This window comes from Dactylosporangium sp. NPDC051484, from assembly GCF_040689395.1.
Classification (GTDB): Bacteria; Actinomycetota; Actinomycetes; order Mycobacteriales; family Micromonosporaceae; genus Dactylosporangium.
Map to the genome: position 1 here is coordinate 171,746 of NZ_JBFAZX010000005.1, position 56,901 is coordinate 228,646.

Below are 56,901 nucleotides of genomic sequence, written 5' to 3' on the forward strand. Positions count from 1 at the left end.
CGCCCGGCCCGGCGAACTGCGAGGCGCGCTCGGACGCGTGGCTCAGCCGGACCGTCAGCAGCGCGGCCTGCCGCGACAGGCCGCCGACGACCGCTGGCACCAGGGGCAGCAGCCAGTCCGCGACCAAGCCGGTGGCGGGCAGCTGGACGATGATCAGGGCGGCGAAGGCGGCGGCGGACCCCTCGACGATGCCGCGCCACGCGGCCCGGCCCGCGGCGGAGGCGGCCTCGCGGCGTGGCGTGCGGGCGTTGAGCGCATCGGCGGCGTTGAGGTCGCGGCGGCCCAGGTTGAACCCGGCGATGCCGCAGGCGGTCGACAGGCCCAAGACGGTCGCGGTGAGCCAGCTGCGGGTGATCCAGTAGGCGAGCCCGAGCACGGCACCGCCGGCGACGAGCGCGACGAGGGCGCGCAGCCACTCCTTCTTGTCGCCTGGGTACCAGTAGTGGCGGGTGATGTTCGGCCCGATCTGCCGGATCATCTGCCCCATGCGGAACATCCCCTCGTTCGGCCGCTGCGGGGTCCCTCGTGACCATCCGCCCGCCAGGGCGATTTGTCCGAAGTTAGCACGAATTCGAAGTTAGAACAGAACCGTCGCGAACGTGCCGACCTGTTGGAATCCACAGCGCTCGTACACACGGCGGGCTGGCGTGTTGTAGTCGTTGACATACAGGCTGACCGATGGCGCGACGCGGCGCAACGCATCTCGGACGATCGCGGCGATGCCCGCCGTGGCCAGGCCGCACCCGCGCAGCTCGGGGTCGGTCCAGACGCCCTGGATCTGGGCGGTGTGGCGGGTGACGACGGCCAGCTCAGCCTTGAACACGACCCGGCCGTTGTGGAATCGGGCATACGCCCGGCGCGCCCGGACCAGCTCGCCGATGCGCTCACGGTAGGAGCGCTCGCCGCCGTCGGCGGTCGGCGAGACTCCGACCTCCTCCGTGTACATGGCGACGGCGGCGGGGAAGAGCAGGTCGATCTCGTCAGGGCGCACCAGCCTGACGTTCGGGTCGGGAGCGACCGGCGACGGTGCGCTGAGGGCCATGAGCGGCTGGTTGGGGCGCACGTCGCGGGACGGGCCCCAGGTCGGCGCGAGGTGCGACCACAGGCCGAGGACGGCGTCGGCAGAGCCGACGATCGAGGAGCATCCGCGCGGCTCATTGGCGACCATCTCGGCGAACGCGGCGACGGCGGCGGTCGAGGCATGCACGGGGATGAGGTTGGCGCCGATCCAGCACAGCGACTCGAGGTTACGGCGCGAGCCGTAACCGAAGATCCGCGCGTCCTGCCGCCACCAGGCAAGCCCGGCCATCGAGACGCGCTCGGCGACCTGGGCGCCGCCGAACGGGTCGCGGTCGAGCAGCCGCTCGACCGAACCGCGCTCGGCGTCACCGAGGAGGCGCGCTGCCAACGTCAGCATGCGTACCAGCCTGCCAGATTCGCCGGGGTATGGCTGCACATACCCTCGGGCCAGTGAACAGTGAAGGCGATCCCCGCCGGGGATCGGCGGGGAATCACCCGGAAGACAACCCGCTCAGTGCACGGTCACCGATGGGCCGAGGCCACGCAGCTCCTCCGGGAGGTCCACGCCCTGCTCCTCGGCCAGCCGCAGGGCCTCCTCGACCAGGGTCTCGACGATCTGCGACTCGGGCACGGTCTTGATGACCTGGCCCTTGACGAAGATCTGGCCCTTGCCGTTGCCGGAGGCGACGCCGAGGTCGGCCTCGCGGGCCTCGCCGGGGCCGTTGACGACGCAGCCCATGACCGCCACCCGCAGCGGCGCCGGGAACCCGTCGAGGGCCGCGGTGACCTGCTCGGCGAGCGAGTAGACGTCGACCTGGGCGCGGCCGCACGACGGGCACGAGACGATCTCCAAGCCGCGCTCGCGCAGACCGAGGGACTCGAGGATCGCGATGCCGACCTTGACCTCCTCGACCGGCGGCGCGGACAGCGAGACCCGGATGGTGTCGCCGATGCCCTCGGCGAGCAGGGCACCGAACGCGACCGACGACTTGATCGTGCCCTGGAAGGTGGGGCCGGCCTCGGTGACGCCGAGGTGCAGCGCGTAGTCGCACCGCTCGGCGAGTTGCCGGTACGCGCGGATCATGACGACCGGGTCGTTGTGCTTGACCGAGATCTTGATGTCGCGGAAGCCGTGCTCCTCGAACAGGGAACACTCCCACAGCGCCGACTCGACCAGCGCCTCGGCGGTGGCCTTGCCGTACTTCTCCAGCAGCCGCTTGTCGAGGGAGCCGGCGTTGACCCCGATGCGGATCGGCACACCGGCGGCGGAGGCCGCCTTCGCGATCTCCTTGACCTTGTCGTCGAACTGCCGGATGTTGCCGGGGTTGACGCGCACCGCGGCGCAGCCGGCGTCGATCGCGGCGAAGACGTACTTCGGCTGGAAGTGGATGTCGGCGATCACCGGGATCTGCGACTTCTTCGCGATCGCCGGCAGCGCCTCGACGTCGTCCTGGCTCGGCACCGCGACCCGCACGATCTGGCACCCCGAGGCGGTGAGCTCGGCGATCTGCTGCAGGGTGGCGTTGACGTCCGCGGTGAGCGTCGTGGTCATCGACTGTACCGAGACCGGCGCGCCGCCGCCGACGGGCACCGGGCCGACCATGATCTGACGGGACTCGCGCCGGGGCGCCAGCGGTGGCGGCGGCGCGGTGGGCAGGCCAAGGCTGACTGCGGTCATGAATGCGCCCTTACCTTCACAGAGAGGTGTTATTTCAACGTGATCGGGTTGACGAAGTCGGCCGTCACCGTCAGCAGGACGAAGACGCCGAGGACACCTATCACAGCCAGCGTGATCGGCGCCAGCTTGTAGTAGTCGACGCGACCCGGGTCGGGCCGGCCCAGCCGGGCCGCGATGAACGACCGGACCCGCTCGAACCAGGCGATGGCGATGTGCCCGCCGTCCATGGGCAGCAGCGGGAACAGGTTGAAGATGCCGAAGAACAGGTTGAGGGTCGCGAACAGCGACAGCAGCGACGCCCAGTCGCCGAGCTCGAACAGCTCGCCGCCGATGCGGCTGGCGCCCACGACGCTGACCGGCGTGTTCGGGTCGCGCGGCTCGCCGAGGATCGCCTTGAACAGGTTCGGGATGCGGCCGGGGATGGCCTTGAACGACTCGAACGTGCGCTCGACGAGGGTGGCGGTGAACGAGGTGGTCTGGCCGGCGCCGTCGAGAGGGCCGTAGCGCAGGAGTGGCAGGTCGCTGTAGCGGATGTCGACGTTGATGCCCAGCATCCCGCCGCGCTCCAGGTCGTCGGGGGTGATCTGCTCGGCGGTCTTGCTCGGGTCGATGCCGGTCTTGAGCCGCTGCGCCTCCGGGATGAACGCGTCGCCCGACAGCGTCTGTTCGCCGCGCTTGTACTCGACCTTCACGGTCTTGCCGACGTCGTTCTTGAGCTCGTCGCGCAACGCCTGGTTACCGCCGATCGCGTGCCCGTCGATGCTGAGGATGATGTCCCCGGGCTGCAGAGCGAGCTGGGCGGCCGGGCTCTTCGGATCCGTCGCCGGGTCGCACGCCTTCTGAGTCTTCGCCTGCTGGTCGACCTGGAACGTCGGGCTCACGCACTGCGAGATCCAGCCCACGCGGACCGGCACCTGGTTGGCCTTGCTCGTGTCGGGGACTCCGACGAACGAGAAGAGCACCCACAGCGTCGCCAGGGCCAGCGCGAAGTGGGTGATGGAGCCCGCGGCCATGACGATGGTGCGCTTCCACACCGGGTATCGCCACATGGCCTTCGGGTCCTCGGAGCCCGGCCTGCCGGTCTCGGGGTCGATGTCCTCCTCGTTCGGGGTCATCCCGACGATCTTGACGAACGCACCGAACGGCAGGGCCTTCAGCCCGTATTCGACGCCTTTGCGCTTGAACGCGAAGATCGTCGGACCGAACCCGATGAAGTAGCGGGTCGCCTTCATCCCGAACCAGCGGGCCGACCAGAAGTGCCCGGCCTCGTGCAGGGCGACGGCGATCAGGATGCCCAGGGCGAACACAACGATGCCCAGCGCGAAGGTCATCAGACCCCTCTCCGGTCGGCGCCCGCGGCGATGAGCGCACGGGCGTGGGCCCGCGCCCAGGACTCGGCGGCGAGCACGTCATCGACGGTACCTGGTTCGGCGAAATCCGGGGCCTCGGCGAGGGTTCGCTCCAGCGTCTCGACGATGCCCAGGAACGGCAGATCACCCGCCGTGAACGCGGCCACACACTCCTCGTTGGCGGCGTTGTAGATCGCCGGGCGGCAGCGACCGGCCTCCCCCGCGGCCTTGGCCAGCGCCACGGCGGGGAACGCCTCCTCGTCCAGGGGCCGCAGCTCCCAGGTGTGCGCCTGGGTCCAGTCGACAGCGGGGGCGGCGTCGGGGACCCGGTCGGGCCAGCCCAGGGCGAGGGCGATCGGCAAGCGCATGTCGGGCGGGCTGCACTGGGCGAGGGCGGAGCCGTCGGTGAACTCGACCAGCGAGTGGATCACGGACTGCGGGTGGACCATGACCTGGATGGCGGAGTACTCCACGCCGAACAACTCATGCGTCTCGATCACCTCCAGCCCCTTGTTCACCAGGGTGGCGCTGTTGATCGTGACGACGGGCCCCATGTCCCACGTCGGGTGGGCGAGGGCCTCCTGCGGGGTGACGCCTACGAGCTGGTCGCGGGTGCGGCCGCGAAACGCGCCGCCGGAGGCGGTCAGCACGAGCCGGCGCACCTCACCGCGGCTCCCGCCGCGCAGCCCCTGGGCCAGCGCGGAGTGCTCGGAGTCGACGGGGACGATCTGGCCCGGCCGCGCCGCGGCGCGCACCAGCGGGCCACCGGCGACCAGGGACTCCTTGTTGGCCAGGGCGAGGGTGCGCCCGGCACCCAGGGCGGCCAGCGTCGGTGCCAGACCGAGCGAGCCGACGACGCCGTTGAGGACCGTGTCACAGGGCCAGTGCGCGAGCTCGGTCATCGCGTCGGGACCGGCGAGGATCTTCGGCAGCCGGAAGTCGCCGGTGGCCCAGCCGCGACGCTGCGCCTCGACATAGAAGGCGAGCTGCAGGTCCTGGGCGACGCTGGCCCGGGCCACCCCGACGGCCTCGACGCCGAGCTCGAGCGCCTGCCGGGCGAGGAGGCCGACGTTGCCGCCGCCGGCGCCGATCGCCACGACTCGGAACCGGTCCGGGTTGCGTCGCACGATGTCGATCGCCTGAGTGCCGATCGACCCGGTGGAGCCGAGGAGCACGATCTCTCGGGGTGTCACACCCTCATTGTGTCAGGCGCCGGCCCGGGCAACCCCGGCCATGTGCCCGGCCCGCCGCAAACCTTCACAAACCCTTCACCGAGCCAGGTGTCCTATGTGGAATTAATCCTGGGCACGACCGGCGAAATCCCCCGCCGGCCATGCCCAGGCATGGCTCCGCCCGCTACCGCCAGATGCACTCAACAGTGGCATGAACTGGGCCGATGCGATGCGCGCAGCGCGCGCACCCATCCATCAGCGCGGTGAATCCCAAATACCGTCCCCGTTAGTACACATGTATTAATTATAGATCATCACTTACCGGACGGCAATCGAATTACTACGGCGTCAGGCGGTGCAGGCCCCGCGGGAACAGCGTCGTCTCGCGCACGTTCGCCGCCCCCGTGAGCCGGGCCAGGAACCGCTCCAGGCCGATCGCGAAGCCGCCGTGCGGCGGCATCCCGTGGCGGAACGCGGCCAGGTACCCCTCAAGGCGTTCCGCCTGCGGGCCCAGCGCGGCGAGGTAGTCGGCGAGGCGATGCAGCCGCTCCACCGGCGGCGGCTCGGCCTCCGAGCGCACCTCGATCGACTCGTACACCACCTCGAACCCGCCCGGCGCGACGTCGTTGGCCACCACCCGGCCGGTGACCTCGACCACGGACTCCTCCCCCGGCACCGGCACGCCCGGCGGCACCACCACCTGGGCCAGCCCGGCGCGGTCGCGCACGATCAGGAACGTGACCTTCGCCAGCACCCGGCGGCGATGGACCCAGCCACACAGCCGGATCGTGGCTCCCGTGTGCCGGGCGAGCTCGCCGGACAACACGCGGTACGACATGAAACACCTCCTCGGAAGGGACGCTCCCCGGAGGTGTGGGCGATGGGGCCGGTCGCGGTGCCACCACACCTTCGCCGCGGCGGACCGCCGCGGCCTCTCGGCCGCGTGACGGTGGCCAGGCCGGCGGGGCGTCCACGGCGGTCGTCACCCGCTGCCCCGCACCATCGATGATGCCGGATTCACCGATCTGGCGCGACGGAATTCCCGCTCGGGCGAGCGGTCCGGTGGTGCCGGGGCCGGTGGGTGCCCTCCCGGCCGGCCACCGACGAGATCCTCAGCGCGCGGTGACCTCGGCCCGGCCGGTCGCGTCCACCCGTACCCCGCCGAGGTCGGCCCGCTGCCCGGCCACGCTGCCGGCCTCGAAGCCGCCGCCGCTGAGCCGCCGCCGGCGCCCCGTGCGCACGTTCGGGTAGGCCGTGGCCACCGCGACGTCGACCGCGCGCTCCCGGTCGGCGAGCACCAGCGCGGTACCCGGCTCGGCCGGCTCGGCCGCGCTTGAGGCGGCGGCGAAGCGCCGCGCGACCGCCGAGCCGAACCCGACCAGCCAGGAGCGCCGCCAAGCCGCGGCCTGCTGGCCCGGCGGCACCGGCTCGCGCAGCATCCCGCGCGCCGCCTGGACCAGCAACGAGGCGTAGAGCAGCTCGACGCCGGCGACGTCGGACTCGAAGCCGAACAGGTGCACCGACACCCGCAGCCCCTCGGCGCTGCGCCGCTCCAGGCGGATCGAGCGGCAGCGCAGCGCCGCCGCCACGACGTGCAGCAGATACGCCTTCTCCCGCAGGTACGGCGCGGCCAGCTCGACGAGCCGGTTGCCGACCGCCTGCGGCCGCTCCTCGCGGGCGTCCAGCAGCGCCTGGTCGATGCCGTACTTGGCAATGAGCGCGGCTGCCTTCGCCGTCAGCGCCTCCGCCTCCTGCGGCGTGCACGCCGGGTCCTCGGCCTTGGCCAGCAGCTTGCGGACCTTGTCGAGCACCGGCCGTGCCTAGTCGCCGTCCGCCGCAGCCCCGGCGGGAGCCGCGATCGAGGCCTCGACCGGGGCCTCGTCCAGCGCCGGGGTGCCGGCCGGGCGGGAGCGCAGTTCGTGCCCGACGCTGGTCAGGCAGCGCCCGCTGGGCAGGTCGAACTTCCAGCCGTGCAGCTGGCAGGTCAGGGTGTTGCCGTCCACGATGCCGAACCGGGTCAGGTCCGCCTTCAGGTGCGGGCAGCGCCGCTGTACGACCCAGTCACCGAGCTTGATGTCCTCGGCGTCGGGCTTCTGCTCGGCGAACCAGCCCTCGGCGTACTGCAGGCGCTCCTCGGAGAGGCACTTGAAGAACGAGTAGACGAACTCGTTGTACTGCCCGATGCGCGCGGCGGAGAACCGGCAGGACAGGAACAGCGAGTTGACCCAGTCGACCTCCTCGACGAACAGGAGATGCTCGATCAGGGCCCGCTCGGTGCGGAAGCGGTAGCGGACCTTCTCGTCGGCGTAGGCGCGCACCTGCTTGCCGGGGAAGTCCACCACGATCGACTCGACGGACTCGCCGTCGTAGCCGACCAGGTCGAAGCGGACCGGGCCGCCGACGCCCTTGGCCAGGTACACGGACTCGTCCAGCAGCGGCTCGATGCGCCGCTGCATCTCCTTGAGCACGTCGACCTCGGGGTGCCGCCAGCTCGCCTTCGCCGCCTCGATGACGGGCCGCTTGCGCTGCCGCATCTCCTCCAGGTGCTCGCGCTTGTGCGCGAAGAACTCCGCGACGTCGGTCGGGTGCGTCGTCTCGGCCGAGTCGGCGGTGAGCGTCATCACCGAGCCCGGCAGCAGGACCGTCGAGTTCGTGCCGCCGACCTTGGCGTACTCCTGCTGGAAAACCCACTGGTCGGGGAAGATGTTGCCCTCGTCACCGAAGATGTCGTTGAACTGCCACAGCTCGTCGTCGAGGAAGCACGGCGGCCCGGCGATCGGCACCACGTGCGAGGCCTTCAGGTCGGCGATGTAGCGGAAGGTGCGGTCGAACTGGCGGTCCCGCTTCTGCTTGCCGAACGCGCGCTTGGCGGCCTCGGGCAGCTCGTAGACCATCGGATACCAGATCGCGCCGGAGAACTGCAGCAGGTGCGCGTGCACATGGCCCAGCGCGTGGAACGTGGTCAGGTCGGTCGGGCGGGCGTCGTTCTGGTTGAGCAGCCGGACCCCGTCGTGCTCGACCCACAGCGACGAGTCGCCGATCGGGCCGTCCGTCGGCGACGTCAGCGCCTGAATCATGATCTTCAGACCGCCGTCGAGCTCGTGAACCTCGTTCGACTTCGTCTCCAGGAACCGGGTGAAGCCCAGCGCCTCCAGCTCGTCGCGCATCTCGCTGGTCGGGAACTCGGGCAGCAGAACGGTCGCCTTCTTCGACACGAACCGCTTCAGGTGCTCGGCGTCGAAGTGGTCACGGTGCAGGTGCGACACGTACAGGTAGTCGCAGTCGCCGAGCGTCTCCCAGTCCAGCAGCGAGTTGTCCGGGAACGGGAACCACGAGGCGAAGTAGGCGGGGTTGACCCACGGATCGCACAGGATGCTCCCGGCCGGCGTGTCGATGCGCAGGCTGGCATGGCCGGTCCCGGTGATACGCACCGTGCCTCCTCCTTCTGTTGGTACCGCCCGAATTGGTACCGCGTAATGCCCGCACCGACGCTACCCGACCGACCCGCAACCGTCCCTGCCGGTGCCGCATGCCAGACTTTGTGCAGAACCACCCAGGCCGCCTGAACCTCCGCGGCCCCGTCGAGCGCCGAAAGGACGAGCCGTGTCCGAGCAGCACGAGCCTGTGACCTCCCCCGACCAGCTCAAGCCAGGTCACCCGCGCGCGGCCCGCATCGGTGCCGTCGTCTCGGCGCTGATCCTGCTGAGCATGCTCATCGGCAACCACCACGGTCGCGTCGAGGACATCTTCCTGATCGTGTGCGCCGGGCTGCTCGTGCTCGCCCTGGTCGGCGACTGGGTGCTGCGCCGCAACGGCCTGCGCTGAGGCGGCTTTCGCCGCGTCACCCACTGTGACGCTGGGTGATGACGAGCAACTGTCGTGTTTCGAACTGTGCACGCGAAGAGGGCGCGTCCGACATCCGCCGGGCGCGCCCTCTTCGACGTTGCGTTCTCGGTCAGCGACGCCGCGTGACGATGTCGCGAACCTCCTTCAGCGCCGCGTCGACCTCGGCCTCGAAGTAGCCGCCCGGCACCAGGTTGAAGTGCGTCGGGTCGAGGTCGCCGTCGGTCAGCGGGCCGCCACGACCGGTCAGCGACGCCATGACGCCCTCGAAGAGCCGGTCGACCTGCGCCCGGTCGTAGCCGCTGCCGAAGCGGCGCAGCTGGAACGTGCGTCGCAGCTGGTCGATGCGCGCCACCTCGGTCGACTGATGCTGGACCGGCGGGCCGGCCGGAGGGCCGCCGTACGGGTCGGCGGGGGCGCCACCATACGGGTCGCGGTCGACCGTCGGGCCACCCGGAGGGCCGCCATACGGATCGGCGTGAGCACCGCCGTACGGGTCGCGGTCGGTCGGCGGGCTACCCGGAGGGCCGCCATACGGATCGGCGTGAGCACCGCCGTACGGATCGCGGTCGGTCGGCGGGCCGTAGGGGTCGCGGTCGGGCGGGCCGCCATACGGATCGCGGTCGGGGCCGCCGGCATACGTCGCCGGATCGGGCCGCTCCATGCGGATCTCGGCGGTCATGTCCGGCCGCGGCACGCGGGGGCCCTGCTCATACGGGCCGCGGTCCTCGTCGAAGGCGCCGCCGTAGGTGGGCTCGTCGTAGCGGCCGTAGCTCGGGTCGCGCGGCGGCGGGCCGGCCGGCGGCTGGGCGGGCCGGGTCGGCAGGGGCGCGCCGGGCGGCGGAGGTGCCATGCGGTCCATGGGCGGCGGGCCCATGCGGTCCGCCGCAGGAGGGCCCATCCGATCCATCGGGGGCGGGCCCATGCGGTCGGGCGGCGGGGGCGCCATGCCGACGCGGTCGGGCATCCGCGGCGGCTCCATGCGCTCCGGCATCCGCGGCGGCTCCGTGCGCAGCTCGCCGCCGCGCGGCTCCGGGGACCGGCCGAACCCGCCGCCGCGCTCCTCCAGCTCGGCCAGCTGGCGCTCGACGCGGTCCAGGTGCAGGTCGACCTGCCACTCGTCATATCCGCCGAAGCGGACCCGGAAGACCACGTCGTGGACCTCCTGCGCGCTCATCGGCGCACCCATCGGGTCTCCGGAGAGGGTGGCCTCCACCCGGTCGAGGAACGAGTCGACCTCGTCGACCTTGTATCCCCGACGCATCGCACGGCGCCGGAACCGCTGACCCTGACTCACTGTGTCTCCTTGTTCGCTCGCCGTGCTAGCAAGCCGTCTTCTCCCACCTTGCCATCTCCAGAGGCCGCGAGCTGCCCGCAGGCTCCGTCAATCTCCCGACCCCGGGTGTCACGCACTGTAGTGGGAACACCGGCGGCGCGGAGCCGCCGGACGAACTCTCGCTCAACCGGCTTAGGGCTAGCGTCCCACTTGCTGCCCGGGGTCGGATTGAGCGGGATGAGATTGACATGCGCGAGACGGCCGGACAAGAGCCGACCGAGCAAATCCGCCCGCCACGGATGGTCGTTCACATCCCGGATCATTGCGTATTCAATGGACACGCGACGCCCCGTGCGAGCCGCATATTCGAACGCGGCATCAAGCACTTCGGCGACCTTCCAGCGTTGGTTGACCGGTACAAGCGTGTCGCGCAGATCATCATCAGGCGCGTGCAGCGACAGCGCAAGCGTCACCGACAGCCCCTCCTGCGTCAACCGCCGCATGGCGGGAACCAGCCCGACGGTCGACACCGTGATGTGCCGCTGCGACAGGCCGAGGCCCTCCGGCGCCGGATCGGTGAGCCGCCGCACGGCCGCGACGACCCGGTTGTAGTTCGCCAGCGGCTCGCCCATGCCCATGAACACCACGCGGGAGAGCCGGTCGGGGCAGCCGGGCAGCGCACCGCGGGCGGCGAGGCCGGCGAACCACACGACCTGGTCGACGATCTCCGCGGTGGACAGGTTGCGGGTCAGCCCGGCCTGCCCGGTCGCGCAGAACGGGCAGGCCATGCCGCAGCCGGCCTGGCTGGACACGCAGACGGTGACCCGGTCCGGGTATCCCATGAGCACGCTCTCCACCAGCGAGCCGTCGTGCAGGCGCCACAGCGTCTTGCGGGTGGCGCCGTTGTCCGTGGCGAGCTCCCGCACGGGCTCCAGCAGCCGCGGCATGAGCGCCTCGGTGATCGCGGCGCGGGCGCGGGCCGGCAGGTCGGTCATCGCCTCGGGGTCACGCACGAGGCGGCCGAAGTAGTGGGCGGAGACCTGCCCGGCGCGGAAGGCCGGCTCGCCCAGCTCGGCGACGGCGGCACGCCGTGCGGCAAGGTCGAGGTCGGCGAGGTGGCGCGGGGGCAGGGCGGCCCGGCGGCCGTCGCTCGTGGTGCCGGTCGCGCTGGAGGAAAAGTTCAGTACGGGAAGCTGCGTCATGAGGGTTCCAGTGTCCCATGCCGCGCCGCATGGTCTCCAAGACCGCCGAACAGCCCGGCGGGGCGACGAAGCCTACCCGAGCGGCACCAGAAACGCGAGGACCGCATAGGCCGTGGGCAGGGCCAGCAGTATCGAGTCCAGGCGGTCCATGAGGCCGCCATGCCCGGGCAGCAGGTTGCTCATGTCCTTGACGCCGAGGTCCCGCTTGATCAGTGACTCGCCGAGATCGCCGAGGACGGAGGCGATCGACACCGCCACGCCGAAGATCGCGCCGTGCCACCAGAGCGCGTCGTCGAGTAGCAGCGGCAGGGCGATCGCGCTGCCGGCACCGGTCCACACGATCGAACCGGCGAAGCCCTCCCAGGACTTGGCCGGGCTGACCGACGGGGCCATGGAGTGCTGGCCGAAGAAGACGCCGGTCACGTAGCCGCCGGTGTCGGAGAGCACGACGGCGAGGATGGTCACGAGGACCCGGACGCTGCCGTCGGGCGTGTTGGCCAGCAGCGCCGCGAAGGAGCCGAGGAACGGCACGTAAACGGCGATGAGCGCGCCGGCGGTGACGTCGCGCTGGTAATGCGCGACGCCGTCGGCGAAGCGCCACACCAAAACCAGCAGCAGGGTGGCGAGCAGGCCCAGCGGGAGCCGCTCCGCGCCGCCGAACCAGGCCAGGCAGACCATGAGCGGGGCGCCGAGCAGCAGCGGCACCAGCGGCGGATGCGCCTTGCGGACGCCGACGGCGCGGACCATCTCCCAGACGCCGACCATCACCGCGACGATGACCAGGCCGAGGAAGAGCCACTTGTCCCAGACGAACAGGGAGACCACGACCAGCCCGCCCAGCCCGACGCCCACCCCGATCGCCGCCGGTAGGTTGCGCCCGGCCCGGCTCTTGCGCGGCGGCGGCGCGGAGGTGTCGTCCACGGACAGCGTCTTTCCCACCGACGGCGCCTTTCCAACAGACGGCGCGGGCGCGGCATCGTCCTGCCGCGCCCGCGTCGGTGACGGGTCTGGGGCCTGAGCCCGATCGAGATCGGCCATCAGACCTCGAGTAGCTCGGCTTCCTTGTGCTTGAGCAGCTCGTCGACGTGCGCCACGTACTTGTGCGTCAGGTCTTCGAGCTCCTTCTCGGCGCGCCGGACCTCGTCCTCGCCGGCCTCGCCATCCTTGACGATGCGGTCGAGCTCCTCCTTGGCCTTGCGGCGCACGTTGCGGATCGCGACGCGGGAGTCCTCCGCCTTGTTCCTGGCCACCTTGATCATGTCGCGGCGCCGCTCCTCGGTCATCTGGGGCAGCAGGATGCGGATCTGGGTGCCCTCGTTGTTCGGGTTCACACCGAGGTCGGAGTCGCGGATGGCTTTTTCCATCGCGCCGATCTGCGACGCGTCGTAGGGCTTGATGAGCGCCATGCGCGGCTCGGGGATCGCGATCGAGGACATCTGCGGCAGCGGGGTCGGGGTGCCGTAGTAGTCGACCATCACCTTGCCGAACATCGCCGGGGTGGCGCGGCCGGTACGAATGACCGCGAACTCCTCCTTGGCGTGCTCGATCGCGCGCTCCATCTTCTCTTCGGCCTCGAAGAGCGTCTCTTCGATCACGTGGTCTGTCCTCCTCGATCCGGAACGGGCTCGGCGGTGATGAGCGTGCCGATCCTCTCACCACTCAACGCGCGAGCGACGTTGTCCTCCCCCTCCGCGCCGAAGACCAGCATCGGCAGCGCATTCTCCTGGCAGAGGCTGAACGCCGTCTGGTCGACCACCCGCAGGCCCTGCACCAACGCCTCGGCGAACGTGATGTGGTCGATCTTGCGGGCGGTCGGATCGGTGCGCGGGTCGGCGGTGTATACGCCGTCTACCCCGTTCTTACTCATGAGCACGGTGTGTGCGTGGATCTCCAGGGCGCGCTGGACGGCGACCGTGTCGGTGGAGAAGTACGGCATGCCGGCGCCGGCGCCGAAGATGACCACACGGCCCTTCTCCAGGTGACGGATCGCCCGGCGGGGGATATAGGGCTCGGCGACCTGCGCCATGCTGATCGCGCTCTGCACGCGCGTGTCGATGCCGTCCTTCTCCAGGAAGTCCTGCAGCGCCAGGCAGTTCATCACCGTGCCGAGCATGCCCATGTAGTCGGCGCGGGAGCGGTCCATGCCGGCCCGGGAGAGCTCGGCGCCGCGGAAGAAGTTGCCGCCGCCGACCACGACCGCGACCTGCACGCCGCGCCGCACGACCGCGGCGATCTGGCGGGCCATGGCGCGCACGACGGTGGGGTCGACGCCGACGGCGCCGCCTCCGAACACCTCACCGGAGAGCTTCAGCACGACGCGCCGCGCCCCGATCGGGGGCGGGGTCAGGGATTGCCTTGCCGCTTCGACGGCGGTGTTCGTCATGTGGGCACCCTTCTGTCTGTCCGGTTCTGTGGAAAGGGGGTCACGGTCTCCATCCGATGGACCGTGACCCCCTGACTTCCGTTGTACGGCGATCAGGCCTGGCCGACCTCGAAGCGCACGAACCGCGTCACTTCGATACCGGCCTCGGCCAGCACCTGCTTGACGGTCTTCTTGTTGTCGCCCACCGACGGCTGCTCGACGAGGACGAAGTCCTTGAAGAAGCCGTTGACCCGGCCCTCGACGATCTTCGGCAGAGCCGCTTCCGGCTTGCCCTCCTCGCGGGCGGTCTCTTCGGCGATGCGCCGCTCCGACTCGACGATGTCCGCGGGCACCTCCTCGCGGGTGAGGTACTTCGGCCGCATCGCGGCGATCTGCATCGCCACGCCGCGGGCGTCGGCGAGGGCCGCCTCGTCGGTCTTGCCGGTGAACTCGACCGCGACGCCGACCTGCGGCGGCAGGTCGGGGCTCTTGCGGTGCATGTAGATCGCGACCTGCTCGCCCAGCACCGCGATGCGGTTGATGACGAGCTTCTCGCCGATGCGCGCCGACTCGGCCTGCACCAGGTCGGCGACCGTGATGTCGCCGATCTTCGAGGCCAGCAGCGAGTCGACGTCGGCCGCCTTGGTCGCGTCCACCTGCTGCGCCAGCTTCTGGCCCAGCTCGACGAACGCCTCGTTCTTGGCCACGAAGTCGGTCTCGCAGTTGATCTCGACCAGGCCCGAGCCGTGGTGCGCGACGAGGCCGTTGGCCGTGGTGCGACCGGCGCGCTTGCCAACGTCCTTGGCGCCCTTGATACGCAGCAGCTCGACTGCCTTGTCGAAGTCGCCCTCGGCCTCCTCGAGCGCCTTCTTACAGTCCATCATGCCGGAGCCGGTCAGTTCGCGGAGCCGCTTGACGTCAGCGGCGGTGAAGTTGGACATGAGTCTCTCTCGCTCTGGTGGTGAACGCCTGGGCTGTTATGCCTGGGGGTTGTCTTCGGCGGCCGGAGCGGCATCGGCGGACGCGGGAGCGGCATCGGCGGACGCGGGAGCGGCATCGGCGGACGCGGGAGCGGCATCGGCGGACTTGACGCCCTCGAGCAGCTCGCGCTCCCACTCGGCGAGCGGCTCGCCACCGGCCACGACGCCCGGCTCGGGCTTCTGGTCCGCCCGGGTGGCGCGCCCGGACCGAGCGATCAGCCCGTCGGCGACGGCGTCGGCGACCACGCGGGTCAGCAGCGCCGCGGAGCGGATGGCGTCGTCGTTACCCGGGATCGGGAAGTCGACCTCGTCCGGGTCACAGTTCGTGTCGAGCACGGCGATGACCGGGATGCCCAGCTTCCGCGCCTCGTCGACCGCGATGTGCTCCTTCTTGGTGTCGATCACCCAGATCGCCGACGGCAGCTTCTGCATGTCCCGCAGACCACCCAGCGTGCGGCTCAGCTTGGTCTGCTCGCGCGACAGCTGCAGGGTCTCCTTCTTGGTGTACCCCTGCGCGGTGCCCGTCAGGTCGAGGCTCTCGAGCTCCTTCATCCGCTGCAGCCGCTTGTACACCGTCTGGAAGTTCGTCAGCATGCCGCCGAGCCAGCGGTGGTTCACATACGGCTGGCCCACGCGCGTCGCCTGCTCTGCGATCGCCTCCTGGGCCTGCTTCTTCGTGCCGACGAACAGCACGGAGCCGCCCTCGGCCACGGTGTTGCGGATGTAGTCGTACGCCTTCTCGATGTAGTCGAGCGTCTGGCGCAGGTCGATGATGTAGATACCGTTGCGCTCGGTGAAGATGAAGCGCTTCATCTTCGGGTTCCACCGGCGGGTCTGGTGCCCGAAGTGCACGCCGCTCTCGAGCAGCTGACGCATGGTCACGGTCATGTGCGGGATCCTCTCGATCCTGGTTGTCACGGCGGGCCGGTCGGACCGCCGTCCTGGCGCCCTGTCGTCGGCCGTCTCACCCTTCGCACACGCCGCCGTTACCAGCCGGCGTGTCTGATCGGGACCAGGGCGGCCGCCGCCCTTGAACGCTCACCCGGCGCGGGAAGAAATGCGGCGGGCTAAGGGAGGGCGCGCGAGGTCGACCGCACGCTGTGCGGTCGCCGGGGGAAAGTGTACGCGCCGGGCGCGGGCGACATCGAATGCCCCCGGCGGCGCGCTGTTTGGGCCATTCTGTCCGAACTTTCCCGTTGCTCCATGTCGGGATGTGTTCGGCTTTGTCCAGCTTCTCAGAGTTTGTTCCAACCCTTGCGATCTCGTCACGCAACCCGGGTGATTCGGTGACGCACCCGGCACCCGGTTCGTTTTCGGCTGCTCGTCAGCTCCGGGCTTTCGGCGGCCCGGCGGCTCGACAACCCCGGTCCCCGCCCGGCCCGGGCTGGGGCGGCGACCCAGCCCGGCGTCCGTCTTCGGCGTTCTCGGCGGTTCGGTCTCGCTTTTCGGCAGGTTGGATTTCGTCTTTCCGGCGGCTCGGATCTCAGCGGCCCGGTTTGCCGCGGACTCCGTCCGGCTGGAGGACGGCCCTGGGCTAGGAGGCGGCCAGGCCGGCGGCGACGAACAGCAGGAGCGCGACCGGCAGATACACCAGCGGCGTCCGTAGCCACGCCCGCGCTCCAGGCGCCGCCGCGGCCTCCCCGCCGATCAGCCCGTACAACCCGAGCGCGAACATCGGCAGCGCGGGAAGCATGAAGATGCCGGCAAGGGTCGCCCCCGCCTGGACCTCCTTGGCCGTCATCGCGGTGAGGAACAGCCGCAGGATCGGCACCTCGAACAGGATCGTGAACACGACCAGCACAATGGCCAGCCCCGGCCGCTTGCTCCGGTACACCGCACCACCCGGCTCCGCCGCCTGCCCGTACTGCTGCGGCGCCGGAACGGCGGTGGTCAGCGTCGTGGGCGCGACGAACGCGCTCGGTGGAGCCCCGGTCGGTCCGCTGGAGACGGGTGCGCCCGAGACCGGCCCGCCCGAGACCGGCCCGGTCGTGCCTTGGCCCAGCGCCTCCGGCTCCCCGGCCTGTTGCGTCGTCATCCCCTGACCCGGGATTCCCTGACCCGGGATTCCCTGCGACGACAGGCCCGGGATGGGCGCGCCGGAGCTCGACAGGCCGGACGATCCTGCGCCCGACGATCCCAGGCTGGACGATGCCAAGCCCGACGATCCCAGGCCGGACGTTCCGAGCGACGATCCCGCGCCGGACGGACTGCCGCCGGACACCGGCCGCTGCAGCGCGCTGCGGTTGATCGCCTCCGACCGCCGCGAGCGACCGCCGAACTCACCGGACAGGTCACCCGTGTCGCCGGACCTACCGGCGGACGCCGGGGCGCTGAACTGCCCGCTCGGGCTGTCGCCGTAGCTCAGCGGGTCGGCGCCGTAGCCGCGGCCGCCGCCCCGGGGCTCGGAAACCCGGTACCTGTCGTCGTAGTCCCGCTCGTCCGCATACCGCGTCGGCGTGTACCCGCTGTCCTCACGCTCGTCGCCGTACCCACGATCCGCGTCGTCACGGCCGCGAGGGCGCTCGTCCCAGTCCCTGTCGTCGCGGCCCCGGTCGTCACGCATCCGGTCGTCACGGCGGTCGTCATATCCACGGTCGTCCGGGTACCAGCGCGAATCCGCATCCGGCTCCGGGGTGAAGTTCCGGCGTCCATCCACGGTCCGTCACCGTAAGCCCTCAGATTGATCCTCGCCACCCGGCGGAGGTGCCTGTAATCCGCGTCGCTGCCGGCAACACTCCCCATGCCCTGTGCCACCGGCCGGTCCGCCTCGGACTGTCCCCGCGTGGCGGCCGACCTCGACCTGCGCCGTGTGCGGCCGATACGTCCCGGCGATCAAGCCGCGGGAAAGGTCCACCGCCCGTCCGTACCAGGGCTCGGCGACCGCTCGATGCAGCGCCCGCCACAGGTGACGCGGCACACGCGGTCGGCGGCGGCTCCCGTCCGCCCAGTTCGCGCGGGCGGGCGGCGCGTCGCGATCTCCGGCCGGGCGGTGACCGGCGGCCCGGCGCACCGGCCGCCGTCCACCGGTGTGCCTCGCGCACGCGACCGGGCCGGTCTCCCGTCCCGCCCCGGCGCGAGCGGGCCGCATACTCAGGAGGTGACTGACGCCCCCCGTGATCCGCTCGTCGCCCACATGCGCCCGTTCGGCACCACCATCTTCGCGGAGATGTCGGCGTTGGCCGTCCGCACCGGCGCCGTCAACCTCGGGCAGGGCTTCCCCGACACCGACGGTCCCGCCGCCATGCTCGATGCGGCCGCCGCGGCGATCCACGGTGGGCGCAACCAGTATCCGCCGGGCCCTGGCATCCCCGAGCTGCGTGCCGCGATCTCCGCTCACCAGAAGGCGTTCTGGGGCCTGGACTACGACCCCGACGGCGAGATCCTGGTGACGGCCGGCGCGACCGAGGCGATCGCCGCGAGCATCCTCGCGCTGTGCGAGCCGGGCGACGAGGTGGTCTGCTTCGAGCCCTACTACGACTCCTACGCCGCCTCGATCGCGCTCGCCGGCGCCGTCCGCCGCCCGGTGACGCTGCGGGTCGACGACGGCCGGTATGCCTTCGACCCCGCCGAGCTGCGCGCCGCCTTCGGCCCGCGGACCAGGCTGGTGCTGCTCAACTCCCCGCACAACCCGACCGGCAAGGTCTTCACCGCCGCCGAGCTCGCCCAAATCGCCGCGCTGTGCGCGGAGTACGACGTGCTCGCCGTCACCGACGAGGTGTACGAGCACCTGGTGTTCAGCGACGCGGCCGCCCCGCACGTGCCACTCGCCGGGCTGCCGGGCATGCGGGAGCGCACACTGCAGATCTCGTCCGCCGGCAAGACGTTCTCGTGCACCGGCTGGAAGATCGGCTGGGCGTGCGGCCCCCGGCCGCTGGTGTCCGCTGTGACGCGGGTCAAGCAGTTCCTCACGTACGTCAACGCCGGGCCGCTGCAGCCAGCCGTCGCCGTGGCGCTGGACTCGCCGCCGTCGTACTACCAGGAGTTCCGCGACGATCTGCAGCGCAAGCGTGACCGCCTGTGCAAGGGCCTGGCGGAGGCCGGGTTCACGGTGCTGCAGCCGGAGGGCACGTACTTCGTGACCGCCGACATCACCCCGCTGGGCGGCACCGACGGCATCGAGTTCTGCCGGTCGCTGCCGGAACGCTGCGGTGTCGTCGCCGTGCCGACGCAGGTCTTCTACGACGACGCGGCGGCGGGCCGGCGGCTCGTGCGGTTCGCGTTCTGCAAGCGCGACGAGGTCCTCGACGAGGCGGTCGCCCGGCTGCTGCGGCTCTGACGGTTTCATCGGTCCTCTTCCTCCTCGCCGATCGCGGCCCGCGGCCGGCTGCTCAGCCGGTACCCCTCCGGGCTGGACACCACGAAGCCGAGCTCCTCCAGCAGTGGCAGGTTGCGCCGGGCGTCGCGCCCGCTGACCCCGGCCACGGCGGCGATCCGCTCTGCCGACGTGGCCCGTCGTGGCCGTACCGCGTCGAGGATGCGCGCCTGCAGCGGGTCCAGGACGTCCTCGGGGCGCCCCGCGCCCTGGATCGGCGCCGCGAGCTCACCGACGCTGCCGACCTCCTCGATGATCTCCTCGACCCGGGTGACCAGGACCGTGCCCGGCTGCCGCAGCTCGATGTGGCAACCGACCGACATCGCCGAGTTGATCGGCCCGGGCACCACCATCGCGGAGCGGTGCAGCAGCCGCGCGTATCCGAGCGTGTTCCGCGCCCCGCTGCGCGACCCCGCCTCGACCACCACGGTTCCCTTCGTCGCGGCCGCGATCACCCGGTTGCGGGTCAGGAACCGGGTCTTGTGCGGCTGAGTGCCGGGCGGCCACTCGGTGAGCAGCAGCCCCTGCGCGCCGATCTGTTCGAGCACCGCCGCATTGGCCGCCGGGTACGCACGGTCGATGCCACACGCGAGCACCGCCACCGTCTGCCCACCGGTGGCCAGCGCGCCGCGGTGCGCGGTCACGTCGACGCCGAGCGCCCCGCCGGACACCACCGTCCAGCCGCGCTCCGCGAGGCCGAAGCCGAACTCGGAGGCGACATATCCGCCGTACCCCGTGATCGCCCTCGCCCCGACCACCGCCACGGACCGTGCGAGCGAATCCGCCAGCCGCAGCGGCCCGCGCAGCCAGACGCACATCGGCGGGTCCGTGTCCCGCCGCAGCATGTTGCCCTCGCGGCTGGCCCGCACCAGCTCGTCGAGCGCGACCGGCCACTCCTCGTCGGCGGCGGTGACGATCCGCGCGCCGAGCCGCTCGGCCAGCTCGCCCATCTGCGCGGCGAGCCGCTCCCCCGGGTTCGCCGAGCCGTCGACGCCGGCCGAGCGCAACCGGGCCTGCACGGCCCCGGCGAGCCCGGCCGTGATGGTGTACCCACCGACCACTCTGGCCAGCGCCTCCTGCGCGCCGACGGCGCGGACCAGCATGCCGAGCTCGCGGCTGCCGGGCTCGACCAGCATGCCGAGCGCCATCCGCGCGGTCCGTTCGTCGCTCATCCACGGCTCGCGGCTCATCGGACGGTCCTCGATCGCAGCTCGAGGGCCTCGCGGACGTCGCCGGCCTCGGGCCGCTCCCGCCCGTCGAGATCCGCGAGCGTCCAGGCGACCCGTACAGCCCGGTCGAATCCACGAGCGGACAGTCGGCCACGATCCATGGCCTCCGTGAGCGGCCTCACCACGGGTTTCGGCAGGCGGAAGCGGTGATGCCGCAGCATCGAGCCGGGCACCTCGCCGTTGGAGCTGGCGTGCGGCGCCCAGCGCTCGATCGCCGCGTCGCGGGCCGCCCGCACCCGGCCGGCGACAACCGCCGTGGGCTCGACGGCCTCGGCGTTGATCAGGGCGGCCGACCGCACGGGGTCCAGATCCACTTGCAGGTCGACCCGATCCATCAGCGGGCCGGACAGCCGCGCCTGGTAGCGCCGGCGCACCATCGACGGGCATTCGCACATGTGCTGGCCTCCCGGCTTCGCGCACGGACACGGGTTGGCGGCGAGCACGAGCTGGACGCGGGCCGGATACACGGTCTCGCCATATGTGCGCCGGAGCCTCACCTCGCCCTCTTCGAGCGGCTGCCGTAGCGCCTCAAGCGCGCCATTGGCGAACTCGGCACATTCGTCCAAAAAGAGCACACCGTTGTGGGCCAGGCTGATCGCGCCGGGCTTGGCCAGCCCGCTGCCGCCGCCGACGAGGGCGGCGACCGAGGCCGTATGGTGCGGTGCCTGCAGCGGTGCCCGGCGGATGAGCGTGCTGCCGGGCGAGAGGGTGCCCGCGACCGAGTGCAGCGCCGTCGCCTCGATCGCCTCCTGGTCGTTCAGCGGCGGCAGCACGCCGGGCAGCCGCTCGGCGAGCATGGTTTTACCGGCGCCTGGGGGGCCGAACATCGCGACGTGGTGGCGGCCGGCGGCGGCGAGCTCGATGACGCGCCGGCCGCGCTCCTGGCCGAGAACGTCGGCGAGGTCCAGGGGCGCGGCCTCGGGCGGCTGGGGCTTGGCGGCCGGATCGAGCAGGTTCTCCGATCCGTACAGATACCCGATGATCCTGCCGAGGCAGTCGGCGGCGCGGACCTCGATGTCGGGCACCAGGCGCGCCTCGGTGACGTTCGCCAGCGGTACGACCGCGAAGCCGACACCTGCACGACTGGCGGCCAGGACCGCCGGGAGGATGCCGCGGACCGGGCGCACGGTGCCGTCCAGGCCGAGCTCGCCGAGGACGACCCCGTCGGCGAGGCGGCCGATCGGCAGGTCCGACCCGGCGGCAAGGACGGCGATGGCAACCGCGGCGTCGAAGCCGGAGCCGTGTTTGCGCACATGCGCGGGCAGGAGGTTGACGGTGATGCGCTGCTGCGGCCAGTAAGCGCCGGAGTTGTGCACGGCAGCCCGGACGCGGTCGCGGGCCTCGCTGAGCGCGGCGTCCGGCAGGCCGGACACGACGAGGCTCGGCAGGCCCGGTGCGACGTCGGCCTCGACGACGATCACCTCGCCGACGACGCCGTGCAGTGCGACGGAGCGGACCATGGCGTATCCCATCAGAACGCCCCGCGCAGGTGCTGGACCGCCACGGACCGGCCCACGAGCACGCTGACCACGTCGAAACGGAGCCGTTCGCCCCGCACGTGGTTGGCCGCCAGCCACATCAGGGCGAGTGTGCGCAGGCGGCGCACCTTGGCCGGCACGAGCGCCTCGACGGGCTGGCCGTAGCGTGTGCCGCGGCGGGTCTTGACCTCCACGAACACCAGGTCGGCACCATCCCGGGCGACCACGTCGAGCTCACCCGACCGGCTGCGCCAGTTGCGATCGAGCAGCACGAGCCCCTGTGACACGAGGTATCGGCAGGCGACGCGTTCGCCGAAGCCGCCAACGAGCTGGTTGTGGTTCGTCATGCGGGCGACTCTGGCGGATCGGGGCGATCAATGCGGTGCGTTGAAGATCAACATGTGGACAACGAGGTGCTTGTGGATAAATTCGGACAGGTTATTTGATTTTGATATGTGGCCAGGTCGCGACGCAGGTCGGACTGGGTGGGGCCATTACCTGGCCGGATTCAAAAAAATTCTGCGCCAGTGCTGATGGACGAGGTCCTGTCCGTACGCCGGTTTGCGCTCCTCGCTGTCGAGGACGAACCCGGCGCGCTGGTACAGCCGTCGCGCGTCGGCGAGGACGTCGTGCGTGAACAAGACCATCTCGCGGTAGCCGGCGCGCTGGGCGAACCGGATGCACTCGTCGACCAGCCGACCGCCCACACCCAGGCCGCGGGCCTTCGGCTCGACGAGCAGCAGCCGGAGCTTCGCCGTCGCTTCGCCCTCGCGGCCGGCACGGACGCAGAAGATCGATCCGACAGGCTCGCCGTCGACCTCGGCGATCCATCCGCGGTCCCAGCGGGGGTCGCGCGACTCGGCGTAGTCGGCGACGATGCGCGCCACCATCGCCTCGAACTGCTCGTTCCAGCCGTACTCCGCGGCGTAGAACGCGCCGTGGCGCTGCACGACCCAGCCGAGGTCTCCCGGGCCGGGCGGGCGCAGCACGACCGTCCGCGCGGACGCGGAGCCGCCACCGAGAATCGACTCGATGGCGTCCAGGGCGCCGATCAGCCGTCGCCGGTCCGTCTCCGTCACGGTCGCCAGCAGCGCGGCCGCCTGCGCGTCCGAGCGCTCGTCGAGCTCGCCCTGCGCGGCCCGGCCGGCGTCGGTGAGCCTGATGCGCTGCTTGCGCGCATCCGCGTCCGAGCGTTCACGCACGACCAGGCCGTCGTTCTCGAGACGGCCCAGGATGCGACTCAGATATCCCGCGTCCATGTCCAGCCCGTGCCGCAGGTCGGCGACCTCCAGCGCGGGCCCGGGCGCGGCGGCCAGCTCGTACAGGACGCGGGCCTCGGCGAGGGAGTACGGCGAGTCGAGCAGCCCGGCCCGCAAAACGCCGATCAGGTTGGTGTAGAAGCGGTTGAATCGCCTCACCGCTGTCACCGTCTCGATATCCATAGTTGACATCGTCATGAGATCTATTGACCCGGTCAACAATCTCCCGGAAAGCCGGGCGGCATGACGTCACAACTGCCGGGAGACGCAGCTTCGTCAGGGCTGACCCATGATCAGTGCGCCGGGCCCGGCGATCGACCGGACACTGCCGAAACTTCTCGAAGAAATCCAAAGAGTTCGCGTACTCGCGATCATGCTGACTGATACCGATAGCGGGATAGCGGACGCTATCGTGGCGCTATGACCGCTCCTGTCGACAAGCTCGTAGGGCTGCTCGAGTCCCTCCCGCCCGCCGACCGTCAAGAGATCACCGCCTGGCTGCTCAACCGCACCGTCCCCGCCGGCCCCGGGGCACTTCTGGCCAGCGCCACGCTGCCTGGCCGCAACCTGATGGGCGCACCCGACCTGCGCCCCGAGAGCAGCCACAGCGCGCTCGGCGGCTCGCTGCCTGTCGGCGAGGAGAGCCAGTTGGTGACGTTCCGCCTGCCGGCCGAGCGGCACGCCGAGCTGCGCGCCTGGTGCACCGAGCACGGCTTCACGATGGCCGCCGTGGTGCGCGGGCTGATCGAACGGTTCCTCGAAGAGCAGCAGCGCAGGTGAAGCCGCGCAAGGCAGCCACGACAGGACCCGCGGCCGGAACCGCCGAGCTGCACGAGCGACTCCCACCGGCGATGCGGGAGGCCGTCGACGACTTCGCCCGGCATCTCGCGGCCGAGCGGAACCGGTCGGTGCACACGGTGCGGGCATACGTCGGCGACGTCGTTTCACTGCTGGACCATGCCGCGGCCGCGGGCGCGGAGGCCCCCGCCGCGCTGACGCTTTCGGTGCTGCGCGGATGGCTCGCGCGCAGGCGCGCGGCCGGGGACGCCCGGACGAGCCTGGCCAGACACGCGGCGGCCGCGCGGACGTTCACCGCATGGGCGAAGCGGGAGGGCCTCGCCGACGCGGACCCCGGGCAGCGGCTGGCCAGCCCGAAGGCCCACCGCGACCTGCCGACCGTGCTCCGTGCGGATCAGGCCGAGACGCTGGTGACGTCCCCTTCCGGGCGCGCGGACGCCCTGGGGCTGCGCGACCACGCGGTGCTGGAGCTGCTGTACGGCACCGGGATCCGGGTCAGCGAGCTCTGCGGCCTCGACCTCGGCGACGTGGACCGGATGCGCCGCGTCGTGCGGGTCATCGGCAAGGGCGACAAGGAGCGCTCGGTGCCGTACGGGCTACCGGCCGACCAGGCGCTGACCGAATGGTTGCGGCACGGCCGGCCTGCGCTGGAAGTGGCGCAGAGCGGCCAGGCGCTGCTGCTGGGAGCCCGCGGCGGGCGGTTGCAGGCCGGGGCGGCGCGGCGGATCGTCGACGGGTATGCCCGGGCCTCCGGCCTGCCGCACACCTCACCGCACAACCTGCGTCATTCCGCCGCCACGCACCTGCTGGAGGGCGGCGCCGACCTGCGCTCGGTGCAGGAGATGCTCGGCCACGCGTCGCTGTCGAGCACGCAGATCTACACCCACGTGTCGATCGAACGGCTGCGGAGCGCGTACGAGCAGGCGCATCCGCGTGCGTAGAGACCCGAGCCGACGCGTCCGCGGGCGTTGGCGGCCAGACCAGGCCCGCGTCCGCGCCGGCGTGCCAAGGCCCCCCGCGGTGCGGTCCGGGCGATGCGGTCCGAGCAACACGGGAGCGTGCCGTGTTCGTTGAGCGGGACGCTGTCCGGGGCGGGCTCGGTGGCGCGGGTGTGGGTGCGCGTCGGGGGGCGTGCAGGGCCAAGCAGGCGCGGTCGTGCCGGTTGGAGCCCTAAGATCGTGGATGTGTCCGCACCCGAGCCGCTTCCGGGCGCGCGGCTGCTCTTCTCGCACGATGCAGCCGTCGCGCATTTGAATCATGGGGCGTTCGGCATGGTGCCGATCACCGTCCAGCGCGCGCAGCAGCGGCTCCGCGAAGAGATGGATGCCAACCCGCACCGGTTCTTCGCCGTCGGCCTCGAGGAGCGTATCGCGCACGTACGGCGGCACCTGGCCGCGTTCGTGGGGGCCGATCCGGAGGGGACGGCGCTGGTCGGCAACGCCAGCACGGGCACGTCGATCGTGCTCGGGAGCCTCTCCCTCGGCGCCGAGGACGAGATCGTGACGACCGATCACGGCTATGGCGCGGTGGATCTCGCCGTGACGGCGACCTGCCGGCGGACCGGGGCGGTCCATCGGGTCGCGCGGGTGCCGCTCGCGGCGGACGATGCGACGGTGACCGCGGCCGTGCTGGACGCGATCACCGAGCGGACACGCCTGCTGATCGTCGACCACGTCACCGCCGCGACCGCGCGGGTGTTCCCGGTGCGGGGCATAGTCGAGGCGGTGCGGGCGCGCTGGGGCGACCGGGTGGCGATCCACATCGACGCCGCGCATGTGCCGGGCATGCTCGACCCTGCGGTGGACGAGCTTGGCGCGGACTTCTGGGTCGGGAACCTGCACAAGTGGGCGTACGCGCCACGGGGCACCGCGCTACTGGCCGTCGCGCCCGCGTGGCGGGACCGGATCCGGCCGCTGGTGCTGTCGTGGTCGGCCGAGGCGGGCTTCCCGGCCAGTCTGGAGTGGGTCGGCTCATACGACTACACGTCGTGGCTCGCGGCGCCGACGGCGCTCTTCGTGCTGCGCTCGCTCGGCATCGAGGCGGTGCGGCGGCACAACTCGGCGCTTGCCGAGTACGGGCAGCGTGTGGTCGCGGAGGCAATCGATGCCGAGCTGCCGGCCGCTACCGGGCTGCCGATGACGCTGATCCCGCTGCCTGCGGGCGTGGCGGTCGACCAGGCGGGCGCGGCCGCGCTGCGTCGGCGGATCTCGGACGAACTCGCGACCGAGGTCGGACTCGCCGGCTGGCGCGGGCGCGCATACCTGCGGCTGTCGGGCCAGGTGTACAACCGGCCCGAGGACTACCAGCGGCTCGCCGAGGGCCTGCCGAAGCTGCTGGACCGCCCGTAGCCCACGCGCCGACGCTGCACGCTTCAGCAGGAACGCGCCGGGCCGGCCGCTACGTCAGGGGAAGCAGGCGAACGCGGGCGCGGTGCAGCAACGTGAGCGGATCGGAGTACACCCCCTCGTCCGAACGCAGCCCCCAGTGCAGGCAGGCCGCGACCGGGCAGCCCGGATGGCCCGGTCTCAGCGTGCCCAGTCGCATCCCCGGGGACACGGCCTGGCCCTCCACAACGGTGGGGGCGACGGGCTCGTACGTGGTGCGGAACCCGCCCGGATGCCTGACGCTCACCACCGGCCGCCCGCCGACGGTCCCGGCGAAGATCACCGTGCCGGGGCCGGCGCTGCGCACGATCTGCCCAGGGGCGCCCGCCAGGTCCACGCCGCGGTGGCCGGCGGCGTACCGGTCCGAGGGCGGCTCGAAGCCCCTGGTGACCGTCATGGGGCCGTCCAGCGGCGCCTGGTACGCCTCGACCGGTGGCTCGTGGGCAACCGGCGCCTCACGGGAGGCCGGCGGCGAGGCGAGCGCGGAGCCGACGGCCGCCACGACGGCGCCGGCTGCGGCGATGACGGTGGCGGCGGCGGCCAGGATCCCGAGACGAACGAGAGTCTTCAACATGGCGGGCAGCGTTGCCGAAACGGGCGTTCGCGGCAAACGCGATCATGGCTATCCTGTGGACAAAGCACCGCTTGTGGACAACCCGCGCGCGGCCACGAAATGTGCTAAAAGCGCCGGACGGACCAGGAGGAAACGGGCATGAACGCATTGAAAGCCGTGCTCGTCATCGTGGGACTGATCGTGGTCGGCATGCTCGCGTGGTGGCTGCTCAAGCTGGTGTTCAGCCTGGCGCTGTACCTGATCGTCGGTGCACTTGTCGTGGGCGCGTGCTGGTACGCGTACAACCGCTATGGCGGACCGACGCGGACCCGGCGCCGGTAGAAATTTCTCCTCCGGGTCCGCGTGACGGCGGGGGCGTCAGCCGCCGAAGGCGTTGTCCGGCAGCGAGATGTCGGGCTTCTCGAGCTCCTCGACGTTGACGTCCTTGAACGTCATCACCCGGACGTTCTTCACGAACCGGGCGGGACGGTACATGTCCCAGACCCACGCGTCGTGCATCTCGACCTCGAAGTAGACCTCGCCGTCGGAGTTGCGCACGTGCAGATCGACCTGGTTGGCCAGGTAGAACCGGCGCTCGGTCTCCACCACGTAGGAGAACTGGCGGACGATGTCGCGGTACTCCCGGTAGAGCTGGAGCTCCATCTCGGTTTCGTACTTCTCGAGATCTTCGGCGCTCATCGCGGTCCGCCTTCCATAGCCACATTGTCGCCCACTTGCGCCGGAACCCGTGCGGCCTCGCCGGGCGCCACGCCGACGTTACCGCGCCTTTGCCCCGGCCGCTCCACCGCCGCCACGTTCGCGTAGGAGAAACGGTGCTCGGCGCACGGCCCGTGTGCGGCGAGCGCTGCGCCGTGGTCCGGCGTCGAATAACCTTTGTGCTCGTCGAAGCCATACTCGGGGTACGACTCGTGCAGTTGCTCCATGAGCCGGTCTCGCGTGACCTTTGCCACGACACTCGCCGCCGCGACGCACGCGGCGACCTGGTCGCCCTTCCACACAGCCAGGCCGGGAATGCCGATGCCGTCGACCTTGAACCCGTCGGTGAGCGCGTAGTCGGGTCGCACGGACAGGCCCGCGAGGGCGCGGCGCATGCCTGCGAGGTTGCATACGTGCAGGCCGCGGCGGTCGATGTCGCCGGGCGGGATGACCACGGCGCTCCACGCCTCCGCGCGCCTGACCACCTGCTCGTAGATGCGCTCCCGCGCGGCCGCGGTGAGCAGCTTGGAGTCGTTGAGTTCCTCGATCTCGCCGCGACGGCCCGGCGGCAGGATGACGGCGGCGACCACGAGCGGCCCCGCGCAGGCCCCGCGGCCCGCCTCGTCGGCGCCGGCCACCCGGCTGAAGCCTCGCCGCTGCAGGGCCCGCTCAAGGGCCCACAGGCCCGCTGCGCGGTGCACGACGGTGCGCGGGGGCGCGAGCATGCTCAGCCCACCTCCCGCAACAGAGCGGCGAGGTCCGGCGGGTAGAAGCGCTCCGACGTCGCGTCGAGCTCGCCGGCGGACCACCAGCGGGTGGCGTCGACGCTGTCGACCTCGTAATCGGCAAGGTTGGTCAGGTCGGCGGTGAACGCCTCCGCGCGCACGACGAAGAACGACTGCTGCTGCGAGTACCAGCGGCCGTCGAACGGGAACTCGACCTGGTCGGTGCGGATGGGGCCGACGAGGTCGGCGGGGGTGATGCGCAGCCCGGTCTCCTCGTAGACCTCACGCACGGCCGTCTCGGTGAGCGACTCGCCCGCCTCCACGCCGCCGCCGACGGTGAACCAGTAGCGGTGCTCGGGGTGCGCCGGATCGCATCCGCGCAGCAGCAACACGCGCCCGGACGGGTCGAGCAGCAGGACCCGAGCCGCCCGGCGGTCGATGTCTGCCGCAGCCTCCGTCATACCGACGAGACTACGGCGTTGTCACCTGGAAGTCGGATCGGGCACCTTGTCGAAGCTGTCCGGGACGCTGAGCCAACTCGCTCGCGAGAAGGGCCAGAAGACCACGAAGGCGCGTCCGACGACGTCGCTCTCGGCGATCGTCGCCTGGTTCGGGTCCTTCGTGCGGATGAAGTTGTACCGCGAGTCGCCCGACCGCGACCGGTGATCTCCCATCACCCAGAGACGACCCTTGGGGACGGTGACGTCGAACTGCTCCTCGCTGGGCAGGTCCTGCAGCCCGTCCGCGTTGGCGTAGATGTACGGCTCGTTGAGCGCAGTGCCGTTGATCGTGATCCGCTGCTTGTCGTCGCAGCAGACGATGTGATCACCACCGACTGCGATGACCCGCTTGATGAAGTCCTCTTCGGACGGGTCGTTGCGCCACGAGCTGGGCGCCTGGAACACGATGACCTCGCCGCGGTGGGGCGAGCGGAAGTCGTACACCAGCTTGTTGACGAGCACGCGGTCCTTGATCAGTAGCGTGTTCTCCATCGATTCGGACGGAATGTAGAACGTCTGCAGGACGAAGGCCCGCACCACCACGGCTACGATGATCGCCACACCCAGCAACACCGGCAGCTCGCGCCAGAACGTACTGGGCTTCTTGGTCTGCTCGTCAATCACGCCTGAAGGGTACGTGCTCGTCAAAATCGGCGACGCCTCAACCGCTCCTGACGCGCCGAACGGCTCGAAAGCGCCAGGGACGCCGCGATCGGGGCAATCACCATGTCCGGGACGAACGGGATGGCGGGCGCAGTCGTGATTGGTGGGCCCGGAGGCCCCATGGCCGCGGGTTTCGGGACGTTCTTGAACGTGTCGGGCATCGTTATCCAGCTCCACCGACTGCTGGGCCACAGCACGACGAACGCACGACCGATCACGTTGGCGATCGGGACCTGGCCCTGACAGCGCGAGTCCTGCGAGACGCCGCGATGGTCGCCCATCACGAACATCTGGCCGGCCTGCACCTTCACGGGTCCGAACCGGCGGGCCGTGCACTGCTTCGGGTTGGGCGCGGCGTCCAGCGACGAGTCGTCGTACAGGTACGCCGACTCGTCGAGCGGATAACCGTTGACCGTCACCCTGCCGTCCGCGTCGCAGCACGCCACGGTGTCCCCGGGCAGGCCGATCACCCGTTTGATGAAGTCCTTCTCGTCGGGTTGGGAAACGCCCACAAGATCGCCGACGGTACGGCCGAGCTCCGCGAAGAAGCCCGCGTTCTTGTCGACCTGATTCTCCGGCGCCCACGTGTCGGGGCCGGTGAAGACGACGACCTCGCCCCGCTCGGGCTCGCGCACGTCGTAGAGGACCTTGTTGACCAACACCCGGTCGCCGATGAGGAGGGTCTGCTCCATCGAGCCCGACGGGATGAAGAACGCCTGGACCAGGAACGTGCGGATGAGCACGGCGAGGCAGAACGCCACGATCAGCAGCAGCGGCAGCTCCTGCCACAGCGGCATGTTCTTGCGCTTGCGGCGGACCTTGCTGCGCCACGAGGAGGCCGAGTCGTCGTCGGAGCCGCCGCGTGCGCGGAGGCGCGACCCCGACCCTGTGGAGCGCTCGCCGCGGTCATGGCTTCGTTCGTACCGCTCGCCGCGATCCCGGCGGTCGCCGTACCCAGACTCGTCATAGCCGTCGGCGTCCTCGAACGCGCGGTCGCGCACGATCGGCGGCTCGTCGTCCCCGCGGCCGTGGCGCGAACCATACGGGTCGTCCCAGGCCCGGCTGCCACGATTCCAGTCGCCACGATCGTGGTCGTCGCGCCGATGCTCACCCCGGCGGGGCGTGACGTCTTGGCGCCCGTGGGCGTCTGCGCGCGTCCGGCCACCGTCGTAGGCGCGTTGCTCCTCCGGGGCGTCCGGGCGACCCGTGGTTGCCCAGTAATCGTGGCCCGGGTAGCGGACGTCACCGAAGGGGTGTTGCTGCTGCTGCCCACGCTCCCCGCCCGCCTGGTCCGGGTGGCGGTTACGTGGGTGTGGGTCATCGGCGCGATCGTCGTAACCATCGCGTCCGTAGGGATCGCTTGCCATCGGCGTCAGCCTAGAGGCACAAGACCACTTTGGGGAGTCCTGCTCCTCTTGACCGAAAGACCCGATCCCGGACGCGACTCAGGGAGGGAACGCGCGGCGCCCCTCCCTGACGACGATGCGGCGAAACGCGCGGTCAGCTGCTGACCTTGGTCTCGCGCTTCTCCTTGATCTTGGCCTTCTTGCCCCGCAGATCGCGCAGGTAGTACAGCTTGGCGCGGCGCACGTCGCCGCGCGTCACGACCTCGATCTTGTCAACGGCCGGGCTGTTGACCGGGTAGGTGCGCTCGACGCCGACGCCGAAGCTCACCTTGCGAACCGAGAAGGTCTCCCGCAGGCCGGCGCCCTGGCGACGGATCACGACGCCCTGGAAGACCTGGACCCGGGACCGGTTGCCCTCGACGACCCGGGCGTGCACCTTGATGGTGTCGCCGGCGCGGAAGCTCGGGATATCGGTCCGCTGCGACTGTGCGTCCAGCGCGTCCAGCGTGTTCATCGCGGCTGTTCCTCGTCACTCAAGGCACGCCCGATTTCCGCGGCGCGCGAGGGTTAGATGATCATGGGTGCGGGCACATCAGCCCGCGCCAACCTCACTACTTTGCCACATCGACGCGCCGAACCTGAAATCAGGCCCCTTGATCGGCACCGCGGGCCTGCCGCTCCAGTGCCTCGATGAGGTCGGGGCGCCGCTCCGCGGTGCGCTGCAGCGCCTGCTCGCGCCGCCACCGGGCGATACGGCCGTGATCACCGGAGCGCAGGATCTCCGGCACGTCCAGGCCGCGCCAGCTGGGCGGCTTCGTGTACATCGGGGCCTCGAGAACGCCGTCGGCGTGCGACTCGTCCACGAGCGAATCAGCGTTGCCCAGCACGCCGGGCAGCAGCCGGGTGATCGCCTCCAGCACAACGAGGACCGCGACCTCGCCGCCGAAGAGCACGTAGTCACCCAGGGAGATCTCGCTCACCCGCATCCGGGTCGCGGCGTGGTCGAAGACCCGCTGGTCGATGCCCTCGTACCGGCCGCAGGCGAACAGCAGGTGCTGCTCCGCGGCCAGGGCGCGTGCGGTCGCCTGCGTGAACGGCGTTCCGGCCGGACTGGGGACGATCAGGTGCGTGTCCGGGCCGGCCAGTTCGTCAAGAGCCTGGCCCCACGGCTCGGGACGCATGACCATGCCGGGGCCGCCGCCGTAGGGAGTGTCGTCGACGGTGCGGTGCACGTCGTGGGTCCACCGCCGCAGGTCGTGCACGGCCAGCCGCAGGGTGCCGTTCGCGCGGGCCTTGCCGATGAGCGACAGATCGAGCGGCGCGAGGTATTCGGGGAAGATCGTGACGACGTCGACCCTCATAGGTCGAACAGGCCTTCCGGCGGGGTGATCACGATGCGGCGCCCGGGCACGTCGACCTCTGGCACCATCTCGCGCACGAACGGCACCAGGCCGATGCGCCCGTCCTCGAGCCGCACCACCAGCAGGTCGTGCGCGGGCGCGTGGTCGATGCGCAGCAACTCGCCGACCCGCTCCCCCGCGCCGTCGACGACGTCGAGGCCGATGAGCTCGTAGTCGTTGAACTCGTCGGGGTCCTCGCTGGCCGGGATCGCGGCGCTGTCCACGCACAGCAGGACGCCGCGCATGTCCTCGGCGAGGTTGCGGTCGTAGACGCCCTCGAAGACCACCAGGAGGCGGCTCTGGTGCGGGCGTACCGACTCGATGGTGAGCGTCGGCGGAGGCTTCCAGGCGCCCGCAGGAACAGTCTGTAGATGCCGCACCGCCGTCGAGTCGGTCTGGAGGACCGACCCGACGGCGAAACGCTCTGCCGGCGCATCCGTGCGCACGTCCACGAGGACTTCGCCCCGGACGCCGTGCGCACGGATCACCTGGCCGACGACGAGCAGCATGCGATCAGTACGCGTCGACGATCTCGACGCGCACTCCGCGCCCGCCGATCGACGTAATGACTTGCCGCAGCGCCTTGGCCGTGCGGCCACCGCGCCCGATCACCGTGCCGAGGTCCTCCGGGTTGACCCGGACCTCCAGCCGCTGACCGCGACGGGAGTCGACCATACGGACACGGACATCGTCGGGGTTGTCGACGATGCCCTTGACCAGGTGCTCAAGCGCTGGGCGCAGCACGTCAGGCCTCCGCGCCGGCGCCGGCACCGGACTGCTCCTCCGCCTGCGCGGCCGGAGCCTCGGCCTCGGCCTTCTTCTTCGGTTCGGCGGCCTTCTTGGCCTTCGGCGCGTCGGCCAGACCGGCGGCGGCCTGCGCCTCGGCCTCGTACGTCGCGCGGCGGTCGGGGGCCGCTGCGGCCACCTTCAGCGGCTCAGCCGGCGCGGGCAGACCCTTGAACTTCTGCCAGTCGCCGGTCTTCGACAGGATGGCCCGCACGGCCTCGCTCGGCTGCGCGCCGACGGAGAGCCAGTGCTGGACGCGGTCGGAGTTGACCTCGATACGCGAGGGCTCCTCCTTCGGGTGGTACAGCCCGACGAATTCGATCGCCCGGCCATCGCGCTTGGTGCGCGAGTCGGCGATGACGATGCGGTACTGCGGGTTGCGGATCTTGCCCATCCGCAGGAGCCGGATCTTGACGGCCACTTGGTTGCTCGCTCCTGGATCTGTTGGAAGCCGAGCGACCGCCCGGACACCGTGGGGATGGTGCCGTCGGCTGCTCTGTTGGACTGGCGTAACGCCGGGTTAGAGGGCTCGGACGCACACCGGATACCAGCAGACCATTCTGCCAGACCCGCTACCGCAGGCAAAACGGGCCCCGGTCCTGGCGGCCGTCTGCCTCATGCCCATGCAACGGGTTCGGGCCGTACGCGTCGCTCAGCGCAGCGGCGGGCGGTCCCAGCCCGCATCGAGGCCCGGGATCGCCCACCCCGGCGGCGGCATGAAGTCCGTCCATGTGCCGTCGAACGGGAACCCGCCGGCCTCGATCTCCTTGATGACGCGGAGGCCCTCCTCGCGTACCGCGGCCTCGTCCGTGACCCAGTAGTGCTCCGGGATCGCGAGGCGTTCGAGGAACTCCTCCTCGTCCTTCCACTGCCAGCTGCGGTCGGGCGCGACGAGGATGTCGAGGTCCTCGTCGGTCACGTCGACCCCGGACGCGCCGCCCGGGTCGCTCCAGCGGATCGCCGGCCGTTCGAGGTTGACGTACCAGCCGGTGAAGACGTCGGCATCGTCGCGGAACCACCACACGGAGTGCGCGGGGTCGCCGGGCCGGTGCAGCTTCAGCACTCCGGGCCCGTTCCAGGTGCCGTGCTTGAGCCCGGTGCCGCGCGTGACGTACTCGGCGAACGGCATCGTGCGCATCCCTCGCCCGTCGCCGGAGACCTCGTTCACCACCGGCGTGTGCCGGGCGATCCAGATCAGCAGCCCGCGCTCGTCGTCGGACACCACGCGAGCGGGGCGCACCCAGCCGATCCGCCCCCGCCGCACGTTGCGATGCATGATCGCCTGACCCGGCGTGAAGACGACGCTCAACCGCGCTCCCTCGGTCGGTCCCAGCCCTCGGTCACGGGCTCCGGGATGGTCCACTCGGCCGGCGGCCGGAAGTCGGTCCACGTGCCGTCGAACGGCCACGCCCCGGCCTCGATGGCGGGCACGATCTCGCGCCCCTGCGCCCACACGGCGTCGGGATCATCCACCCAGTACGCGCCCGGGTACGCGAGGCGCTCCTCGAGCTCGTCCTCGTCCTTCCAGTCCCAGCGACGGTCGGGCCAGACCCAGATGTCGAGGTCCTGATCGGTCAGATCGACGCCGGCGACCGCGCCGTCGTCCCAGGTGACGCCGGGCTCCTCAAGGTTCACGTACCACGCGCGGAAGCCGCCCTGCGGGTCGAAGAGCCACCACACGGAGAACGCGGCCCCTAGAGGATGAAACTTCAGGGTGCTCGGCCCGCGATACACATCCTGGATAATCTTCTTCGGCGCCTCGATCCACTCGCCGAACGGCATGTCGCGCGGCCCGAGGCCGTCCTCGCTCACCTGACGGATGAGCGGGCTGCCGGTCGCGAGCCACAGCCGCGTGCCCTGCTCGTCGTCGGAGACCACCCGGGTCAGCGGAGCCCAGACCAGCGTGTCATGGGTGAAGTGCCGGTGCAGGACCGGTCTTCCGGGACGCAACGGCACGACCGAGATTGTATCGGCTTGCGCCCACACCCGGTGCCCGCCGCGCGGGCGCCGCACCACCACGGACATCGCCTCCGGGCGCGTCCGGGCCTCCGGCGGCGCCGCCCCGGACTCGGCCAGAGATCAGCGGATCACACGCCCGCGCAGGACGATGCGGCGCGGACGGAGCAGGGTGGTGAGGTCGCGGCGGGGGTCCTCGGCGTACACGACCAGGTCCGCCAGGCCGCCCTCGACCAGGCCAGGGAAGCCGAGCCACTCCCGGGCGCCCCAGGACCCGGCGCGCAGCACAGCCTCCGCGGGAAGGCCGGCCTCGCGGTGCAGCAGGAGCATCTCCTCGGCGGCCAGGCCGTGGTTGATGCCGCCGCCGGCGTCGCTGCCGACGTAGATGGGTACGCCCGCTTCGTGCGCGGCGCGGACCACGGACGGGAAGCGGTCACGGAGGGCGAGCATGTGGCCGGCATACGCCGGGAACTTGTCCCGCGCCTGCGCCGCGATGCCGCCGAACGTCGCGATGTTGATCATCGTTGGCACAAAGGCGGTGCCGCGGCGGGCCATCTCTTCGATGTCGGCCTCCGCGAGGCCGGTGCCGTGCTCGACGGAGTCCACGCCGGCGCGGACCAGGGCGGACACCGACTCCTCGGCGAACACATGGACCGCCACCCGGGCGCCGGCGTCGTGCGCGGCCGCGACCGCGCCGGCCATCGCGGCGACGTCCCAGGCAGGTGCGAGGTCGCCGCTGTCGCGGTCGATCCAGTCGCCGACGAGCTTGACCCAGCCGTTGCCGAGGGCCGCCTGCCGGGTGATCTCGCCGGTCAGGTCGGCCTCGCCGACCTCGACCCCGATGTCGCGCAGGTAGCGCTTCGGCGGCGCCACGTGCCGCCCCGCCCGTGCCAGCCTCGGCACCTCGGGGTCGTCGTCCAGCGACGGGTACGGAATCGGCGACCCCGCGTCGCGGATCGCCAGCACGCCCGCGTCGCGGTCCACGACGGCGAGCGACCGAGCGGCGTCAAGATCGTCCGACGGCCTGCCGCCCGACTGGATACCGATGTGGCAGTGGGCATCGACGAGGCCGGGCAAAACGAACCCCTCGTCGGCGATGGTCAGTGCCCCGGTGACCGGCTCGAACGTCACCCGGTCACCCACTAGCCAGAGGTCGCGTCGCTCGCCGGACGGCAGCAGCGTCGCCCGCACGTGCAGCGCGGGTCCGGACGCCGCCGACCTGGCGGCCGCAGCCGGCCGAGCCGACGCGGCCCGGCCGGCGGACGCGCCCGAGCCGCCGGACCCAGCCGCGCCCCCGGGCACGGCCGTGGACGCGCCCGAGGACGCATCGGGGTTCACGGTCACAGCTGGTGGCTCAGGCGTCCTTGTCACGCTTCTGCAGCTTCGAGAAGTCGAGCTTCGGCAGGCGGAAGCCGGGCGGCATGCCCGCCGCGCTCGGGTCCATCGCGGCCGGGTCGAGGCCGGGCGGGAGCTGAGGCATGCCGCCACCGAGCCGGGGCTGACGCATGCCGCCGGTGTTGCCGCCCTTCGTGCCCTTGCGCTTGTTCTTCGGCGACTTCGTGGCCTTGCGGCGACCACCGGGCAGGCCCATCATGCCGCCCATCTGCTTCATCATCTTCTGCGCGTCGGCGAAGCGGGTCAGCAGCTGGTTGACGTCGGTGACCGAGACGCCGGAGCCGTTGGCGATGCGCACCCGGCGGGAGGCGTTGAGGATCTTCGGGTTGGCGCGCTCCTTCGGGGTCATGGAGCGGATGATCGCGGTGACCCGGTCGAAGTGCTTGTCGTCGATCTCGGCCAGCTGGTCCTTCATCTGGTTCATGCCCGGCATCATGGCCAGCACGTTGGCGATCGGGCCCATGCGGCGCACGGCCTGCAACTGCTCGAGGAAGTCCTCGAGGGTGAACTCCTGGCCGCCCATGAGCTTGGCGGCCATCCGCTCCTTCTCATCGTCGGCGAACGCCAGCTCGGCCTGCTCGATGAGGGTGAGCACGTCGCCCATGCCGAGGATGCGCGAGGCCATCCGGTCGGGGTGGAAGACGTCGAAGTCCTCAAGCTTCTCGCCCGTGGAGGCGAACATGATCGGCTGGCCGGTGACGTGGCGCACGGACAGCGCGGCGCCGCCGCGCGCGTCGCCGTCGAGCTTGGACAGCACGACGCCGGAGATGCCCACGCCGTCGCGGAAGGCTTCGGCGGTGCTCACCGCGTCCTGACCCACCATGGCGTCGATGACGAACAGGACCTCGTCCGGATCGACGGCGTCGCGGATGTCGGCGGCCTGCTTCATCATCTCGGCGTCGATGCCGAGACGGCCGGCCGTGTCGACGATGACGATGTCGCGCATCTGGCGCTTCGCGTGATCGATCGCGTCGCGGGCGACCTGGACCGGGTTGCCGACACCGTTGCCAGGCTCGGGCGCGTATACCTCAACGCCCGCGCGGCCACCGAGGACCTGCAGCTGGTTGACGGCGTTGGGCCGCTGAAGGTCGGCGGCGACGAGCAGCGGCTGGTGGCCCTGTCCCTTGAGCCACCGGGCGAGCTTGCCGGCGAGCGTGGTCTTGCCGGAACCCTGCAGACCGGCAAGCATGATCACGGTCGGTGGGTTCTTGGCGAACTGCAGCCGGCGCGCCTCGCCACCGAGCGTCGCCACGAGCTCCTCGTGGACGATCTTGATGATCTGCTGGGCCGGGTTGAGCGCCTGCGACACCTCCGCACCCCGCGCCCGCTCCTTGAGCCGGGCGATGAACGCCTTGACCACGGGCAGCGCGACGTCGGCCTCGAGCAACGCGAGCCGGATCTCCCGCGCGGTGGCGTCGACGTCGGTGTCGGTGAGCCGCCCCTTGCTTCGCAGCTTCGAGAAGATGCCGGAAAGCCGGTCACTCAGGGTGTCAAACACGACGCATCCGTCCTCGGGTGTAGGAGACCCTTGAAGGGTACGCGACCACGGACCGCGCGTCGCGGCCCGCAGCGCCGTGCGACCGCGCGTTGATGTCGGCACAGCGCTCGCGACCTGTGCATTCTCCGCGCCCTCGTCCGCGTCCGCGCCACCACCGGCCCGGCGAGGCGACGCCCCGCCATCGTGCGACGAAAATTGCGCAAATACGGCAAAGAGACTTACACCTCGCCGGCAAGCCATCGAGACGCCGCACCGACGCGGCCCGTGACGCAGGGGCGGAGGCACAGGGGCGGAGGCACGAGGCGTTCCGTCAGGATGAGGCCGCGGCCCGCAGGACTGCGGCCTCGACGCGGGCGCGGGCGTCCACGTCCCAGGAGCCGGCCAGGTAGAACGCGTCGACGACCTCGCCGCCCAGGGTGGAGATGCGGGCGGAGCGAACGTCGGCGCCGATGTCTTCCAGCGCGCTCGCCACTCGGAAGAGCAGGCCCGGGGTGTCCGTGGCGCGCAGTTCGAGGACCGTGGCGTCAGTGGCGGCCGAGGGGGGCTGCCACACGACGCGCGGGGGCGCGGTGGTGCTGTGGCGGGTGGAGCGTTCGCGGGCGGCGAGGCGTTCGGCCACCGGGAGAGCACCGGTGACGGCGCGGCGCAGGTCCGAGACCACCGCCTCGCGGTCGACGTCACCGCCATAGCGGGGCTGGACGGCGCAGACCATCCTCGCCAGGCCGTCCACGGTGACCGTGTCTGCCGTGACCACGTCCAGACGGTGCAGCGACAGGCAGCCGGCCACGGCGGCGAGCAGACCGCGGCGGTCGGGGGCGATGACGGCGACCGAGTCGGTGTCCAGCAGTACCGATGGGAGGGTTTCGGGAGCGGCGAGCGCGGTGGCGGGTGACGGGGGCGCGGCGACCACACCGGTATCGAGGGCGCGTTCGACGTGACGGACGAGCTCGGCGATGAGCCGCCCCTTCCAGTCCGACCAGGCGGCGGGGCCGGTGGCGGCCGCGTCCGCGCGGGTCAGGGCGTGCAGCAGGCCGAGGGTGGAGGCGTCGCCGACGGTCGCGGCGACGGTGGCGATGGTCTGGGGGTCGGACAGGTCGCGGCGAGTGGCGGTGTCGGGCAGGAGGAGGTGCAGGCGCACGACCTTCTCGACCTGCGCCACGTCGACCGCGCTAAGGCCCAGGCGGGACGCCACGGCGGCGGCGATCGGGGCACCGACGACGCTGTGGTCGCCGGGGAGGCCCTTGCCGATGTCGTGCAGCAGGCCGCAAAGCACGAGCAGGTCGGGGCGGTCGACGTCGCGGGTGAGGCGGGCGGCCTGGCGGGCGGTCTCGACCAGGTGCCGGTCGACGGTGAACAGGTGCACCGGGTTGTGCTGCGGCAGGCTGCGCACCCGAGCCCACTCGGGGAGCCAGTTGACGACCAGGCCGTACCGGTCGCAGGCCTCCCAGACGGAGATCATGGACGGGCCGCTGCCGAGGAGGGTGAGCAGGGCGTCGCGCGCGGGGGCGGGCCAGGGCCGCGGCATCGGGCCGGCGAAACTGCCGAGCCACTCGAGGGTGGCGTGCGCGATCGGCAGGTCGGCGCGGGCGGCGGCCGCGGCCACGCGCAGGGGCAGGACCGGGTCGGGGCGCGGCGTGACGGCGGCGCGGGCGAGCACGACCTCGCCGTGCTGCTCGACGACGTCGCGGGCGAGGGGGCGACGCTCCTCGTGGCCGCGGCTGCTGGGAGCCGACCAGCGCTCCACGGCGCGCCAGGCGTCGTCGCTGGCGTAGGCGATGGTGCGGGCGGCCTCGGCGATACGGCGCAACACCTCGTCGCGGTCGCCGAGGTCGAGCAGTTCGGCGACCTCGTCGCGGTCCTGGGCGAGGAGGCGGTCGACGCGGCGGCCGCGCACGGCGTGCAGGGCGTCGCGGACGTCGAGCAGGGTGCGGTGGGCGCCGCGGACGGCGGGGCGAGGGCCGTCGGCGACGCCGGCGAAGCCGATGCCCCGCAGGACGCCGAAGTCGCGCAAGCCGCCGCGGGACTCCTTGACGTCGCCCTCAAGGAGGAATGCCAGCTCGCCGTGGGCCTTCCAGCGGTCCTGGGTGAGGGTGCGCAGCGCGGGCAGCAGGTGGCGGGCCTCGCGTTGCCACTGGGCGACGGCGTCGGCGTGCAGGCGTGTCAGGAGCTCGCCGTTGCCGGCGACCAGGCGGGCGTCAAGCAGGCCGAGAGCCACCTTGAGGTCCTGGCGGGCCAGTTCGAGCGCCTGCCGGGGGCTGCGGGTGGAGTGGTCGAGGGCGAACTTCGCGTCCCAGATCTGATACCAGATGCGGCTGCCGAGCTGGTCCGCGGCGGCCTCCGCGCCCGGGCCGCCGTCGTGCAGCAGGACCAGGTCGAGGTCGCTGCGAGGGGCGCATTCGCGGCGTCCGAGCCCGCCTACGGCGATGAGCGCGGCACCCGAGGTACCGCCGCCGGCTTCTGCGAAAACCTTCGAGAGCCACTCGTCGATCGCGACCGAGCGCTCGGCTCGTGCGTCGGCGCCCGCCCTGGTGGACAGGACCGGAGCGGGCGCCGACGGCTGTGTCATGTGATTGAGGATTCTGATCAGCGGCTTAGAGGGCGTCGAGCCCGCGCTCGCCGGTGCGGACCCGGACGACCTCGTCGACCGACGTGACCCAGACCTTGCCGTCACCGATCTTCCCGGTGCGGGCGGCGGTGACGATGGCGTCCACGACCTTCTCGAAGTCGAGCTCGTCGGTGACGATCTCGACCCGGATCTTGGGGACGAACTCCACCGTGTACTCCGCACCGCGGTAGACCTCGGTGTGGCCCTTCTGACGGCCGTATCCCTGTACCTCGCTCACGGTGAGGCCGGCCACGCCGAGCGCGTGGAGCGCCTCCTTCACCGCGTCGAGCTGATACGGCTTGATGACCGCGGTCACCAGCTTCATGCCCATTCCCTCCGACATTCCTCGACGCTATCCGGCTACTGTTTCCGACGCCGGGGCTTCCGCCACCGGTGCGGGGGTCCTGCTCGTTCCGACGCCCGCCAGAGCGAACGCGCCGCCGGCGCTCCCGGTGCCCGGGGTCAAGTCGTAGGCGCTCTCCGCGTGCTCCGCGATGTCGATGCCCTCGACCTCGGCCTCGCTGCTGACCCGGAAGCCGATCGTCTTCTCGATGATGAAGGCTAGAGCGAACGCGATCACGAACGAGTAGACCGTGACGATAGCGCTCGCGCCGAACTGCGCGCCGAGCTGGCCCACGCCGCCGCCCATGAACAGACCGTTCTTGGCGCCCAGGCCGTCGCTGATGGCCGAGTTGAGCTTGTCGTTGGCGAAGAAGCCCAGCCACAGGGAGCCGATCCACCCGCCGACGAAGTGGACGCCGACCACGTCGAGCGAGTCGTCGAAGCCGAAGCGGTACTTCAGGCTGACCGCCAGGGCGCAGACGATGCCGGCGACGAGGCCGAGCAGCACGGCCGCCCAGGAGTCGATGAAGCCACAGGCAGGGGTGATCGCGACCAGGCCGGCGACCGCGCCGGAGGAGGCGCCGACGAGGGTCGGCTTGCGGTCGCGGATCCACTCGACGATGATCCAGCCGAGGACCGCGGCGGCCGTGGCGACCTGGGTGTTCACGAAGGCCAGGCCGGTGACGCCGTCGACGGTGAGCTCCGAACCGGCGTTGAACCCGAACCAGCCGAACCACAGCAGCCCGGCGCCGAGGGCGACGAACGGCACGTTGTGCGGCTTCATGCTCTCCCGTGGCCAGCCGATGCGCTTGCCGAGGACCAGGACGACGCCGAGCGCGGCGGCGCCGGCGTTGATGTGGACCGCCGTACCACCGGCGAAGTCGAGCGGGTGCAGGTGCTGGGCGATCCAGCCGCCGCCCCACACGTTGTGGGCGACCGGGAAGTAGACGAGGGTGGCCCAGGCGAACGCGAACACCAGCCAGCCGCCGAACTTCGTCCTGTCGGAGATCGCGCCGCTGATCAGCGCGACGGTGATCACGGCGAACGTCATCTGGAAGACCATGAAGACGTACGTCGGGATGCCGATGCCGCTCGGCTTGTCGCTGGTCGCGAGCCAGAGCTGGTCGATGTACGTCTTGCTGCCGAAGTACTGGCCGAGGTCACCGAACAGGCCACCGGCGGTGTCGGTGCCGAACGACGCGCTGAAGCCGTAGAACAACCACAGGACACTGACGAGCCCGATCGTCGAGAAGCTCATCATCATCATGTTGAGGACGCCTTTGGAGCGGTTCAGGCCACCGTAGAACAGTGCCAGAGCCGGCGTCATGAGCAGCACGAGAGCGGTCGATACGAGTAGCCACGCGGTGTGGCCGGTATCGATGGTCGCTTCAGGCACGCGGGCCTCCTAGTAGTCGAGATCCTCCCTCCCGACCTTCGAGGCAGCGTTGCCCTCCAGCCGGTTGCGCGAGAGCTTTCAGGGCTCACGTTTCACGCACCGGCGCTGCGCGGTTTCTACCGCGTCACGTCATGTTTCCAGCATGTGAAGAAACGCTCACACACTGAGAAACGCCTATCGTAGCGCATATTCGAGCGTGTACCGCTCGTAGTCGATCAGCCGCAGGTCACGTACCGGACGACGGAGATGTCCCTTGTGCACGATACGCACGAAGGCGGGGTCTCCGGCGGCCGCCATCCGTCGAATTCCCTCGATGTGATCGACGATGCGCTTACGAATCACGCGCACCAGGCGATGCCGGTCGCGCGGGGTCAGGCCATAAGCGTCGGCGAACATGCGCAGCCGGCGGGGCCGATTCGGGCGCTTCCAGCCCAGCGTGTACGAGTCGCGGTCAGAGAACAGCGGGACCCAGGTCCACGCCGCATATGCCACGTCGTAGATCCGCGCGCCAGGCGAGGAGAGGTCGAAGTCGATCAGGGACAGGGTGCCGTCGGGGCGCCAGATGACGTTGTGCGGCGCGGCGTCGTGGTGGCAGATGACCTCGGTGTCCGGCGGCGGCGGACCGAACGAGCGCCACACGGCGTTGGGCGACGGCCGGAAGCCCGCCTGGGCGTCGTGGAACATCCGCAGCATGGTCGCGACGGTGACCATCGCCTCGTCTGTCACCCAGTGTGGCGCCAGCGGATACTCTCCGCACTCACCTTCGAGATATTGCAGTACCTCGCGGCCGCGCTCGTCGATACCGTACGCGCGCGGCGCGCCGGTGAACCCGACGTACTCGAGGTGACGCAGCAGCGCGTGCACCGCGGGCGTCCACGGGCCCGCATTGCGGCGCACCGTGTCGCCCGAGCGCACCACGACGGAGGTGTTCCCGCCGTGGAGCGGGATCTCCTGCTGCGTCACGTGATCGTCCTTCGTTGGCTGACCGGGGAACCTGGCTGTACTACTGCTTCCCGACCGCGAGTGAGCGCGGTCGAGCGTTACCGTCCCAAAGTACCGTCCGAGGTTACGCGTCCGCGCCAACCAGGGCGTCGACGAACTGTCGGGCATCGAACGGAGCGAGATCGTCAGGGCCCTCACCGAGGCCGACGAGCTTCACCGGAATGCCGAGTTTGCGCTGAACCGCGATGACGATCCCGCCCTTGGCGGTTCCGTCGAGCTTGGTCAGCACCACGCCGGTGACGTCGACCACCTCGGTGAACACACGCGCCTGCTCCAGCCCGTTCTGGCCGGTCGTAGCGTCCAGGATGAGCAGCGTCTCGTCGACCGGCCCGTGCTTCTCGACGACCCGCTTGACCTTGCCCAGCTCGTCCATCAGGCCGACCTTGTTCTGCAGCCGGCCGGCCGTGTCGATCACAACCGTGTCCACACCCGCGTCAATACCCCGTTTCACCGCGTCGAACGCCACTGACGCCGGATCGGCCCCCTCCGGGCCGCGCACGACGTCGGCGCCGACCCGCCCGGCCCACGTGGTCAGCTGCTCGGCCGCGGCCGCGCGGAAGGTGTCGGCGGCGCCGAGCACGACGGTGTGCCCGTCCGCGACCAGCACGCGGGCGATCTTGCCGCAGGTGGTGGTCTTGCCCGCGCCGTTGACCCCAACGACGAGCAGCACCGCCGGGCGCCCGTCGCGCGGCGTCGCGGCGAGGGAGCGGTCCAGGTCCGGCTCGAGCGCGGCGACGAGCTCGGCGGCAAGCATGCCGCGCAGCTCGGCCGCGGAGGCGGTGCCGTGGACCCGGGCACGCTCGCGCAGCTTGGCGACGAGCTCGGTGGTCGCCTGCACGCCGACGTCGGCGCCGATCAGCGTCGCCTCGATCTCGTCCCAGGTGTCGTCGTCGAGCTTGTCGCTCGACAGCAGGGCGAGCAGGCCTTTGCCGAACATGTTCTGCGAGCGCGACAGGCGCGCGCGGAGGCGCACGAGCCGGCCGGCGGTCGGCAGCGGGATCTCGATCGCCGGCGCCGGGGCGGGCGCCTCGACCACCGGCGGTGCCGGGGCCTCCGCGACCGGTTTCTCCTCGACCGGCGCGGGGGCCTTGGCGGGCTTCTCAACGACCGGAGGGGGTGCCTCCTTGGTCGGGATCCGCTTCGTGGGCGCCCGCTCCGGGGGAGCCGGCGGCAGTGTCGGGGGCTTACGGAAACGCGGCGCAACGAGCGCCAGGGTGGCCCCGATCACCACGACGAGCAGCACCAGGCCGAAGACGATGTACGACTCCATGACTGGAATCCTCCCAGATGCTGCGCCGAGTGACCTGCGGTGGCGCCCAGACCGGCCAGGCAGCATCATCGGGATGCACCGCGTCACACCCGCCGCCGCACTCGTGGGAGGTCGCGTCACCATGTCCGACACCGAACTCGACGCCGACCGGGGCCCGCTCGTCCTCGGCCCGATCCTGCGGCGAGTGGAGGGCGACCGGGCGACCGTGTGGGTGGAGACCGCTGGGCCGGCAACGGTCGAGGTCAACGCCGCGCCCGCGGGCGGGGCGGCCCGGACGTTCGCCGTGCACGGCCACCACTACGCGCTCATCGTGGTCTGCGGGCTGCCCGAGGGCGCGGTCACGCCGTACCGCGTCAAGATCGACGGCGTCGGGGTCTGGCCGCGGCCGGACGACCCGTACCCGCCTCCCGTCATCCGTACCCGTCGCGCGGGGGCGCCGGTGCGGCTCGTGTTCGGCTCCTGCCGCGAGGCGAGCCCGCTGAGCGTGACGCGGTACCCCCCGGACGCGCTGGACGCATATGCCAGGCGGCTGATCGCCTCCATCCGCTCGGATGCGCCGACGGAGTGGCCGGACCTCCTGATGCTGCTCGGCGACCAGGTGTACGCCGACGAGACGCCCGAGAAGATCCAGCGCTGGCTGCGCGGGCGGCGGGGCCTGCGCCGCGCGGACGCGCCGATGACTCAGGTGGTCGACTTCCACGAGTACACGAAGCTGTACCTCGACTCGTGGAGCGACCCGGAGATCCGCTGGCTGTTCTCCACCGTGCCCAGCGTGATGATCTTCGACGACCACGAGATCATCGACGACTGGAACACCTCGCAGCGCTGGCGCGAGCGGATGGCCCAGCTCAGCTGGTGGGATCAGCGCATCCAGGCCGGCCTGGCGTCGTACTGGGTGTACCAGCACATGGGCAACCTGGCTCCGGGCGCGCTGGCGGAGTGCCCGATCTACGCCGCCGTCACCTCGGCCGGCGACGCCACCGACATGCTCGACGAATTCGGCTCCCGCGCCGATCGCGACCCCGTGTCGTACCGCTGGAGCTACACCGTCGACATCGACCGCACCCGCCTCGTGATGCTCGACAACCGCGCCGCCCGCGAGCTGGAGGAGGGCAAGCGGGCGATGCTGCCGGACAGCGAGTGGGCATGGTTCGCCAAGCAGCTGGCGGGCGACTACGACCACCTGCTGATCGGGTCGTCGCTGCCGTGGCTCCTGCCGCCGGCCATCCACCACCTGGAGGCCGCGACCGAGCGCCTGGCGGGGTCCCAGCGGGCCCGGGTGGGCCGCTTCGGCGAGAAACTGCGCCAGGCCGTCGACCTGGAGCACTGGGCCGCGTTCGGCCGCTCGTTCGACGCGCTGAGCGCGCTGCTGGCCCAGATCGGCACCGGTCACGGCGGCGTCTCCCCCGCCCCGGCGTCGATCAGCGTGCTCTCGGGTGACGTTCACCACTCATACGCCGCCCGGGCCGACCTCGGCCCCGAGGTCGTCAGCGCGGTCCACCAACTGACCTGCTCCCCGGTCCACAACGACATGCCGAAGCTCATCCGCCCCGCGATGAAGTTCGGCTGGAACCCGCCGGCGGCGCGGATGATGCGGTCCCTGGCGCGGATGCTGGGCCTGCGCAAGCCGGTCGTCCGGTGGCGGAAGACCGCGGGTCCCCACTTCGGCAACGTGATCGGCCTGCTGCTCCTGGACGGCCGGACGGCGCACGTGGCGATCGAGGGCACCCGGCCGGACAAGACGCTGGGTGAGGTGGCGGCGCTGAAGCTGAGCTGATGCGCGGACGCGACGGCTGGACACACCCACGGACGCGCTCAGGTCAGAACGCCACGTGCGGGGCCCAGCGCGGGCGCGGAAGCACGCGTCAGCGACCCGGCGACCGGCCGGCCGGACTCGCGGGCGCGGAAGCACGGCGCGGAAGCGCCGCACGGGCGCGTGATGCTCAGGCCGGGGCGACGTGCGGGTGGGTCACGGGAGCTTCGTTGAGGTCCGTCCAGGTCCACAGGGTCGCCACCCGAGCACGGCCGGTGAGATACGCCACAGCCGGGTCCCTGATGGGGGCGAACCACATGCGACCGAGCCGGTCCACCGCCTCAGGGAGCGGCACCCACGAGCCCGAGCCGTCGTGCGGGCCGACGCCGGTCACCTCGAAGCCCAGCATTTCGTACTCGACGCCGGCCGCCGGGTAGCGGGCGACCCAGAGGAGACGCTCCGGGAGGACCGATGTGAAGCCTGTCTCCTGGGTCACTTTCGTCAGCAGGGGCTCGCCCGGCTCCACCGAGCCGCCGGGCAGTGCCCAGTCCGGCGGGTCGCTGATCAGGAGGATGTCCTTGCCGCGGCGCAGCACGGCGCCGACCGCGAGATGGTGACCGGTCACGCCTCACCTTAGGCCGCCCGCGCGGTCGAAGCCTCGAACCGCACCGTCCGGCTCAGGGTGCGGCTGACCCGACCCCGCCGCGGCCCGAATGCGCGGGCGCCGCCCAAACACACGGACAAGGGCACGGACACACGGACGCCGACGCGAGCCGCAACGCGCGGAAGCGGGCACGCCGCGAAGCGGGCACGCCGCGAGACGCGGCGCAACGACGGACGACAAACGCGGATTCAAGCACGCGGACGCGAGCATGCGGGCGACGAGCGCGCGGAGGCGAGCACGCGCGGACGGTGAAGCGCGCGGACGCGAGGACGCGCAGGAGCCGAGAGAGCGGGCGGTGGTCGCCGGGCAGTGGGCCAGGCCACGGTGGGTGGCACGACTCCGGCATACGATCGCTGGCATGAGCTTTTATGACATTGAGATCGCCGACCTGCAGGGCAAGCCGCTCGACCTGGGGCAGTTCCGCGGGCAGCCCGTCCTCGTGGTCAACGTGGCCTCGCGGTGTGGGCTCACGCCGCAGTACACCGACCTGGAGGCGCTGCACAAGGAGTACTCGGAGCGGGGCTTCTCCGTCCTCGGGGTGCCGTGCAACCAGTTCGCGGGGCAGGAGCCGGGCACCTCTGAGGAGATCGCCGAGTTTTGCAGCACCACCTATGGCGTCACGTTCCCGCTGACGGAGAAGGTCGAGGTCAACGGGGAGGGGCGGCACCCGCTGTACGAGCTGCTCACGGCCGCCACGGATGCTGAGGGGCACACCGGGGACATCCGGTGGAACTTCGAGAAGTTCCTCGTGGCCGCCGACGGGACCGTCGCGGCGCGGTTCGGGCCGCGGACGGAGCCCAAGTCGGACGAGGTGGTCCAGGCGATCGAGGCCAGCCTCTAGGCAGGCCTCGAGCCAGGCAGATCCAGCCTCTCAAACCCAGGCTGTGGCTGAGGTAACAGAGGCAGAGTAAATATCGGACGACCGGCGGTGACCGGGCACAGAGGGTGCCCGGTTACAGGCCGAAGGCCCGGCGCGGGTAGGAGAGATCGTCGCCGGGCGTGTAGCGATACGCGGAGAGGCCGGCCGCGCGGGCGCCGCGGATCATGCGGTCCGTGTCGTCCACGAGCATGCAACGCGCGGGCGGGGTGTCAATGAGAGTGCACGCGGCGAGGAAGTACTCCTTGGCCGGCTTGTGCACGCCGATCTCGGCGGAGTTGGCGACGGCGTCGAACTCGTCGATCAGGTCGAAGGACTTCAGCACGTCGCGGAACTCGACGGTGGAGTTGGTGGCGATGCAGACCAGGTGGCCGGCGGCGCGGACGTCGCGGACGAACCGCAGTACCTCCGCGGAGACGACGCCCGGGTAGACGACCCACTCCTCCATCAGCTCGGCGGCGCGCTGCGGGCCGCCCACCCGCTCGGCCAGTGCGGCCGCGACCGTGGCAAGCCACTCAGAGCGCGTGATGCGGCCCGTGATGGCCGGCAGGAGGCGGTCCCACTCCAGGGCGACGTCGAGGACCGTGCCGGGCTCCAGGCCGTACCGCTGCTCGATCTTGGCATTGATCGACGGGTCGAACGTGCGCAGGACCCCGTCGAAATCGATGAGCAGGGCCGTGGGCGCTTGAGTCACGCTGCCTCTTCCGTTCGTAGGCGCTGGGAGATGACCTCCGTGACGCCGGAGCGCATGGTGACGCCGTAGAGCGCGTCGGCGACTTCCATCGTGCGCTTCTGGTGGGTGATGATGATCAGCTGGCTGCGTTCGCGGAGCTGCTCGAACAGTGTGATGAGGCGGCCCAGGTTGACGTCGTCCAGGGCGGCCTCGACCTCGTCCATGATGTAGAAGGGGCTGGGACGGGCGCGGAAGATCGCGCAGAGCAGCGCGACGGCGGTGAGGGAGCGCTCGCCGCCGGACAGCAGCGAGAGGCGCTTGATCTTCTTGCCCGGCGGACGGGCCTCGACCTCGATGCCGGTGGTGAGCATGTCCTCGGGGTCGGTGAGCACGAGGCGGCCTTCGCCGCCCGGAAAGAGCACGGAGAAGACCTGCTCGAACTCGCGGGCGGTGTCGTGGTATGCGCTGGTGAAGACCTCGAGGATGCGGTCGTCGACGTCCTTGACGACGGTGAGCAGGTCGCGCCGGGTCGCCTTGAGGTCCTCGAGCTGGTCGGAGAGGAACTTGTAGCGCTCCTCCATCGCCGCGAACTCCTCCAGGGCGAGGGGGTTGACCTTGCCGAGGAGGTTGAGCTCGCGCTCGGCCTTGGCGGCGCGCTTCTCCTGGGTGGCCCGGTCGAACGGCACCGGCTCGGGCGCGGGACGGCCGTCGGCCTCCGCGGCGGCGATCTCCGGCGCGGTCGGCGGCACGGGCAGGTGCGGGCCGTACTCCGCGACGAGCGTGTCGGCGTCGAGGCCGAACTCCTCGGCGGAGCGGGCCTCGAGCTGCTCGATGCGCATCCGCTGCTCGGCGCGGGCGACCTCGTCGCGGTGCACGGCGCTGGTGAGCCGCTCGAGCTCGGCGGTGAGGTGCTTGGCGCGCCCGCGCACGCCGGTGAGGGTGGTCTCGCGCTCGGCGCGCATGGCGGCGAGGGTGTCGCGGGTCTCCTGTGCCTCGGCGATGGAGTCGCCCAGGCGCTCCAGGGCGAACGCGGCGCCGCTGACGACGGCCTCCGCGACGCGGGCGCCGCGGGCGCGGGTGGCCTTACGGGCGGCGGCCCGCTCCCGGGCGGCGCGCTCGGCCGTGGCTTGGCGCAGCAGCGCGTCCGCGCGGCCGGCGAGCGCACCAACGCGCTCCTCCGCGGTGCGTACCGCGAGCCGGACCTCCATCTCCTGCTGCCGGGCGATCGGCACCTCGTCGGCCAGATCGTCGCGCTCCAGGGTCGAGGGGTCCTCGTCGATCGGAGTCTCCTCGGCGAGGGCGAGGCGCTCCTCCAGCTCGGTGAGGCTGGCCAGGCCGGACTCGCGGGCCGCCTCGGCCTTGGCCTTCGCCGCGGCGTGCCGCTCCACCTCGGCGCGGGCGGACTTGGCGGCGGCACCGAGCTCCGCGAGGCGCCGCGCGGCCGCGTTGCGCGCGCTGTCGGCCTCCTTCTTGGCCGCGGCGGTCTCGGCGACGACCTGCTTGGCGCCGGCGGCCGAGTTGCGGGCCAGGGCCAGCAGCTCCCGGGCCTCGGCGACGCGGCGCTCGGCGTCGACCTTCTGCTGACGGGCCTCCTCGACGGCGGCCTGGACCTCGATGAAGCTGTGCTGCTTGCCTGAGCCGCCGGCGGCCGCGTAGGCGCCGATGACGTCGCCGTCGGGCGTGACGGCGCGCAGCGCGGGCGCGTAGGAGACGATGCGCCGCGCGGTGGCGAGGTCGGGGGCGAACACGACGTCGCCGAGGGCGCGCTCCAGGGCCGGATGCAGCTCCTCGGGGAATCGGACGAGGTCCATGGCCCACGCGGCGCCCGGGGGCAGCGGCACCCGCTCGACCGGGGCGGCGTCGAGCATCGGCGCGGACGCGATGAGCAGCGCGGCGCGGCCGGCGTCATCCTGCTTGAGCATCTCGACGGCGGCGACCGCGCCGTCCACGCCGGCGACCGCGACGGCGTCAGCGAGGGCGCCGAGCGCGGCGGCCAGGGCGGCCTCGTGCCCGGCCTCGACCGACAGCAGGGCCGCGACGCTGCCGAGCAGGCCTGGGACGCGCTCCGCCCGGGCCAGCAGGGTGCCGGCGCCGTCCTTGCGACGCAGGCCCATCGCGAGCGCCTCCTCGCGGGCCTTCCACTGCGCGGCGTCCTTCTCAGCGGCGCGCTCGGCGTCGTTGTGCTGCCGGACTTCGTTGTTGATCTCGTCGAGCTCACGCGTCGCCTCTTGGTGGCGCATCTCGAGGTCGGCATTGGCGTTGTCCGCGACGGACGCGCTGGCGCTCGCCTCGTCGTAGAGGCCCTGCGCGGCGTCCGCGCGTGCCTCGGCCTCGGCCAGTTGTACCGCGAGACGCTCGATCTCGTCTGCGGCGGCGGTCGTGCGGGAGCGTGCCGACTCGACCTGTCCGGCGAGCTTGGCGAGGCCCTCGCGGCGGTCGGCGATGGCCTTGTGCGCGGCGACAATGGCCTTCTCGGCGAAGGCAAGGCGGCGCTCCAGGTCCTGGCGGCGCTCGACGGCCTCGGCGAGGCGCTCCTGGCTGGCCTCCAGCGCGGCCCGCAGCTCCTCCTCCTGCTCGCGGACCTTCTCGGCCTCGACGGTGAGCTGGTCGGGGTCGCGGCCGGGCCGCTCCTCGACGGGTGCGGCGGAGAGGTTGCGGTGCCGCTCGGCGGCTAGTTGGTGCAGCGAGCGGTACCGCTCCTGCAGGGTCGACAGCTGATACCACGTGTCCTGCGCCTCGGCGAGAACGGGCGCGTCGGCGGCGTGCTCGGCCTCGAGTGCGGCGAGCCGCTCGTTGATCGACTCGACCTCGGCCTCGACCTCCTCGCGTCGGGCGCGCAGCGCGGTCTCGTCGGCGATCTCCCGGTTGAGCGTCTCGCGCAGCGTGGCGAGGTCGTCGGCGAGCAGGCGCAGCCGGGCGTCGCGCAGGTCGGCCTGGATGCCGGCGGCGCGGCGGGCGACCTCGGCCTGGCGCCCGAGCGGCTTGAGCTGACGGCGCAACTCGGTGGTGAGGTCGCCGAGGCGGTTGAGGTTGGCCTGCATCGCCTCGAGCTTGCGGACGGCCTTCTCTTTACGCTTGCGGTGCTTCAGCACCCCGGCGGCCTCCTCGACGAAGGCGCGGCGGTCCTCGGGCCGGGCGTGCAGGACACCGTCGAGGCGGTTCTGGCCGACGATCACGTGCATCTCGCGGCCGATGCCGGAGTCGGAGAGCAGTTCCTGGATGTCGAGCAGGCGGCACTGGTTGCCGTTGATCTCATACTCGCTCTCGCCCGAGCGGAACATCCGGCGAGTGATCGACACCTCGGTGTAGTCGATCGGCAACGCACCGTCGGTGTTGTCGATCGTGAGGGTGACCTCGGCGCGTCCCAGCGGGGCCCGGCTGGCGGTGCCGGCGAAGATGACGTCCTCCATCTTGCCGCCGCGCAGCGCCTTGGCCCCCTGCTCACCCAGCACCCAGGCAATCGCGTCGACCACGTTGGACTTGCCCGAGCCGTTGGGCCCGACGACGCAGGTGATGCCCGGTTCGAGCTTCAGCGTGGTGGCGGACGCGAAGGACTTGAAGCCCTTGACCGTCAGGCTCTTGAGGTGCACGGATCTCCACGGTGGTCGAGGTGTCTTACCGGGCAGACTACCGCCGGGACACTACCCGCCCCCGCAGCACCGCACACCATAATGCGCGTGTCGTGGACGCCGCGCCCACCCGCAACCAAACGGACAACCGGGTCGTTACATGACTGCGCGCCGAGACCCATCGGATGTCGGCGCGCGGGTTTACTGTGTAGTTCTGCGCAGGTTGCGGTGTCCTGAGGTGTTCAGGCCATCGCCGGCTCGACGAGCCGGACCAGCTGGTCCGCCTCTGACGCCGCTGCAGCGAGCCGGTCGTTCTCGGCACGCAGCCGCACGACCTCGAACTCAAGCGCCCGAACCTTGGCGCGCAGTTGGGTGACCTCGTCGACAAGACGCCGATCGGGCGCGCTGCCTACGTGGCCGAAGAGGGCCTTAGCCATATCGTCTCCTTGTTAAGCGCAGCCGGTCGACTCCGGCAAACGCGCGCCCAGCACCCAGCGACCGAAGCACAAGGGCATAAATGGGCGCGACTGGCGACCCCTCTATGTTCCTTCCGGGGCGCGACTTAGTCAAGCCAACCGGCACGCCAAAGGTCCTGGCCAGGGTGTTCTCACTCACCCGGGTGCGTGATCCGCACCGCCCGCGCCGATCGTGGCAGTGTGCCACCAGTTGCCCCGCAGCGCCACTGCAAAGTAGCGTCTCGTCCGAGAAATTCTGGGACCCACCACGACCGGGAGAGCGCGATGACGGCACCGCGACCCGGCCTCGTGACCAAGCTCGGCCCCACAGGCATCGCCGCGATCGCCACCGGCGTTCTGGTCGTGTTCGGCCTCGGCGCGATGATCATTCCGGCGCTCAGCAACGGCGGCGACACCTCCAGCACCGAGCAGGCCGCGCCCCAGGCGAGCGCGTCCGGGCCCGCCACGTCCAGCGCCCCAGTCCCGTCCAGCGCGCCCGCCATGGCGAGCAGCGCGCCGCCCGCGAGCACCACCCCGGCCGCGACCCGAACCACGCTTGTGTCGGCGAACTTCAACACCGACTACGAGGACCGCGCCATCCAGTTGATCAACAACGAGCGGCGCAAGCGGAAATGCGACCCGCTGCGGGTCGACGGCAGGCTGCGTACGGCCGCACGGGGGCACGCCGCCGACATGGCCGCCCAAGACTTCACCGGCGGCAGCGGCAGCGACGGCAGCGACCCGGCCAGACGCGTCCGGGCGGCCGGATACACCGCCTTCGCCGACGAATTGACCGCCAAGGGTGGCGACCCCGGCGACACCGTCAAGCGCTGGCTGCGCGGCGACAACGCGCACGCCCTGCTGGTCGACTGCGACATCACATCGATCGGCGTCGGGGTCGCGATGCGCGGCCGCACGCCCTACTGGACCGTGGACATCGGCCGTGCTTGAGGGGGCCCAGCATCGTTAGTCCGGTCGTGGACCGGGTTCCGACGCTCCTGCCACTGCGGGCGCATCCGCTGGCCCGGCCACACGCATGGGAGATCATCGCGGGACACGGTCCGGCGTTCACCGTCGTCGTCGACGTCGCGCGGGGGCCCGGCAGCGGCCGGGATCCGCTGTGGACGGCCGCCATCGGCCGCCTGGAGGCGGCCGGCGTGCGGCTGCTCGGCTACGTCAACGTCGACTACGGCACCCGCCCGGTCGCGGACATCCGTGCGGACGTGTACCGATGGGCCGGCTACCCGGTGCGCGGCGTGTTTCTCGACCGGACGCCGGTCAGCCCGTACGCGATCGGCCCCGTCGCCGTGATCGCGCAGGCGGCCACCCGTGCTGGGCTGCCGGAGGTGCTGCTCAACCCCGGGGAGCCGCCCGACAACGCGTACCGCGACCTCGGCCTGCCTGTATGCGTGTTCGACGGCAGCTGGCGGGAGTACCTGCGCTGGTCCGGCGAGGGGGCGCGGCCCGGCGACGGGCACCTGGTGCACGCCGTCCCGCCGTGGGAGCTCGACGAGGCGGCCCGGCTGCAGGTCAGCCGCGGGGCCGGCTTCGGGCTCGTCACCGACCTGGGCGCCCCCGACCCGTATACCGACCTGCCCGCCTGGTGCGGCCTCGTGCCCGGCCTGGCCGAGCTGGGCACGGGGCTGGGCAAGCCGACCCAGGCGCCCCGCCGGCCACGCTCCTACTGGCAGCTCAGCGTGGTGCGAGACGAGGCCGCGGCTGGCAGCGCGGGCATGAGTACGAGGACCGGTTCATGAACGCCTCCCGGCGCATCGGGCTGCCGCAGCGGTTGCAGGGCAGGCCCTCGCGGCCGTAGGCGTTCAGCGCACGGTCGAAGTAGCCGCTCTCGCCATTGACGTTGACGTAGAGCGCGTCGAAGCTGGTGCCGCCCTGGGCGATCGCCTCGTTGAGGACGTCGCGCACGTGCCCGAGCAGGCGGCGTACCACCGGGCGGGAAAGCTGCGACGTGTCTCTCGCGCCGTGCAGCCGCGCCCGCCACAGCGCCTCGTCGGCGTAGATGTTGCCGACGCCGGAGATCAACGTCTGGTCCAGCAGCGCCCGCTTGACCTCGGTGCGGCGGCCACGCATCCGCTCAATGAACGCGTCGTCGATGAACAGCGGATCGACCGGGTCCAGCGCGATGTGGGCGAGTTCGGCGGGTAGCACCGCGCCACCCTCGGACACGCTGAGGCCGCCGAACGTACGCTGGTCGACGAAGCGCAGCTCCGGCCCGTCGTCGTCGAAGGTGAAGCGCACCCGCAGATGGGTCTCCGCCGCGGCGTCGGCCGGCTGCATGAGCAGCTGTCCGGACATGCCGAGGTGGCCCACGAGCGCGTCCTCGTCGTCCAAGGGCAGCCACAGGTACTTCCCGCGGCGCATGACGGCGCCCACGCGGCGGCCCGCGAGGATGCCGGAGAAGTGCTCGGCGCCAGGCAGATGGCGGCGAATCGCGCGCGGATGCAGCACCTCGACCGTGGCGATGCGCCGACCGGACACCCACTTGTCGAGGCCGCGGCGGACGGTCTCGACCTCGGGCAGCTCAGGCATGGAAGTCCTTCTAGATCGCGTAGTGCCAGACGGTGATGAGATACGAGCCGTACCACAGCCCGAACGCGCCGAAGGCCGCCACGACCAGCGCCGCCGTGCGCGGGCGCGCGCGAGCGAGCGCGACCGCGGGCGGCACCAGGATGAGCAGCGAGGGCACGAGCAGCCGCGGCTTGGAGTGGTAATACCCGGCCTGGCCCAGGACCAGGACGAGCACGCCGATGCCGTAGACGGCCAGCGGCAGCCACACGCGCCCGCGCAGGGCCGCGGCGGCGAGGATGACGGTGCCGATGAGCATCCACGCGACGCTGACGTGGATCCAGCCGTCGCCCCCGCGCAGGGCATCGCGGACGAACTCCAGGCTGGAGGAGCCGTAGTCGAACGTGGTGCCCCAGCCGGCGGTCTGGATGTTGAACCACGCGCGGAGCTCGCCGACGTGCAGCCCGACCCAGAGCAGGTAGGCCGGCGCGCCGGCAAGCGCGATGGCCGCGCCGACCAGGGGTTTCCAGACCGGTGTCGTACCGCCGGTGCCCGCCCCCGCGCGCCCCCGCCCGCCCCCGTCCGGGTCCGGATCGACCTCGGGGCGCTCGTTCGCGCCCGCGCGGGCGCGGTACACGGCGATCCCGGCCGCGACCGTCAGCGCGATCGCCGCTGCCGCGCCCGTGGGGCGGGTCAGGCCGGCTCCCAGCCCGAGTAGGCCGGCGGCCAGCCATTCGCCACGGTGCGCCAGCAGCAGCATGCCGGCGACCAGGGCGATGAACAGCGACTCCGAATAGGCCATGGACAGCGCCATCGACATCGGCTGCACGCAGAACAACGCGGTGAACACCAGGCCCACCCGCTCGTCGTACAGGCGGGTGAGCAGGGCGCACAGCAGCACCGCGGCCGCGCCTCCGGCCAGCCACGACACGGTGATCGCGGCGGTGCCGTAGTCAAGCCGGGTGACGAAGTGCACGAGGCGGACCAGCATCGGGTAGCCGGGGAAGAAGGCCAGGCCGTTGCCGGTCAGACGGCCGTCGGCGTCGAAGCTGTACCCGGCCGGGTACCCCTCCTCGGCCACGCGCAGGAAGTGCCCGCCGTCCCAGGCGAGCAGCCGGTCGCGGATCTTGCCGTCAGGCGACATCCACCACAGGAACGCCAGCTGCAGCAGGCGGCTCAGGGTGTACAACCCCAGGGGGAAGGCGATCAGGAAGGATCGCCCACGCTGCGTGGTCTCACTGACCGGCGTCATCGTCGTCATCGGCGGGCGGTTCCTCGGCAGGTCGGGTCCGGGTGTGGATGGCGGAGCCGGAGGTCGCGGGCCCGGGGCGGGCGGGCTCCGCGGGGGTGGCGGACGACTCCGGCTGAACGCCGGACAGCTCCCGCCAGGCGGCCTCGGCAGCGCGCTGCTCGGCCTCCTTCTTGCTGCCACCCTGCGCCCCGCCGTAGCGCTGCTTGGCGACGATCACCCAGGCGGTGAACCGCTTGGCGTGGTCGGGGCCCTCCTCGTCGATGCGGTACTCGGGCACCCCGAGGCCCCGCCCGGCGGTGAGCTCCTGCAGGCTGGTCTTCCAGTCCAGGCCAGCCCCGCGCAGCGCCGCCTCGGCCATCAGCCCGTCGAACAGCTTGTGGATCACCTGCGCGGTGACGTCCAGGCCGTACTGCAGGTAGATCGCGCCGATGAGCGCCTCGAGCGTGTCGGCGAGGATGCTGGCCTTGTCGCGGCCCCCGGTCGCCTCTTCGCCCTTGCCGAGCAGCAGGAACGGGCCGATGCCGTTGGGGCCGAGGCGCCGCGCGACGTCGGCGAGGGCGCGCATGTTGACGACGCTGGCGCGCAGCTTCGCCAGCTGCCCCTCGGCGAGCTTCGGATGGTTCTGGAACAGGGCGGTGG

General features: G+C 71.3%; 55 protein-coding genes and 2 pseudogenes (2 of these 57 only partly in view). 10 read left to right on the forward strand and 47 right to left on the reverse strand.

Annotation, left to right across the window (positions count from 1 at the left end):
* The 8 genes from AB0367_RS11720 to AB0367_RS11755 form a co-directional block, all read right to left on the reverse strand.
* Positions 1-487 carry the 5' portion of a hypothetical protein gene (locus tag AB0367_RS11720; RefSeq protein ID WP_366226196.1) on the reverse strand. The gene continues 83 nt to the left of window position 1, outside the view, so only the first 487 of its 570 coding nucleotides appear in the window; its start codon is at positions 485-487; the stop codon falls past the left edge of the window.
* A gap of 90 nt (positions 488-577) precedes the next feature.
* Complete coding sequence (locus AB0367_RS11725; RefSeq protein ID WP_366226197.1) at positions 578-1,417, reverse strand: GNAT family N-acetyltransferase; 840 nt, start codon at positions 1,415-1,417, stop codon at positions 578-580.
* 114 nt (positions 1,418-1,531) lie between these two features.
* Complete coding sequence (gene ispG / locus AB0367_RS11730) at positions 1,532-2,698, reverse strand: flavodoxin-dependent (E)-4-hydroxy-3-methylbut-2-enyl-diphosphate synthase (RefSeq protein ID WP_366226198.1); 1,167 nt, start codon at positions 2,696-2,698, stop codon at positions 1,532-1,534.
* Positions 2,699-2,727: 29 nt separating this feature from the next.
* Positions 2,728-4,029, reverse strand: a complete 1,302-nt coding sequence (locus tag AB0367_RS11735) for a M50 family metallopeptidase (RefSeq protein ID WP_366226199.1) — start codon at positions 4,027-4,029, stop codon at positions 2,728-2,730.
* A complete protein-coding gene (dxr, locus tag AB0367_RS11740) occupies positions 4,029-5,222 on the reverse strand; it encodes a 1-deoxy-D-xylulose-5-phosphate reductoisomerase (RefSeq protein ID WP_366226426.1) in 1,194 nt (397 codons plus the stop codon). The genes AB0367_RS11735 and dxr overlap by 1 nt, the downstream gene beginning before the upstream one ends.
* 337 nt (positions 5,223-5,559) lie before the next feature.
* Complete coding sequence (locus tag AB0367_RS11745; protein ID WP_366226200.1) at positions 5,560-6,057, reverse strand: amino acid--tRNA ligase-related protein; 498 nt, start codon at positions 6,055-6,057, stop codon at positions 5,560-5,562.
* Positions 6,058-6,331: 274 nt separating this feature from the next.
* Positions 6,332-7,030: a DUF2786 domain-containing protein gene (locus AB0367_RS11750; protein ID WP_366226201.1), complete on the reverse strand. Its 699-nt coding sequence runs from the start codon at positions 7,028-7,030 to the stop codon at positions 6,332-6,334.
* A gap of 9 nt (positions 7,031-7,039) precedes the next feature.
* Entirely contained in the window at positions 7,040-8,650 is a 1,611-nt protein-coding gene (locus AB0367_RS11755) for a Rieske 2Fe-2S domain-containing protein (protein ID WP_366226202.1), read from the reverse strand.
* 172 nt (positions 8,651-8,822) lie between these two features.
* Between AB0367_RS11755 and AB0367_RS11760 the strand changes: the two genes are divergently transcribed.
* Positions 8,823-9,044 (forward strand): DUF2631 domain-containing protein, encoded by a 222-nt coding sequence (locus AB0367_RS11760; RefSeq protein ID WP_350553864.1) that lies wholly within the window; start codon positions 8,823-8,825, stop codon positions 9,042-9,044.
* Between the two features lie 130 nt (positions 9,045-9,174).
* Here the strand turns inward: AB0367_RS11760 and AB0367_RS11765 are convergent, their stop codons facing one another.
* From AB0367_RS11765 to AB0367_RS11800, 8 genes and pseudogenes are all read right to left on the reverse strand, one after another.
* Positions 9,175-10,359 carry a DivIVA domain-containing protein gene (locus AB0367_RS11765; protein ID WP_366226203.1) on the reverse strand — a complete coding sequence of 395 codons (1,185 nt, stop codon included), beginning with the start codon at positions 10,357-10,359 and terminating at the stop codon, positions 9,175-9,177.
* A complete protein-coding gene (gene rlmN / locus AB0367_RS11770; protein WP_366226204.1) occupies positions 10,356-11,540 on the reverse strand; it encodes a 23S rRNA (adenine(2503)-C(2))-methyltransferase RlmN in 1,185 nt (394 codons plus the stop codon). Before rlmN ends, AB0367_RS11765 begins: the two co-directional genes overlap by 4 nt.
* A gap of 72 nt (positions 11,541-11,612) precedes the next feature.
* Positions 11,613-12,425, reverse strand: a pseudogene (locus tag AB0367_RS11775) (phosphatidate cytidylyltransferase); the annotation flags it as partial.
* A 152-nt stretch (positions 12,426-12,577) separates the two neighbouring features.
* Entirely contained in the window at positions 12,578-13,135 is a 558-nt protein-coding gene (frr, locus tag AB0367_RS11780) for a ribosome recycling factor (protein WP_366226205.1), read from the reverse strand.
* Entirely contained in the window at positions 13,132-13,923 is a 792-nt protein-coding gene (gene pyrH, locus AB0367_RS11785; protein ID WP_366226206.1) for a UMP kinase, read from the reverse strand. Before pyrH ends, frr begins: the two co-directional genes overlap by 4 nt.
* A gap of 92 nt (positions 13,924-14,015) precedes the next feature.
* On the reverse strand, positions 14,016-14,843 hold the full coding sequence (tsf, locus tag AB0367_RS11790) for a translation elongation factor Ts (protein ID WP_366226207.1): 828 nt from the start codon (positions 14,841-14,843) through the stop codon (positions 14,016-14,018).
* A gap of 36 nt (positions 14,844-14,879) precedes the next feature.
* A complete protein-coding gene (rpsB, locus tag AB0367_RS11795) occupies positions 14,880-15,770 on the reverse strand; it encodes a 30S ribosomal protein S2 (protein WP_366226208.1) in 891 nt (296 codons plus the stop codon).
* A 646-nt stretch (positions 15,771-16,416) separates the two neighbouring features.
* Positions 16,417-17,538 carry a hypothetical protein gene (locus AB0367_RS11800; protein ID WP_366226209.1) on the reverse strand — a complete coding sequence of 374 codons (1,122 nt, stop codon included), beginning with the start codon at positions 17,536-17,538 and terminating at the stop codon, positions 16,417-16,419.
* A 441-nt stretch (positions 17,539-17,979) separates the two neighbouring features.
* Between AB0367_RS11800 and AB0367_RS11805 the strand changes: the two genes are divergently transcribed.
* Positions 17,980-19,158, forward strand: a complete 1,179-nt coding sequence (locus AB0367_RS11805) for a pyridoxal phosphate-dependent aminotransferase (RefSeq protein ID WP_366226210.1) — start codon at positions 17,980-17,982, stop codon at positions 19,156-19,158.
* Positions 19,159-19,163: 5 nt separating this feature from the next.
* On the opposite strand, the gene dprA is transcribed toward AB0367_RS11805, so the two are convergent.
* The 4 genes from dprA to AB0367_RS11825 all read right to left on the reverse strand — a co-directional run bounded on the left by dprA (position 19,164) and on the right by AB0367_RS11825 (position 23,319).
* On the reverse strand, positions 19,164-20,384 hold the full coding sequence (gene dprA / locus AB0367_RS11810; protein ID WP_366226211.1) for a DNA-processing protein DprA: 1,221 nt from the start codon (positions 20,382-20,384) through the stop codon (positions 19,164-19,166).
* Entirely contained in the window at positions 20,381-21,895 is a 1,515-nt protein-coding gene (locus AB0367_RS11815; RefSeq protein ID WP_366226212.1) for a YifB family Mg chelatase-like AAA ATPase, read from the reverse strand. The genes dprA and AB0367_RS11815 overlap by 4 nt, the downstream gene beginning before the upstream one ends.
* A complete protein-coding gene (locus AB0367_RS11820; protein WP_366226213.1) occupies positions 21,895-22,248 on the reverse strand; it encodes a YraN family protein in 354 nt (117 codons plus the stop codon). Before AB0367_RS11820 ends, AB0367_RS11815 begins: the two co-directional genes overlap by 1 nt.
* Before the next feature lie 147 nt (positions 22,249-22,395).
* Positions 22,396-23,319: a helix-turn-helix domain-containing GNAT family N-acetyltransferase gene (locus AB0367_RS11825; protein WP_366226214.1), complete on the reverse strand. Its 924-nt coding sequence runs from the start codon at positions 23,317-23,319 to the stop codon at positions 22,396-22,398.
* Positions 23,320-23,580: 261 nt separating this feature from the next.
* Between AB0367_RS11825 and AB0367_RS11830 the strand changes: the two genes are divergently transcribed.
* The 3 genes from AB0367_RS11830 to AB0367_RS11840 all read left to right on the forward strand — a co-directional run bounded on the left by AB0367_RS11830 (position 23,581) and on the right by AB0367_RS11840 (position 26,306).
* Positions 23,581-23,940 (forward strand): hypothetical protein, encoded by a 360-nt coding sequence (locus AB0367_RS11830; protein ID WP_366226215.1) that lies wholly within the window; start codon positions 23,581-23,583, stop codon positions 23,938-23,940.
* Positions 23,941-24,011: 71 nt separating this feature from the next.
* A complete protein-coding gene (locus tag AB0367_RS11835; protein WP_366226427.1) occupies positions 24,012-24,899 on the forward strand; it encodes a tyrosine recombinase XerC in 888 nt (295 codons plus the stop codon).
* A 243-nt stretch (positions 24,900-25,142) separates the two neighbouring features.
* Positions 25,143-26,306 carry an aminotransferase class V-fold PLP-dependent enzyme gene (locus AB0367_RS11840; RefSeq protein ID WP_366226216.1) on the forward strand — a complete coding sequence of 388 codons (1,164 nt, stop codon included), beginning with the start codon at positions 25,143-25,145 and terminating at the stop codon, positions 26,304-26,306.
* Between the two features lie 49 nt (positions 26,307-26,355).
* On the opposite strand, the gene AB0367_RS11845 is transcribed toward AB0367_RS11840, so the two are convergent.
* On the reverse strand, positions 26,356-26,916 hold the full coding sequence (locus AB0367_RS11845; RefSeq protein WP_366226217.1) for a M23 family metallopeptidase: 561 nt from the start codon (positions 26,914-26,916) through the stop codon (positions 26,356-26,358).
* Between the two features lie 138 nt (positions 26,917-27,054).
* Here AB0367_RS11845 and AB0367_RS11850 point away from each other — a divergent pair, with 138 nt between their 5' ends.
* Positions 27,055-27,237 carry a hypothetical protein gene (locus AB0367_RS11850; protein ID WP_366226218.1) on the forward strand — a complete coding sequence of 61 codons (183 nt, stop codon included), beginning with the start codon at positions 27,055-27,057 and terminating at the stop codon, positions 27,235-27,237.
* Between the two features lie 36 nt (positions 27,238-27,273).
* Here AB0367_RS11850 and AB0367_RS11855 read toward each other — a convergent pair whose 3' ends face one another.
* The 19 genes and pseudogenes from AB0367_RS11855 to ftsY form a co-directional block, all read right to left on the reverse strand.
* A complete protein-coding gene (locus AB0367_RS11855; protein ID WP_366226219.1) occupies positions 27,274-27,594 on the reverse strand; it encodes a DUF2469 domain-containing protein in 321 nt (106 codons plus the stop codon).
* Entirely contained in the window at positions 27,591-28,337 is a 747-nt protein-coding gene (locus AB0367_RS11860; protein ID WP_366226220.1) for a ribonuclease HII, read from the reverse strand. The genes AB0367_RS11855 and AB0367_RS11860 overlap by 4 nt, the downstream gene beginning before the upstream one ends.
* 2 nt (positions 28,338-28,339) lie before the next feature.
* Positions 28,340-28,798: an NUDIX domain-containing protein gene (locus tag AB0367_RS11865; protein WP_366226221.1), complete on the reverse strand. Its 459-nt coding sequence runs from the start codon at positions 28,796-28,798 to the stop codon at positions 28,340-28,342.
* 21 nt (positions 28,799-28,819) lie between these two features.
* Positions 28,820-29,461: a signal peptidase I gene (lepB, locus tag AB0367_RS11870; protein ID WP_366226222.1), complete on the reverse strand. Its 642-nt coding sequence runs from the start codon at positions 29,459-29,461 to the stop codon at positions 28,820-28,822.
* Positions 29,462-29,481: 20 nt separating this feature from the next.
* A pseudogene (lepB, locus tag AB0367_RS11875) lies at positions 29,482-30,330 on the reverse strand (signal peptidase I); the annotation flags it as partial.
* Positions 30,331-31,000: 670 nt separating this feature from the next.
* Positions 31,001-31,360, reverse strand: coding sequence for a 50S ribosomal protein L19 (rplS, locus tag AB0367_RS11880; protein WP_366226223.1), 360 nt, complete (start codon positions 31,358-31,360; stop codon positions 31,001-31,003).
* A gap of 130 nt (positions 31,361-31,490) precedes the next feature.
* Positions 31,491-32,207 carry a tRNA (guanosine(37)-N1)-methyltransferase TrmD gene (gene trmD, locus AB0367_RS11885; protein WP_366226224.1) on the reverse strand — a complete coding sequence of 239 codons (717 nt, stop codon included), beginning with the start codon at positions 32,205-32,207 and terminating at the stop codon, positions 31,491-31,493.
* A complete protein-coding gene (rimM, locus tag AB0367_RS11890) occupies positions 32,204-32,752 on the reverse strand; it encodes a ribosome maturation factor RimM (protein ID WP_366226428.1) in 549 nt (182 codons plus the stop codon). Before rimM ends, trmD begins: the two co-directional genes overlap by 4 nt.
* A gap of 7 nt (positions 32,753-32,759) precedes the next feature.
* Positions 32,760-33,017, reverse strand: coding sequence for an RNA-binding protein (locus AB0367_RS11895; protein ID WP_033357826.1), 258 nt, complete (start codon positions 33,015-33,017; stop codon positions 32,760-32,762).
* Entirely contained in the window at positions 32,992-33,453 is a 462-nt protein-coding gene (gene rpsP / locus AB0367_RS11900) for a 30S ribosomal protein S16 (protein ID WP_345124812.1), read from the reverse strand. The genes AB0367_RS11895 and rpsP overlap by 26 nt, the downstream gene beginning before the upstream one ends.
* Positions 33,454-33,684: 231 nt before the next feature.
* Positions 33,685-34,308 (reverse strand): DUF402 domain-containing protein, encoded by a 624-nt coding sequence (locus AB0367_RS11905; protein ID WP_366226429.1) that lies wholly within the window; start codon positions 34,306-34,308, stop codon positions 33,685-33,687.
* Between the two features lie 29 nt (positions 34,309-34,337).
* Complete coding sequence (locus AB0367_RS11910; RefSeq protein WP_366226225.1) at positions 34,338-34,988, reverse strand: DUF402 domain-containing protein; 651 nt, start codon at positions 34,986-34,988, stop codon at positions 34,338-34,340.
* A 123-nt stretch (positions 34,989-35,111) separates the two neighbouring features.
* Positions 35,112-36,185, reverse strand: a complete 1,074-nt coding sequence (locus AB0367_RS11915) for an amidohydrolase family protein (RefSeq protein WP_366226430.1) — start codon at positions 36,183-36,185, stop codon at positions 35,112-35,114.
* A 157-nt stretch (positions 36,186-36,342) separates the two neighbouring features.
* A complete protein-coding gene (gene ffh / locus AB0367_RS11920) occupies positions 36,343-37,881 on the reverse strand; it encodes a signal recognition particle protein (protein ID WP_366226226.1) in 1,539 nt (512 codons plus the stop codon).
* 310 nt (positions 37,882-38,191) lie between these two features.
* Complete coding sequence (locus AB0367_RS11925) at positions 38,192-40,447, reverse strand: [protein-PII] uridylyltransferase (protein ID WP_366226227.1); 2,256 nt, start codon at positions 40,445-40,447, stop codon at positions 38,192-38,194.
* A gap of 25 nt (positions 40,448-40,472) precedes the next feature.
* Positions 40,473-40,811 (reverse strand): P-II family nitrogen regulator, encoded by a 339-nt coding sequence (locus AB0367_RS11930; RefSeq protein ID WP_190249674.1) that lies wholly within the window; start codon positions 40,809-40,811, stop codon positions 40,473-40,475.
* Between the two features lie 27 nt (positions 40,812-40,838).
* Complete coding sequence (locus AB0367_RS11935; RefSeq protein ID WP_366226228.1) at positions 40,839-42,224, reverse strand: ammonium transporter; 1,386 nt, start codon at positions 42,222-42,224, stop codon at positions 40,839-40,841.
* A gap of 174 nt (positions 42,225-42,398) precedes the next feature.
* Positions 42,399-43,187, reverse strand: a complete 789-nt coding sequence (locus AB0367_RS11940) for a phosphotransferase (protein ID WP_366226229.1) — start codon at positions 43,185-43,187, stop codon at positions 42,399-42,401.
* Between the two features lie 103 nt (positions 43,188-43,290).
* A complete protein-coding gene (ftsY, locus tag AB0367_RS11945) occupies positions 43,291-44,496 on the reverse strand; it encodes a signal recognition particle-docking protein FtsY (RefSeq protein WP_366226230.1) in 1,206 nt (401 codons plus the stop codon).
* 121 nt (positions 44,497-44,617) lie between these two features.
* On the opposite strand from ftsY, the gene AB0367_RS11950 reads away from it, so the two are divergent.
* Positions 44,618-46,273 (forward strand): alkaline phosphatase D family protein, encoded by a 1,656-nt coding sequence (locus tag AB0367_RS11950; RefSeq protein WP_366226231.1) that lies wholly within the window; start codon positions 44,618-44,620, stop codon positions 46,271-46,273.
* A gap of 166 nt (positions 46,274-46,439) precedes the next feature.
* Here AB0367_RS11950 and AB0367_RS11955 read toward each other — a convergent pair whose 3' ends face one another.
* The gene (locus AB0367_RS11955; protein WP_366226232.1) at positions 46,440-46,874 is read right to left on the reverse strand and encodes an NUDIX domain-containing protein; all 435 of its coding nucleotides are present in this window, start codon (positions 46,872-46,874) and stop codon (positions 46,440-46,442) included.
* A 397-nt stretch (positions 46,875-47,271) separates the two neighbouring features.
* Between AB0367_RS11955 and AB0367_RS11960 the strand changes: the two genes are divergently transcribed.
* Complete coding sequence (locus AB0367_RS11960) at positions 47,272-47,754, forward strand: glutathione peroxidase (protein ID WP_366226233.1); 483 nt, start codon at positions 47,272-47,274, stop codon at positions 47,752-47,754.
* Positions 47,755-47,866: 112 nt separating this feature from the next.
* Here the strand turns inward: AB0367_RS11960 and AB0367_RS11965 are convergent, their stop codons facing one another.
* The 3 genes from AB0367_RS11965 to AB0367_RS11975 form a co-directional block, all read right to left on the reverse strand.
* Positions 47,867-48,484, reverse strand: a complete 618-nt coding sequence (locus AB0367_RS11965) for an HAD-IA family hydrolase (RefSeq protein ID WP_366226234.1) — start codon at positions 48,482-48,484, stop codon at positions 47,867-47,869.
* A complete protein-coding gene (smc, locus tag AB0367_RS11970) occupies positions 48,481-52,053 on the reverse strand; it encodes a chromosome segregation protein SMC (protein ID WP_366226235.1) in 3,573 nt (1,190 codons plus the stop codon). Before smc ends, AB0367_RS11965 begins: the two co-directional genes overlap by 4 nt.
* 221 nt (positions 52,054-52,274) lie before the next feature.
* Positions 52,275-52,469 (reverse strand): hypothetical protein, encoded by a 195-nt coding sequence (locus AB0367_RS11975; RefSeq protein ID WP_345124836.1) that lies wholly within the window; start codon positions 52,467-52,469, stop codon positions 52,275-52,277.
* Positions 52,470-52,772: 303 nt separating this feature from the next.
* Between AB0367_RS11975 and AB0367_RS11980 the strand changes: the two genes are divergently transcribed.
* Entirely contained in the window at positions 52,773-53,438 is a 666-nt protein-coding gene (locus AB0367_RS11980; protein ID WP_366226236.1) for a CAP domain-containing protein, read from the forward strand.
* Between the two features lie 26 nt (positions 53,439-53,464).
* Positions 53,465-54,244 carry a spherulation-specific family 4 protein gene (locus AB0367_RS11985; RefSeq protein WP_366226237.1) on the forward strand — a complete coding sequence of 260 codons (780 nt, stop codon included), beginning with the start codon at positions 53,465-53,467 and terminating at the stop codon, positions 54,242-54,244.
* On the opposite strand, the gene mutM is transcribed toward AB0367_RS11985, so the two are convergent.
* The 3 genes in view from mutM to rnc are tightly spaced (at most 10 nt apart) and all read right to left on the reverse strand, a layout consistent with a single transcriptional unit that may run on beyond the window.
* Positions 54,180-55,034 (reverse strand): bifunctional DNA-formamidopyrimidine glycosylase/DNA-(apurinic or apyrimidinic site) lyase, encoded by an 855-nt coding sequence (mutM, locus tag AB0367_RS11990; RefSeq protein ID WP_366226239.1) that lies wholly within the window; start codon positions 55,032-55,034, stop codon positions 54,180-54,182. The two genes, AB0367_RS11985 and mutM, sit on opposite strands and share 65 nt — an antisense overlap.
* 10 nt (positions 55,035-55,044) lie before the next feature.
* Complete coding sequence (locus tag AB0367_RS11995) at positions 55,045-56,271, reverse strand: mannosyltransferase family protein (protein ID WP_366226240.1); 1,227 nt, start codon at positions 56,269-56,271, stop codon at positions 55,045-55,047.
* Positions 56,246-56,901, reverse strand: the 3' portion of a protein-coding gene (gene rnc, locus AB0367_RS12000; RefSeq protein ID WP_366226241.1) for a ribonuclease III. 163 nt of this gene lie beyond the right edge of the window; the window shows 656 of its 819 coding nt (coding positions 164-819); its start codon lies beyond the right edge, outside the window; its stop codon occupies positions 56,246-56,248. Before rnc ends, AB0367_RS11995 begins: the two co-directional genes overlap by 26 nt.

Bases quoted from the DNA above. Each gene is read 5' to 3' on its own strand.
- AB0367_RS11725 (WP_366226197.1), bottom strand. From the start codon at position 1,417: ATGCTGACGTTGGCAGCGCGCCTCCTCGGTGACGCCGAGCGCGGTTCG.
- ispG (WP_366226198.1), bottom strand. From the start codon at position 2,698: ATGACCGCAGTCAGCCTTGGCCTGCCCACCGCGCCGCCGCCACCGCTG.
- AB0367_RS11735 (WP_366226199.1), bottom strand. From the start codon at position 4,029: ATGACCTTCGCGCTGGGCATCGTTGTGTTCGCCCTGGGCATCCTGATC.
- AB0367_RS11745 (WP_366226200.1), bottom strand. From the start codon at position 6,057: ATGTCGTACCGCGTGTTGTCCGGCGAGCTCGCCCGGCACACGGGAGCC.
- rlmN (WP_366226204.1), bottom strand. From the start codon at position 11,540: ATGACGCAGCTTCCCGTACTGAACTTTTCCTCCAGCGCGACCGGCACC.
- pyrH (WP_366226206.1), bottom strand. From the start codon at position 13,923: ATGACGAACACCGCCGTCGAAGCGGCAAGGCAATCCCTGACCCCGCCC.
- tsf (WP_366226207.1), bottom strand. From the start codon at position 14,843: ATGTCCAACTTCACCGCCGCTGACGTCAAGCGGCTCCGCGAACTGACC.
- rpsB (WP_366226208.1), bottom strand. From the start codon at position 15,770: ATGACCGTGACCATGCGTCAGCTGCTCGAGAGCGGCGTGCACTTCGGG.
- dprA (WP_366226211.1), bottom strand. From the start codon at position 20,384: ATGAGCCGCGAGCCGTGGATGAGCGACGAACGGACCGCGCGGATGGCG.
- AB0367_RS11815 (WP_366226212.1), bottom strand. From the start codon at position 21,895: ATGGGATACGCCATGGTCCGCTCCGTCGCACTGCACGGCGTCGTCGGC.
- AB0367_RS11820 (WP_366226213.1), bottom strand. From the start codon at position 22,248: ATGACGAACCACAACCAGCTCGTTGGCGGCTTCGGCGAACGCGTCGCC.
- AB0367_RS11830 (WP_366226215.1), top strand. From the start codon at position 23,581: ATGACCGCTCCTGTCGACAAGCTCGTAGGGCTGCTCGAGTCCCTCCCG.
- AB0367_RS11835 (WP_366226427.1), top strand. From the start codon at position 24,012: ATGCGGGAGGCCGTCGACGACTTCGCCCGGCATCTCGCGGCCGAGCGG.
- AB0367_RS11845 (WP_366226217.1), bottom strand. From the start codon at position 26,916: ATGTTGAAGACTCTCGTTCGTCTCGGGATCCTGGCCGCCGCCGCCACC.
- AB0367_RS11850 (WP_366226218.1), top strand. From the start codon at position 27,055: ATGAACGCATTGAAAGCCGTGCTCGTCATCGTGGGACTGATCGTGGTC.
- AB0367_RS11855 (WP_366226219.1), bottom strand. From the start codon at position 27,594: ATGAGCGCCGAAGATCTCGAGAAGTACGAAACCGAGATGGAGCTCCAG.
- AB0367_RS11860 (WP_366226220.1), bottom strand. From the start codon at position 28,337: ATGCTCGCGCCCCCGCGCACCGTCGTGCACCGCGCAGCGGGCCTGTGG.
- AB0367_RS11865 (WP_366226221.1), bottom strand. From the start codon at position 28,798: ATGACGGAGGCTGCGGCAGACATCGACCGCCGGGCGGCTCGGGTCCTG.
- rplS (WP_366226223.1), bottom strand. From the start codon at position 31,360: ATGAACACGCTGGACGCGCTGGACGCACAGTCGCAGCGGACCGATATC.
- trmD (WP_366226224.1), bottom strand. From the start codon at position 32,207: ATGAGGGTCGACGTCGTCACGATCTTCCCCGAATACCTCGCGCCGCTC.
- AB0367_RS11905 (WP_366226429.1), bottom strand. From the start codon at position 34,308: ATGCATCGCAACGTGCGGCGGGGGCGGATCGGCTGGGTGCGCCCCGCT.
- AB0367_RS11925 (WP_366226227.1), bottom strand. From the start codon at position 40,447: ATGACACAGCCGTCGGCGCCCGCTCCGGTCCTGTCCACCAGGGCGGGC.
- AB0367_RS11930 (WP_190249674.1), bottom strand. From the start codon at position 40,811: ATGAAGCTGGTGACCGCGGTCATCAAGCCGTATCAGCTCGACGCGGTG.
- ftsY (WP_366226230.1), bottom strand. From the start codon at position 44,496: ATGGAGTCGTACATCGTCTTCGGCCTGGTGCTGCTCGTCGTGGTGATC.
- AB0367_RS11950 (WP_366226231.1), top strand. From the start codon at position 44,618: ATGTCCGACACCGAACTCGACGCCGACCGGGGCCCGCTCGTCCTCGGC.
- AB0367_RS11960 (WP_366226233.1), top strand. From the start codon at position 47,272: ATGAGCTTTTATGACATTGAGATCGCCGACCTGCAGGGCAAGCCGCTC.
- AB0367_RS11975 (WP_345124836.1), bottom strand. From the start codon at position 52,469: ATGGCTAAGGCCCTCTTCGGCCACGTAGGCAGCGCGCCCGATCGGCGT.
- AB0367_RS11980 (WP_366226236.1), top strand. From the start codon at position 52,773: ATGACGGCACCGCGACCCGGCCTCGTGACCAAGCTCGGCCCCACAGGC.
- mutM (WP_366226239.1), bottom strand. From the start codon at position 55,034: ATGCCTGAGCTGCCCGAGGTCGAGACCGTCCGCCGCGGCCTCGACAAG.
- AB0367_RS11995 (WP_366226240.1), bottom strand. From the start codon at position 56,271: ATGACGACGATGACGCCGGTCAGTGAGACCACGCAGCGTGGGCGATCC.